Below are 49,392 nucleotides of genomic sequence, written 5' to 3' on the forward strand. Positions count from 1 at the left end.
CACTTGGGGCACCAAACGCAGCTGGGGCGGGTACCGTATTCATGAAGGCACGGATATTTTTGCACCACATGGACTGCCTGTGCGCAGCACCTGTTACGGTGTTGTGGAAATCAAAGGCTGGAATCCGTTTGGCGGCTGGCGTATCGGCATTCGTGATTTGAACAATCATTACCACTATTACGCTCATTTATCGGGCTTCGATAAAAACGCCCATATCGGCGAAGTGGTTACCCCTGGTCAGATTTTGGGCTGGGTAGGCAGCTCAGGGTATGGAAAACCGGGTACGCAGGGCAAGTTCCCCCCTCATTTGCATTATGGCATCTATCGGGACAGCGGGTTACACGAATGGTCATTCGATCCCTATCCGCATCTGAGGCACTGGGAGCAGGAAGAACGTAAACAGAAGAATGCCAAAAGCAAATGAGCTACAATAAATGTGGATAAATGATGAAACTGCATATTTCACAATAAATGATGTTTAATGCAAAGCGGGACCTCCATTAAGAGGCCCCGTTTTTTTATTCAATATTTGCCTTTGATTCATTAGTGGTTCACATCCAAGTCAAGCTGCAAACCCTCATTTGGATCTGACAAATCCGGCTCAACCTCCAATCCATTTCCGTTCAGACCGTTTGCTGGAGCCTGCTGTTGATTGGGAGAGGTTGAATTAGGCGTCCCTCCATGACCACTGGACACACCCGTCTGACCCGATGGCAGTGCTATAGCGGGTGCATTGCTTCCGTTGCTGCCCACCGGCTTGCCCTGATTATCGTAGTAGTACATTGGCACATCGCCTACTACCAGCAGGTAGGATATCGGAATTTCCGTATCAACAGTCTCGGGTTCCATGTCAAAGGGCACCACCACCGCTACTTCGGCAATGATGTGAATGTACACTTCCACCAGAATCATGTTAATTCCCGCATTCTGCTGACGTGTGTTCAGATCCACCTTGACGGCTCCCTGAGGCTCAATACGAACCGGTATACTTGGACCAAAGGAGGCCAGTACCGGACTGCCCAACGCCTGCCCCAGCGGTATTTTTTCTTTTAACATATGCACGTTCTGCAAAGTGGACTGCACAATGTTCATCGTACTCGCGGTGATCCGCATATGCTCATCGTAATTCAGCATGAATCCGGACACTTTCCCAGCCGTATCGGTTTTCCAGTCAATCAGCCCTTCGGTGGATTTGCCTTCGGAAACCTGCGCTGTAATGGCCTTGTTGATCGCTTCCGTTGCAATTTGCTTTACTCTGATTTTTGCCAGATGCATGATGGGCGGTTTCATTTTCTTATCGACATAGGCAAAACCCTGCATCAAACAGAATGCTGTTACCAATACAATAATCAACCACATTTTGCGCCTGCCACTTGGCGGCTTGCGGCGTCTTCGGCTTCGCCATCGTCTTCTCATCATCGGGCGTCCCTCCCCTGCGGGATGAGCTATAGGCTATATATTATCCTTATGCACTGTTGTCCCGAAAAAGAAGGACAGCACCTGCTCGTACGCGGATATCATCATGCACAACCAAAAAAGCCTTCCGCCAGCAGATTTGGTCTGCAAAACGGAAGGCTTTTTTATGGAATATGGCTCTGAGAATTCAGGCCACTGTCCTCATTTTATTATTTCGGAACGGATTCCCAATCTTTGAGGAAGCGCTCAATGCCGCTGTCTGTCAGTGGGTGTTTCCACAATGTTGGCAGAAGCGAGCCCGGAATAGTGGCGATATGCGCACCGGAAAGTGCTGCATCCTCCACATGTTTGATATTACGAATGCTTGCTGCAATAATTTCGGAAGGCAGATCGTACGTATCCAGAATGAGACGCAGATCTCGAATTAGCTTCATGCCATCCACCGCAATATCATCCAGACGGCCAACAAATGGACTGATGTACGTTGCACCAGCTTTCGCCGCCATCAGACCCTGTGCTGCAGAGAAGATCAGCGTTACATTCGTTTTAATTCCTTTTTGAGTCAGTTCATGACAAGCATAGAGTCCATCTTCGGTCATCGGTAGTTTAATCACTACATTCGGCGCCCACTCTGCAATTTCATAAGCTTCCTTCAACATATCCTCGGCTTTAAGTCCAATCACTTCAGCACTGACCGGGCCTTTCACAACGCCACAGATCTCCTGAATCACTTCTTTAAATACGCGACCTTCTTTGGCAATCAAAGACGGGTTGGTTGTGACTCCATCTACCAGACCAAGACGTTCGATCCGTTTGATTTCTTCAACATTACCTGTATCCAAGAAAAATTTCATGATATGTTCCCTCCACTTGATGAATTTTGTAAACAGCTATACTTATCATTACCCGATTATCCGTATATGTTAACAGTTATATATGAATTAATTTTTTTCTACAGCGTGGCCGCCGAATTCATTACGCAATGCTGCGACAACTTTACCTGTGAATGTGTCTGTTTCCAGGGAGCGATAACGCATCAACAGGGACAAGGCGATAACTGGCGTAGCAGTTTGCAGGTCAAATGCTGTTTCAACTGTCCAACGTCCTTCACCGGAAGAATGCATAACCCCTTTGATTTCATCCAGGTTCGCATCTTTGGAGAATGCACGTTCTGTCAATTCCATCAACCAAGAACGGATAACGGAACCGTTGTTCCATACACGGGCCACTTGTTCGAAGTCGAAATCAAAGCCGCTTTTCTCCAATACGTCGAAACCTTCACCAATGGAAGCCATCATACCGTACTCGATACCGTTGTGAACCATTTTCAGGAAGTGACCGCTACCTGCTTTACCAGCATACAGGTAACCATTTTCAACGGAAGTATCCTTGAACGCAGGCTCAACGACTGCCCAAGCTTCAGGATCGCCACCGATCATGTAACATGCGCCATTACGTGCGCCTTCCATACCACCGGATGTACCAGCATCCATGTAATGAATGCCTTTAGGTTTCATTTCTTCGTAACGACGGATGGACTCTTTGTAGTGTGAGTTACCCGCTTCAATGATGATGTCGCCTTTTGACAACAGTGGGCTTACTTCAGCCAGTACAGCGTCAACCACGTTGTGGGGAACCATGATCCACAATACGCGTGGAGATTCAAGGGAAGCCACCATTTCTGCATAGGAAGATACACCTGTTGCACCGTATTCTTTCATTTCATTTACAGCTTCAGCATTAAGGTCAAAAGCAACCACTTCATGTTTGTGGTCAATCAGGTTTCTGCCCAAGTTCAATCCCATTTTACCTAATCCAATAAGTCCAAGTTTCATTGCTAAGTTCCTCCTGTTATGAACATTTCTAATTTTATCTGGCCAATTCCAAAATAAGTGCTTAACCATGTGGCGCAGCAGCCGTTCCGGTTACGAATCGTTCTTTCGATTGCTGTTGTCTCCATATTTTTTTGATTAATAATGTTAATTGTTAAAATATAGAGACAAAGGCGAACGCTTCGCTTCTTCAGAATCGATTTCGTCTCCTTCACTCCTCGCGCGTAATTGTTATGAACTGATTTAGATTGAGCCAACTAATCTATATCAAAAATTTTCGCGGCCTTCCGGGTATTACCGGAAGGACTTATGCAAAATTGGAACGGTGTAATTTATTAAAATTTGCATATTATCGAGCAGAACGGATTGTACCGTTCTTTTCTCTTATGCTCACTATTTCGTTTCACTTACCACCAACGGTAGCCGTTCTCTGCGATCAGACGATCTGCGGATTCAGGTCCTTGCGAACCTGCGCTGTACGTATCCAGTGGCACACTGCCTTCCTGGAATGCTTCCAGGATCGGTTGTACCCACTGCCAAGCCAGTTCAACTTCATTCCAGTGAGCGAAGAATGTAGAATCGCCACGCATCGCGTCAAAGATCAGGTTTTCGTAAGCTTCCGGAATGTTGCGCTCACCTGAGTTGAAGTTCATATGCATTGGTTCCACTTCGCCTTGGTTGAGTGGGTTTTTCGCATTCAATTGAAGCGAGATGCTTTCCTTCGGACCAATTTCAATCGTCAGCAGGTTAGGCTCTGTTGTATTTTCGGATTCATGACCTGTTTTGAGCGGAGCCTTGAATTCAACAACAATTCTGGTCGATTTTTCAGCCAGGCGTTTGCCTGTACGAATGTAAATTGGAACCTCGCTCCAGAATGGATCATCGATCCACAGTCTCGCAGCAACATAAGTCTCATTCTGAGAACCAGCTGGAATACCAGGCTCGTCCAAATATCCCACAACAGGAGTACCTTGCAGTTCGCCTGCTCCGTATTGGGCACGAACGACTTCGGAAGCGATATTCTCTTTCGTCAATGGACGAAGAGCTTCAGCAATTTTCTGCTTTTTGAATTGAATTTCTTCAGGTGTGCAGCGTTTTGGCAAATGCAAACCAATCATCATCAGCAATTGAAGCATATGGTTTTGGAACATGTCACGAAGGGCACCGCTTTGGTCATAATACGCGGCACGTTCTTCCACACCAACCGTTTCACTCGCCGTAATCTGTACATTGGCAATGTAACGGTTGGACCACAAAGCCTGAATGACCGGATTTGCGTAGGTAAGAGTTTCAATATTTTGTACCATCGGTTTACCAAGGAAATGGTCAATACGGTAAATTTCTTCTTCTGCAAAAGTATTGCTGAGTTTCTCATTCAGTTCACGCGCAGATTGCAGATCGTGTCCGAATGGTTTTTCGATGATGAGTTTCTTCCAGCCTTTGGTGTTACCCAAGCCGCTTTCTTGAATGTTCAGTGCAATGGGCTCAAAGAATTCCGGTGCTACCGACATGTAGAACATGCGATTTTCGGGAATATTCAGCTCTTGCTCACGCTTCTGAACCAGTTCCAGCAATTTGGTGTAATCTTCAAGCTTCGTATTATTTAAAGAACAATAACGGAAAGCTCCAATGAAATCGCGAACCTGAGCTTCTTCTTCCGGTGTTTGACGGGAGAAGGTATGCAGTGACTTTTCAACATTCGCTTGGAAGTCAGCATCCGACAATTCGCGCCGTCCAAGACCGATAACGGAGAAGGATTTTGGCATTTTTGAATCAATGTACAAATTATATAGTGCAGGATAAATCTTGCGTTTGGCTAAATCGCCTGTTGCCCCGAAGAGGACAAATGTCATTGCGTCCATTGGAGTGCCTCCTGTGATCTGTGCAGTATAGTATATGATGATGCAAAATGTTCAAATCCAAGCATGACAAAAGACGGAATTAGTGGGGGAGTTCCCCGCCTTACCTCCGCTTGTGTATCCGACCTGAATTAAACATGGAACATTCCTTCTCTCCACAACCTTAATCAAGGTTATAAATTGTAACCAATTGAATTGACGTTACCCATATTACACCTGTCGTCACAATTCGTCAACAATCGTGTCCAACCTGTGAACACCAGTGTTTATAGGGTTTTTATTTAATGTTAACGCTTTATGTGGTAACATTAAGAACAATTGGTATGTGACATTTTACACATAGGGCTTGTGGACACTCAGGTTACAATAAGTATACTAATGCTATAATAAGCATAACTAAACCAAAGGAGCACTTATTATGAGCGATGATGAGAATGCCAAGCAAATATGCGAAAAGGTGGAACAGTCTTATCAGATCATTGGCCGGAAATGGGTAGCCCTCATTATTCATACATTAATGGAAGAACCCAAACGATTCAGTGAAATTCACGCTTATATCCCGGACCTGAGCAAACGGGTACTTAATGAACGAATGAAAGAACTCGAGGAAGAGGGACTTGTCGTGCGTCATGTGGTTACGGAACGTCCTGTTCGGACAGAATATATGTTGTCCCGCAAAGGTACGGAGCTGGGGCGCGCATTAAGCGCCGTGGAACGGTGGGCCGATAAGTGGCTGTAGCACTACTGACGCTACTTTTAATAACATCAGCAGTTAACCTTATGTGATTTAATGTCTGCTGCTGCGTTCCAAATGCTGCCGATACTGTAGCGGAGTGGTTCCCGCCGATTTGCGAAATAATTGAATGTAATAAGATCCATTCGGGAATCCCGCCCGCCTGCCAACCTCTTCAACGGACAGAGTTGTCGTTTCCAGCAGAAAATAAACTCGCTTGAGCCTTTGGGCTGTGACGTAGTCCGTTATACTGCTTCCTGTTTCCTGCTGAAAGATACGGGAAGCATAAGACTTGGATAAGTGGATATCGTCTGCCAGATGATCCAGTCGGATTTCATCTATATAGTGCTCTTCAATCCAATGCATCATCTTCTCCCCATGCCTTAATTGACGTGATTCGTCTAAGTGTGGTTGACTCGCCTGTTCCCCATCATTTTGTTGATCCATAACATTTAATAGTTGTAGCAAAAACAGCACGGATTCCTCCCATTCTCCCCCAACCCGACTACGTGACTGGTGATAACTTCTGTATACCCAATCCAGCTGATTCATATATGAACTCAAATTAAAAACCTGCTGTGGATTTCTTCCTTTCCACAACCTCGAAAAAAAAAAGCAAGGCGATGCGTGAACGCTTCCAAATATCGGTCCATTGCAATAAGCTCTACATAGAAAATTTTCCTTTCATACGTGGTATCTGGATGAACCTCGGCATAGACATGATGCAGTTGATATGGCTGAAAAAAGAAGAGTATACCTTTAGGAATAGGATAGGTATGATTATTCAAAACCACAATGCCTTGCCCTTCTTGTCCTTCATGGACAAAGAGGATTTCCCCGCATTGATGCCAATGATAATATCCTTTGAAGTCGTTTATTGCCTGAGATGAAAAAAACATTGGGGATAAATGTCCTCATTTTACAGGCGATGATGGCAAGTATGATAACATCAATACCGATTGGTGGGTTTCAGGTTTCTGGCCGGGTATGCTGTGGATTATGTAAGATATGACAGGAGAGGAAAGCTATCGGGAGGCGGCAGGTAAATTCATTCGTGCGTGGAATGAAGACAAATATGGCTGGGTCATCAATGATTGCATGCTGAATATCTCTCTATTGTTCTGGGCTTCAGAAGTGACGGGAGACCCTCGATACAAACATATTGCCAGTGAGTAGGATTCCAATCAAATGAGGCCAGATCTCACAATATCTGTGGATCTGGCCTCATTTGATGTTATACAACTAAGACTCCAACTTGCCCCCCAGGGTAATACTCAAATCCTCGAAGTTCTCCACCACCGTCTTTTTTTCATAAAAGTGCACCGCATGTTGCATCATCCCTTCCCTTGTATAAAAAGCATCCTCCACCTTCAAAGGGAAAGTCACCTTCTCTCCAGTACTGGACGATTTATATATCCCTATGATCAACTCCAGCGTATTTCGACCACTTTGTCCATCCACCAAAAGGGGTGATCCAGTCACAATCGCGTCTAGCACATTCTCCACTTGCCCGGCATGTCCTGCATGAATAACATCCGGTAATTCGTCAGCGAGTTTCTGAATTTGTTGTTCCAGTTCTGTATTCGATTCCGGAAATCCGTTACTCCGAGCCGTTGAAGCAATGACCTTCCAAGGTGCAGATACCCTTGCTTCTTTGCCCTGAAAAATCAACTGCTGTTCCTCTCCGTGGTGTACCACGGAGCTGGTAATCATACCAAGTGCTCCTTCTTGGAAACGAAGCATCGCTATGGAAATATCCTCTACTTCAGCATTATCATGCGCCGTATTTGCCATCATGGCCTGCAATTCCACAGGCGGACCCATCATCCAGAGCATGGCATCGATATGATGCACGGCATGGTTAAGCGTGCAGCCACCGCCTTCCTTTTCCCATGTACCACGCCACCACAGATCATAATAACTATGGCCTCGCCACCAGAACGAATCGACCTGCACGTGGACAATGGGACCCATAAGTTTGCTATCCAGTACATCTTTGAGTTTCATCATTGGAGTCGTAAAACGATTCTGCGCCACAACCGACAGCAACTTACCACTCTCTTGTGCCGCTTCCAGCATCATATCCGCCTCTTGTAAAGAAGAGGCCATCGGTTTTTCGACCAGCACATGCGTACCAGCATGGAGAAAATCACATGTGATCGGTGCATGGGTATAAGGAGGGGTACAGACCGAAACCAAATCAATGTTTTGATCCAGTAATTCATGGTAATCGGTAACAGCTTGTGCTCCCTCCAAACCATAATCGTTAATTCGCTTCTGTGCTTTTTCCGCGTACATATCCACTACAGCTACGATCTGGCATCGTTCAGGAAATGCCAAATACGCTGTAATATGCGCTGTACTGATTGCGCCTGCTCCAATAATGGCCACTTTCAACATCGATGCATACCTCCCTTTTCCCTTCACAATACACAATAATAAAGCGCTTTTATGCGTTCATCTTGTGATAAAATAAAACTATATTGCGCTCTTGAAGAGGAGGCATTCCTAATGCCCATCATCACCGAAGATCAATTTAATTTGGCATACCGTCGTACCTCCACAACTGCATTTCGAGAGGTTTTTCACGCTCATTCACAGATAGAAATCACGTATATTCATGATGGACATGGACAGTTGATAACAGAGGGACAGGCATTCCCTCTTGAACCAGGTACACTGATGATTTTCCGTCCATTTCAACTGCATCGGATTCAGATTCAAGTCACGAAAGAGCATCCCTTTATTCGCAGCGTACTGATGTATGAGCCGCACCTGCTGAACCCACACTCTCGGCAATTTGCCGTTTCAAATCGTTTCATATTAGACCTTCTGGGGCAAGCATCTCCACTTCAACCGATCCGTCTTGCCGCTGCGTCCCCGCTAGTTCACATGATTGAGCAATTTGCCAGCATTCTGCCTTCGCTACTTCCACATGAAGCGGAAGAGGATATACGACTTTTTTTACTTGGACTTCTCGCACAGCTTCGCTACCTTTGGAAAGATAGGCAGTATCCCAGCTCTAATACGCTCCCAAAAGATCCTCCCGTTCTGCATCCTCATGCCGAAGCTGTCATGCAGTGGATTGAAGAGCACTTCAATGAAGCTTTTCGTCTGGAGGATATCGCAGACACACTGCATCTCTCGCCTTATCATCTGTCCCATATATTTAAAAAAGCTACCGGGACCACCATCGTTGCTTACGCTCAGGCCACCCGTATTCGGCATGCTTGCGTGTTGCTCACAAGTACCACACATACTGTTCCGGAAATAGGCCACCGTGTAGGTATGTCCAGCCCATCTTACTTTTGCAAAGTTTTCCGCAATGCAACAGGCACCACGCCGCATCAGTATCGACTTAATGTGCAGAGCAGATAAGAAGATATCCTACAAAACGAAAGGAGCAAAAGGAATGGCTTCCTTTGCTCCTCCGCTTCCTTAACATTGTTAAGTTACTCGCCCGGCTTGCGTACATCCAGTCCCAACTTCTCCAAGAAGGGATAAATCTGCTCGCGTACCTGCTCCAGTTCTTCCTTCTGCTCCGCAGACAACCGCTCTTCATGAATGCTCCCATCCCGATCCATCACTATGGCTTCATATTGCTTCATATGTTTATACAACAGCTTGAACTCGGTAAACTGCTCCTTGGAAAACTTCGTCTCTGCCATTGCTAACTGTTCCTCCCAAAATTGCTCTTGGGCCAAAGGTTCTTTTGAAGAGTCTACACTTGCTGCTTCCAGCTTTGTGAAAAATGGTTCCAGTTCTGCAGTAAGACGTTTAAACTCCATCTGTTCTGTGACACTCCATTGCTCGGGGTGCAGCTCTCCTTGTTGATCCGCATACTTCAAAGACATTTGCCCCATTTGCTTCATCAGACCCATAAATTGATTGAATTCCTCTGCGCTTAAATGTGCCTTGGCTGTCTGCAGCTTCGCTTCCAGTCTCATATAATCCTCTGATGTTCCACCCACCGCTGATATATTCTGCTGTGAACCATACATTCCGTCAACAAGAAAGGTATACCCAGCGTAAGCTCCCGTGGGAATGATGAGTACAGCAGCCAGCAGCATAGTAACTAGCCATTTTTTCCGATGGTTTTTGTGACGTGATTCACTTCGAATTGCATTCATGACTTTATGTTTTGTTCTCTCAGGAATGTTCCAATCTTTCGTGTCTTCCTGGAAGGATGCTCGCAACTGTTCATCTAGATTCATGCAGTTCCTCCACCTTTCCCCGAATACCCGGATTTAACTTCTGTTTCTGCCTCAGCTTGGTTAATGCCGCATGAATACGCGATTTCACCGTTCCCAGTGGAATTCCCAATATGCATGAAATCTCCTCTTGTGTGTACTCGTTCAAATAGTGAAGAGTGATGGCCTGCTGCAGCTTGTATGGCAATCGGTGCACCTGTTCGAGCAGAGGACGATTTGCCAGTTTGTTGATTAAATCACCGGAAAAATCATACTCCAGCCCCGTATCAGACTTCTCCATCCGCTTGTTAAAACGAAACTGCATCAATCGTCTACGCCGGTAACTTCGGACCTGACGCATCGCCACACCCATTAACCAAGGACGAAAGGCTCTTTCCGAATCATATCGCTCTAAGGACTTGTATGCCTGAATATAGATTTCCTGTACCAAGTCTTCAGCTTCAGAAGGGTCACGAATCAGAAAACGAACAGTTCGATACACATCCATCACCGTCAGCTCATATAACTCGCCATAAGCTTCATAGTCCCCAGCCCGGGTTAATTCCACAAGTTCTATGTACTTTTCTGTCTCACTCATCATCCATCTCCTTCCTCTTCTCACTATATATTGGCATACCCGCTCCATATCGTTCGATTTATTTATTTCAACTTTCCATGACCAAGCAAAAAAAGCCTATTCCTCACTCATCGTTCGAGTTGGAATAAGCCTATATTTCTCACTTCATATTTCTTTCAAAATGTTTTACACCTCTTCTGGAAGAACCGGCTTATTTTACGAGTCTTTTTAGTCGGTGAATGAAATTGGTAATTTGAATTATCCAATAATTTTCAAACCTGCAATTATATCATTGTTTACGGAGAAGTGAAAACCAAAAGGGAATGGTCCTCCCTCAAAATCCCCCGTTACAAGAGTACTTACAAGGTAATTATCACCAGTACCAGTAACCTCTTTAATCTCAAGAGTAACATTCATGCCGATATAATAGGTATCTGCCCACTCTTTAATTTCTTTTAGGCCGGAAAATTCACGGCCATGATCACTAACAACACTAGAATCATTGAAAACGGACAACAGGATTTCCGTATTGTGATCATTTGTAGCTCCAATAAATTTTTGAATCGGGTTTGCTAATGATGTTAACATACATATCTCTCCTATCATTTAACCTCATTCCATGCATTGAACTTCTGCTGCAACGAAACCAGAAACGCCAGTTAAATCTTCCAAGTATTCCACCTGAGCTAACCCCATTTTCTCTTTTACCTCCGTACTTTAAGGAAGGATAGAGTTTAGTCATAAAAACTACGTCTTCGTAAAGTTAAACTGTAGGGACAGTTCCTCCATCGATTACATATTCGGCACCGGTAATCGATGCAGCACGATCAGAAGCAAGGAACGCAACAAGCTCACCAACTTCTTCTGGATATCCAGGACGTCCAATTGGAATACCTCCCAGGGCATCCATAACCGACTGGAGCGCACTTTCAAAGCTTCCTGTCACCTGAGCAATATTCTCCATCATAGCGTCAGCAGCTGTCGTTTGGATAAACCCTGGGGATACACGGTTAACCCGGATACCTTTTGGAGAAAATTCTTTAGAAAGGCTCTTACTATAGTTACTCAAAGCCGCTTTTGCTGCAGCATAAGGGATCGTTGACTCAATCAAAGGTAAAACTCTTTGGATTGACGAAATATGGATAATGACTCCCTTTCCTTGTTCAAGCATCAATGGAATCAATCCACGATCCAATCGAACGGCCGCCAGAAGGTTCCAGTTCAAAGATTCAATCCAATTTTCGTCACTTGCTGCAAGAAAACCACCAGGAGGTGTGTTATTTCCTCCAACATTGTTGACCACAATATCAATGCTACCGAAGCGATCTTTAACAGCCTGAACGACTTTCTCGACGCCTTCTTTGGTAGTTAAATCTGCTTGTACAAACAAATTTGGATCGGCCAGATCCGTTGGAATCGAGCGCGCAGTCGTTAAAACTGTCGCTCCAGCTGCGGCAAATCTTTTGGCGATCGCTTCGCCCATCCCTTTAGTTCCGCCTGTCACCAGTATTTTTTTTCCTTCATATTCCGTCAATGGGCTTGCATAAGTAATTGCCATTATTTATCCTCCTAAAATGCATATAATTTTTATAAATCATCTAATACTTACTTTTTGTAGAATTCTTAATGATTAATTGCCACTAGATATTCCCTCAATAATGATTCCTCTGTATGTCCCGCCTTTAAGTCGATGTTTTACGGCATCTTGGTAAGCTGGACTATAATACCATGCCTTGGCTTCTTCAAAGCTTGGAAATTCCAGCAGAGCTGCACCTTCAACCTGCGGTCCTTCAATGACTTCATGGGTGTCATACATGGCGAGCGGTTTAACTGGATGACCAGCAAGTCCTGCGGGAGCTTTGGAAGAATAAACTTTTAATTCCTCAGGTTCATTAGTCTGCTCGCGAATAAAAATAACGTATGCTGACATTAATACAACTCCTTTCTGATTTTGTCCTCCATAGCATTACTACGGTTCATTACAGGGCACCCTGAGAAGGCAGCCGCTTTCTTACATTTAGCTAAGCGTTCTTTAAGCACAATCTTATTTTAAGCTTGATTAAGATGTGCGTCTAATTTATAGTTTTCATAAAATCAATTACTAATATTAATGTAAAGAAGGTGCTTGTATGGAGCTTACGCAATTAGAATATTTTCTAACCGTAGCAAGACTTCAACATATGACTATGGCTTCTAAAGCATTAAATCTTACTCAACCAGCTTTAAGTCACGCTATATCTAAACTCGAAAATGAACTCGGTGTCCCGCTTTTTGAACGTAATGGCCGGAATGTTCAGTTAAATCGGTACGGGCATATGTTTAGCAAGTGGGTTGAAGAAGCATTAAAAAACATTCAAAATGGCATTCAGGAAATTGACGAATGGTCTAATCCCGAAACCGGCGTTGTTCACGTATCTTATCTTAATATTTTGGGAGTAGACCTGGTTCCTTCCATTATTAGAGACTATCAAGCACACCATCCTAAGGTTCGGTTTGATTTGTATCAGGGTAACCACGGAGATATCAATGAATACTTGGATAAAGGCACATCTGATATGCTAATTACTTCTAAAGAATCAACATTGGATAACCATGAGTGGATTGCCATTCGTAAATTACCTTTGTTTATCGTGGTTCCAGCTAAACATCACTTGGCTAATCGATCGAGTCTAAGCTTATTTGAATTATCTGGAGAACCCTTCGTAGGGTTGAAAAAAAATTGTGGATTAAAGGCCACTATAACCACACGGTTCAAAGATACCAATTTCGAACTCGCTTCCACCTATGACGCCGAGGATTTGATAACAGTCGCGGGTTTTATTAAAGCCGGTCTTGGAGTATCTGTACTCCCTCAAACATTGGGACTTATGTTAGACGGCTTAGTATGGATTCCCATTGAGGAAAACGGATGGGAATGGGAAGTAGTATTAAAATGGAGAAAAGATCGTTACTTGTCTCCCGCTGCCAAAAGGTTAATTGACTTTATCTCTAATCCAAATATGGTTTTCCCATTAAATGAGTCACCTCAAATCACAAGTAAATGAAACAACAGAAAAGCGACCCTTAAGGCGTCGCTTTTCTGTTGTTTCATTTTGTCGTAGCACTACCAGTTATTATTACTTTCAGTTATTATTACTTTCAGTTATCATTACTTTTTGTATACATACTCGCATTCACCTTGTTGCTTGTACATGTCCCAATACACTTCAGCCATTTTTTTCGTATCAAAATATGTCCCTTGTTGAACAACCCCTGTATGGACATGTGAGTTATATCATCAATTGAGACTAAAATAGCCCAGTTTAGCCGTTTATTATATCATTAATTTAAAATTCCTATAACATGAATTCAGATAAACGAGAAAATTTTATAATATAAAATGGGATAATTCCCCTTCCTTCTCCTTGCAGTTATTTAAGTTGATCACTCAATAAAGATCAGTTATTAAGTTACTCTCTTCCATGAATTCATTTTTATGCTTATTGTAACGACGTAAAATACTTTCTTTAAAATTACTCTTATGAGCCTACGCCCCTAAAAAAGAACATCTCGTACACTAATTGTACTGAGATGTTCTTAGAACGCATTTTATCATTAGACGGACTCGGACTCTTGAATCTTTACTTTCCCCGCAGCTCTATAATATTCTTGACCATCAACAGATTCCGTTTTATAGTCATTAATCCAACCTCTTCGAATAAATAGTTCAAGAAGTTGTTTGTTGTTTGCACTTTTCTCAAACCTAGGTCGCTTTCTGTCAAACAAATCATAAAATTCTTTCAAACCTAATTCAAGCAAACACTCCTTAACTTGATCCAAAGACAAGAAATCAAATTGATCCAAGAATAAATTAAACTTAAGCGAATATTCAACATCTCCAGTCCCAATTAGCTTTAACAATAGTTGAAATGGTACTGAGTATCGATTTCCAATAATTTGAGATATATGTCTAGAAACAACTTTAGCAATATTATTTGATAATAGATGACTATATTGATGGTAACCTTGAACTATTTTAGCAAGATCATTGATCTCAAAATTATTCAATAAAATATAGGAAATTAACTTTTCCGAATATTCTTTTTTGTCTAACACAGAGATTGGTACTTCATATCCTTCCAACAAGGATAGTTTATGCTCATCTGTTATGGATTCGCTCTCTAACAAATTTAATAGATAATCATTGGAAAGAAGATTTTTTTGCAACATCTCTTTTAAATATATGTCTATATTTCTTGTAATAAAATCGACAATATGATCCGGGTAATTTTCCTCTATAAATGTTAAATTTGCTTCGCTCATGTAAATTACATTGTTCCGTATAAGAATTTCAATTTTATGATGTGAAATATCTGTATGACTAAACTTTTTATAATGCATGTTGAAACCTTTAATCAACATCTCATACTTATCGTCCTGTATTGAAGTGCACACCACAATTTCTTTAAAAATATTTCCCTGGCCATCTCCCATATAATCTTTAAACATGTCTTCATTAAATATCAAAGTCTTATCATTTTCGTTGATGAATTTTATCAAGGTATCATCCAAACCTATAGTACTTAAATAAGCTAATATGTTAACCTCTGTATAGCTAATCTTCCCTTCATGGACAAGGTGTCTACTAATCGTCTCATTAGTTATTTTTGACAGATCAGTAACTAAAGTTCTCAAACTTTCTATATATTTCTCCTTATACTGGGGGAATAAATCCCGATTATTGAGGAGCTCGACAACAACATTCTCTTCGTCTTCTATTTTTCCATGGCTAAACTTTAGATAAGTCCTCACGTACAAGTTCATCCTACTCAAGATATATTTAACTACTGGCTCTTCCTTACGTGTATTTAATAAAGAAAAATTCTTATGCACAAAGTCTTCAGAGTACTCTAACTCGTATATCTGCTCCAAAATAAGCGAAAGCATAGGGAAATTTATATCATAATATGATCCCATGTATATATGATTGAATAATTCTTTATCAATATTCTGCAAATTTATAAGCTTGAATCTTATATTTAATAATTCGCATGCATCAATTAACTTATCAACATTCGGATTAATGATATTTAAAAAATCTTCTTGGCTTGAAACATAGTTAGTAATACATTCATTAATATTCTGACTAAGCAAGTCTTCCTTTGAGGAGTAATAAAAACTATTCAATAAGTAGAAATGTTTAGTATGATCAGTAAATTCAATATTTTTGAGCAAGCCTTCTGCAAACTCTATCCAAGAATTATTCACTTTAGAAACAAGCAAACTTACGTTAGTATTTATACTCGAATCATGTTCACAATAACCAATAATAAAATCGTATCTGCTCCCTCTTTCAACGTGCTTTAATAAGATTGGTAGTCTGTAATCATTATTCTCCAGCATAAAGGTTAACAAGTTATAATTCAGTATTTCTTCATTCTTCAGCTCTGCATCTCTAATCCTAGACAAAACAAGAGCAGCGTTGTGTATGGGATATGAAAACTCTTTACCATTAAGATCTGTTACACTTCTTAAAAAGATTTTATCACCGCGAGTAAGACTGTTTTCCCTAAAATAAGTCATGTAATCTTGATAAGACTCATCAATGTATCTATTTCTTATTAGATACTTTATAAGATCGAAATACGGACTTGATTTTATGTCTTCAAATTTATTCTCAATACCTACGCCATTTATATAAGTTATATTGAAAATATGACTCATATTTTCTTTTGAGATTAATTGATATAACCTCAAGCTTTCAACCTCAAGTAACTGTTGTTTTAAATCTTTGATTTTTTGTTGTAAATCACTTCTGTCACTGGCCCTTTTTAACTCTAAAAGTTCTTTACGTTCTTTAAAATGTTCATTGTTTAAAACCTTCTGATACTCATCTTCAAAATTAAAACTCTGCCAACGATTATAATTAGCATTAAAAAAAGAAATTTGTTCAATATTTTCTTTGAGAGCTTTTATAAACTGGCCTTTGTTTTCGAATTGATTGACCGTTTTATCATTAACTTTTAACATATAATTAGGGAGAAAATATATGGATTCCAATTCATCAATATTCTCAATATGTTCGTTATCTGATGCTTCTAAAAGAAGGGTAAGCTCATTTATTCTTTGTTCAAGCTCTATTCTTTTTTCGTTTATTAAAGTACTCTTCTTTTGCATGATACTATAGACAAAGCCTTTATTAAGTTGCAGTTCACTGAAATCATAAGGGAATAAATTTTTATACGTAATTATAGCTAACAAGCGATTTGGGTCCAATTCTGTAGATTGTATTCTCCCATGATAAATCAAGTATTCATTATATAAATTCTTTAGAAGACGAAGGTCATCAATATAGAGGGAGATGCTTTTCAAGAAAAAATCATCAAAATGACTCAAAATCCCTCCTTCATTGAAATACTCTACAAGTTTATCATACGAGTTTGACCCGTCCACGATAGGAACTATGGGAATAATAAAATCAAAGAATTTAGTTCGATCTTTTGAATTAAATGTGTCGTCTTTGATTAAATATAAGAATATTATTTTAATAGAAGATTTACGATTAATTAAAACATTTACCTCACGAAGCTTGGCAAATATTAAATTCGTATCAAACCTGTCAATATCCTCGAATATAATTACATCAGCATTAGCATTTTCGAAGAGGTAAAGTACTTCATTGAGATATTTATCAAAATAGGATTCATTCGTATTCTCAAATATTTCTATTTCTTGTCCTTGAACCTTTAGTTTCCTAAAAAAAATCTTATTAACACTGATCATTTGGATCACTTTAAAAACTACATATGTACAACCAATGGTCAAAATAAAGCCCGCAGTAACTAGAGAGGTATCCAAAGTGGTACTACCTAAAAACTTCTTTATCCATAAATCTGGAGAATTTGATACAAATAAGCGCCAAGAATTAAATTTCCATACATAGCAAGCCAACAACACTGTAACAACAATAAAAAAAAGATGTATTATTATGCTTACCAAAGAAACATTTTTTTTTACTTTAAAATGGGTCTGTGGTATATTTTCAGGTTTTATCTGGTGAATCAATTGATTAAGAATTTTGCCTTCTATAGTAGCCTCCTTTGTCTTTTCACTATGATCTTCTGTTAAGGAACTCGACTCAAGATTAGAAAAATTAGCGAGAGAAATATTTAGAAATTTTTTATCCTTTTTTTTCTCCTTATATGTTTCAATTATGCTACTCTTACCCGCACTGTAAGCCCCTGTAATTGCTATATTATGTATGTCATCTTGAGATATTGCGAAGTCTAAAGCTTCTTCATATATTTTTATATCTGCGTTTTTCTTAGGAGTTAATTTTTGAAATTCATATCTAATCATACTCATCCACCCATTTTTTAAATTGAAATAATAGAGTTCAAACTTTCTTTATAAAGTCTCTCCTTAATTTTACTTATATAATTGAAAATGTACACTGATATATAGAATAGCTTTTTGATTGGGATAGTGACTACTATTCCAAATAATCAGTCACCAATATTAGATTGTTTAATAGACATACTCAACCGCATTTTCTAAATATTATTCAGCGCATGCTACAGGTACTTTTTTACCATACCGTATGTCAAATAATTCTTTAATAACCGTAGGATGATAACGATGCAATAGATACTGGTCTTAGTTTCTCATAACTTCCAATACAGGATATCAGATATAGTCTGTCCTCGCGTTAAAGCAGTGTGAATTTATTCAATAATAAACTATCAGTGTTGGTTTCTCCTTGAACTATTTCTACCTTTCAAAGTTTTCGTGTACAATAATACGCAATCGCTCTTCTAATGCGCTCTCTGTTCATTAAAAAGACACTAGTTTAATGTATCAAATTTGCCTATATTATTGCTTGGAATACGGAGCTTCCATATACAAAACTGACAGATGAAGTTAAATTTCAAATTCAGATAGCGAAGATTATGAAGAATAATAAGGCAAACTGGAATGGGAAAAAGCATTAATCCGATGTGGTATCAAAATTGGAAATAAATAAAGCCATAAAAAATCACAAGTAGAGGTGAAAATGAATAAGATCAATACCAATCCAATCTTCTTAGCAAATAAGGATTCGAGAGCGAATTTTGTAGCCTCTAAGCGCTCCCCAAGCCTCTGAATTGTGAGTGATTCTTGTATAGCCATAACAGATTCCTTCTTTCAGAAATACTGTTTAACAATAAAAGACACCACTAAACCCAGGTATCCCTGTGTCTTAGTGGTGCTTCCTCTTGTTATCTATATAATATTTTCCTATAGTATTAAGTTGAGTGTGAGTTGCCAACTTGGCATTCCTCACATATTACAACTTCCATTTAAAATATCACTCATATGGATCTTTTAAACCTTCGAATAATGAATCTATATCACTATCTTCATTTCTGTTTCCAAAATATTCCCAATCATTATATTCATCATAATCAGGTTCCGGCTCATGTAACAATACGGAGAGTTCATGTCTCTTATTCTCAATCTCAACCACCAGATCTTCAGCTGTTTCAATCTCTAGTAAGTTGTTAATTTCTTCGAACACACTCAAATAATCTTCTAATTCGACATAACTTGATGCCTCATCAAGATAATCATAAATCTCATTTTTATGAAATTCTTTAAAAAGACCTTTTAATTCAATAATCTCTGACTCATCAAATTCAAGGGGATATCCACTAAGGAAATCAGTAACAATATTAAAAGTGTAAATATTGTCTAAATTGTTCCACAGAACCATTTTAAACATTTTTATCCATCCGCGTTGTCCTTTGATACTTTGATAATTATATTTATCGATTTTTGCTAAGAAGATTAAAAAGTTCTTACTATCCTGCTTTGTAACTTTTACAGCATTATATAAAACCTCTTCTAAGTGATTTATTATTGGAATTATAGTTCTTGATGGAATGATTGTTGATAAATCCAACACATAAAAGAATCTATCAAACAGCGAGATAGAATCCTCACCGCTATTATCAATTTCATCCCATGGATTTGGAGCAGGTTTTATCTTTAAATCAGGGGAAGTAAAGCATCTTCTTATGCTCTCCGTGTACGATTGAAAACTATCACGAACAAATCTTTTATTAACATCTTTCTTATTTAAAAAGTTCCATAGTTGAATGATTTGGTCAAAGAAAACCGGCGACTGACATAAATAAGAAAATTCTATCATGTGTGATGTCATATAATTCTCCACAAAATCTTTTATGGATGGGTTGTTATACCTTATAACATGATCACTTTCATAATCCGAAAAACTTATATTAATAAAATTACCTTCGAGTTCCTTAAGCGCCTTGTTAAAGTCTTTAGAGTTGGAATGCTCTTCTTTAACTTTTTCAAACGAGTCCAAAGCCTTCTTTAAATTACTTAATAAAATATCAGCAGGCAAAGAAGCCATTACAAGTAACAAGTTTCTAGAACAATTAGATATTTGGTTATTAAAGGGATGCTCCCAAATTCGCAATGGATTATTTAAATTTGAGAGAAGATTTTCAACATAGTTATCTGGTTCATCATTATAATAAACGGTCATCTGTTCGATAATTCGAGGGCTATAATTAGTATGATTTATAATTCTTAAATAATTCTTATTCTTTAAGAGTTGTTGTATGACCTCTCTGGGCATTTCTGAGAAAAAGAAGTGATTAAAAAGAATCCTTGCTTTGTCCATTTTGGTATAATCATCTAAATCTATTACACACTTTTGAAAATCAAAATTTGAAGTTTCTAATTTCTCATAAATTAATTTGGCCTGATTCAGAATGTATTCCCTTGTAGTCAGGACAAATTTAGTATTTTTTGATTTTTTAGTCAATGATATGAATTGTAAGATATCTGAATCTTCTTGTTGATTTAATTTAATTTCAAGACTAGTCTGACCGAGAAAATCATCATAATAAAACATCTGTTTCTTTTCCTGATGATATAGTTTGAATGCTTCATTTATATTTGTAATTTTGTAAATTTCATAATCGTTCGCCATATAATCTAGGATTAATATATCTGCAAGTGTTGTTTTTCCAATACCCGGAGCTCCTGCGATTATGCAATAATTCATTTCTGTTAAGATATCTTTTGCTAGGTGAAAACTTTGATTTTGCACATAAAGGCTTATTTTCTTTTTAATATTATCCACAGCATTCTCAGACTTATTCATAACATCATTGTGAATTATTTTGTCAAGAATATTCTGGCTAGATAACCATAACTTAAAGTGTTTCCTCTCTATTTCTGGATATTTAGAAAGTAAGTTATTCAAATTTTCAGCTGAAAAAATATCTTCTGTACACTTAATAAATGGCTCAAAAATTTGTTTTATTTCTTCTTTGTTTTTTTGTGTTAATCCCTGAGATGTGACCACAATATACCGTGAGGGCTTTAGTACTAGAACCTTTTTAGCTTCTTTCTTTAATTCTGTTATAAGATTCGAATATGTTGATTTTAGATAATGCTTACATTGGACTATAAGTGATTTGTCTTTTGATGTACTACTTTTTAGATCTATACCTCCGTCCCTTCCACTTTTGAAATTATCCAAATAAATGTCTAAATGCTTTTGCAATAAGTCACGTGTCAATAGTTCAAAATCGTCGCTTGAAAGTGTGTCAAAACTATATTTCACTAAGCACCACGTTCTCCTTTAATTTAAGATGTGCTCTCTCCGTTATTGTAATGCTAGTCGAAATTTGTGTTTTAAGTTTAGGGACGAGACTTAAACGGGTTACCCCAACTAAGCTGGAGCGCCCTAACCTGCTTTGTCAGTTTATTGCGACTTTTATTTCAGCTTATCCTCAAGCTAATCAATTTAACATTCTTTCAGCTAATTTATTCAGTTCAGGAAAAGCAAGTTTTTCTATAATTCTTGCTGCCTTCACTCGACCATTAAAAGACGCTCGTTGTTTTGTACTCAATTCTCTCCCCTTCTGTAACACCAATTCAGAGTCTCTCTTGATTTTCATCTGTAATGTATTGGGGATCAGAAGTTCATGATTTTTTGATATTGTTGTGCCAGTAACAGGTTTAGCTTTATTCCGTGAATAATAATTCGTTTTAGAGTAACTTGGTTTATGATCATATTTCCTTAAGAGAATATCTATCTCTTTTCTTAACACATTCACTTCAAAAGGTGTGTCACTTGAAAAGGTCATATCATCTACATATAGAGAAAAAACACAACTATGTTTATTAGTAGCAATAGATTCAATTTCATGGAACATGCGATGGTAAGCATAATATGCAATGAGTTGGCTTGCGGGACTACCAGTGGGGATACTATTTTGAAAAGTAAGGATATCAGTGACTACTTTTGCTGTATCTTTAGACATTAACATCTCTTCAGTGAAGAAGCGAAAAACATACTCTCGCTTAGTATTTTTATAGAAGCTTTTTATATCCATACACAATGCATAATTACAATTCTGATGCATTTTCCCATTATCTATGTAACTTTTCCCACGTTCTCCAGATATAAGCCAATCTGGACGCTCTATTCTAAGCAACAGATTGTGGATTCGCTTCTGTAAGTCCTTAAGTTTTTTGTTAGGAGCTGTTATATCACGATCTTTTTTACCCTCAGTTCGGAGCGAGAATGATTTGTAATGTACAAGCTCATTAATCTCTCTGAGTGTTTCATAATCAACTTTTAAAAAATACGCGAGTTGTTTCTTACTCTTTAATTTATAGAATACACATTGATTTAGCTTATACCTTTGTACTATTCTCGCCATTGGACTTCACCTCATCCTTGGACATGACATCAATGAGCTTAACCATCATCCTCTTAATAAATTCTTGAGGTTTATTAGTTTTTAAGGCATCGTCATGATCCTCAGATAATAGAATCAAGGTAGATACCTTCATATCAAAAATTTTGGCGTACTTTTCAAGTATATCCAAAGATGGTTTCTTTTTATTATTCTCAATTTCGGATAAATAACTTGGAGAAATATCGAGTTTCACACTCATATCTTTTGCTTTATACCCATAGATACTCCGCGTTTTTTTTAAGATATCTCCAATCATTTTCATGCCACCTTTCATATTAAAAAATAAAATTAGGTGAGTTTCCCATTCGCGCTCATTACTTTCGCAGATCTCGGAGAACATCTACTAGCTTCGCAACTACCAGTGCTAATTCTAGAAATTTAAAAGTCCATTTGAAAACATTTATTCCAATAATGACAAAAAAACTCCTTTTAACTCTAGACCGATGTCGTTTTTTCCGTGATCTCCTTGAACGTTTTCCGATTGAGAGATTCTTCTTGGACAGTGATTTATTCTGCATATGCAGCTCCTTCCGGAACTAAGGAGTTTAGTTATCTTAGTTCCCTCCCGAGAAGAAGTTGGTGCCAGAAGAACGCCCACCTAATTCCTTTCGCACCGCGTGCATCTCCTGGCGCGCGGTGTAATGAGTTTGGCGCATCAAGATGCTCAGCCGTGCGGCCAAGCCTACATGCATGCCCTCATAGGGTAGAATATGATAGAGTCATATTCCTCGAGTGAATAACGAATAGCACTCCAATGTATGGGAGTTGACCTGTGTTTGATAGATAAGTCTACTAACACTTTCACTGCACCCATAGTCTACCATTAGTATGTTTATCCTGTAAAGGATAATCTTCGTAAATAGCGAATTTTATTTACGATAGAGATAGTATCTTCTACAGCTGAGGATCAAAAGTAAAAAAAGAATCTTCTCAACCAAAGCACAAGGTTCAACAGGCGTTGCACAAATATAATAGAAACATAGACTGAACAGAATGAAAAACTTGAAAGAGTCCTACACTAAGTTTTGTCTTGAGCTTTTATAATGTCGGGATATACTTCTCGACCTTCCTTGTGGTCTTGCGTTTATATTTTAGAAATGGCATTCCTTGCTTCTTCCAAAGAAACGAGGGGAAATAAGGGTCACATCTATATGAAGAGAGGAAAGGTGGTTTGTGAAAAATTGTCGGATGAATTTATTTTTTATTATCGCCTAAATAGAGCAGTGATTTCAGAGAAAAGTCGAAGTTTTTCAAGAGCAGTTTTTTTTCTGAGAGGATTCTATTTCTAAAATGATTTGATACATTCTTCTTTAATTATCAAATATATAGAAAAAAGCCAGCATTTAAGCGCTCGCTTTTCATTAAAATTCGTTTATTTAACTTTGAGGAATGATGGCATACCGTAGTTTGCCTTCCGTTCGTAAACAACGGTTACTTCGCGATCAGGACCACCATCTGCCGAAGGAGCCATGATTCTCACTTTCGAGAGGTCACCAACTTGCTTTTGTTTAATAAACTCTTTATTGGTTTTACTCATTTTAATTCCCCTCAAAAGAATAATTTAATATGGTAAGCAGTTCTTGAATTTCTTCATGAAAAGTAGAAAACCCTTAAATCGAAACTTCTTCCTGACCTCGGGTATGAAGAATGATAACAATTTACCCAAAGGATAACACAATACATTTTCATGTGCAAATGCAGCTCTACTCTAGTCGAAAAACTTGAGTGCGTATTGTCATCGCCCACTTCAGCCGAACGTTTCTTGGAATAACTACACATTAAAACCACAAAAGTTTTATTGGAGAGAATGTGTTTTACACTATACACCACTTCATGCTCTTCACGTTTTTCATATAGCCCTGAATCCTTTTCTTCAATTTATTCAGGTGCAAAATGAGATCCTCGAACTACTTCCACCATAATGGCCGTACTGAAAAAACCTTGAGGCTTTAAGTTCTTCAGCCAAATTAAAGGCTGAGTTGCGTAATGTAAGCTTTGCCTATGCCCTAAGCAGCGAAGTCTCCTGAAGAACACAGTGCCAACCCAACGCCTGTGAAGTGAATTGTTTCTGCTTTTTGTTTGATTTAATCCGATATAACTTGTAATGCAGGATGCAAGGCATCTGCTGCGTCCACCTGAAAATAGACAAAAGGATTTCTGCGGTAAAAGAAGGTTGGTTCAGAAGGATTAATCGATGAAATCGCTTTTCAACTTCAAATGGTATGGAAAAATGGTAAATAATAGGGAAGGTTCTCAGTCGGATATCTATAATCAAATCTTGACTGCACAAACAAGAATCATGAGGAATAAGCTCAGTATAACGTTACCATAAAAGCACAATTAGAAGAACAAGAACAGACTGAGACAACAAGTTTTACATATGAAAAAGTAATCAGTTTACACAAAATAAAAAGCCCATTCTCAAAGTTATGAGACTGGGGCTTTCACTGTAATAGCTTGCCTAAAAAAATCTCTCCTGCACAATTATGTGCGCCATTCTACTTTCAATTCCTCTCAAGACTCTTGTCTGATAAAATATTGATTTATAATTGTACTAAAGAACTAGGACTCCATGTTATCTATGTAGCCACCAATACGCTTCAACTACTTGAGTCTAACTAGAGTTCTTGTCATGTAAGCGATATAAAATATTTTCTAATGTTTCTGTTAAACCACTACGTTTGGGAGCGTGGTTATCAACAATTTGGCGTTGTATGAAACTATACATTTTATTCAATATAGAAAAAATCCCAACAATGAAAAGAGAAACAATAAGGATAACAAGAAATATAAGAATATTTAGCGTAACTTTTGGATAACTCATATTTAAAATATAATAGGGTGAATTCCCTTCTAAATTAAAATAAGTATATATTTGAAAACATAATTGAGTTAAGTTAGGGATAGATATAGCAAGTATGATACTCGGTGCTATTAAAGGCGGTATTTTCCCACGTTCATTATCTTTTTGAAAATCTAAAATCAACCTCTCTATCTTCCATTTCTGATACATATCATGTTCCAATAAATATTCCGTAACCCTAGTAATCCGTATATCAGTGAGGTGTTCACTCCAGGTTTGTGGACTTGAATTAATCGAATTATGCTTCTTAAGTACTTTCATTGCTTTTATATCGAACACTCTATTCATTTTTAAAAATACAATAAAACTCATGGTTGTCAGGAGCCACATCAACATACTCGAAATAAAATCAGTTAGAAACGAACCTACAGCAACTACGCAGACCAATGTTACATTAAAAAACAACATTATCAAAAACAACCTACGAAACCATTGCATATGCCTAAATATAAGCGCATGTGTCGATGCATTTTCTTTGTAATACTCAAACAGTTTTTGTCTCATTTCGATTCCCTCTTAAACGAAATTCTTTTTTCTGTAAAAAAACTAACGACACAAAAAAGCTACTAATACCTTGCAGTCTTTTGTGTCGCGTATGGTAGTACGTAGCTCCATTAACTACCGGTCTGCGATTGGAGTCGTTTAATATTATCCAAGGATAAGAAATTTTCAAGATTAACGTTTGCATCTTTTGCAAATTCAAGAATATTAGTGATAAGCTTACTTCTTTCTTCCTTCCTTGACCAAAGAAGAGTACGTTTCTTTCTTTGAATCTGTACAATTTCTTGAAGGACATTTTCAATGTCATAACTATATTGGTATTCGTACTTCAACTTTTTGTCAGAAAAATACTCCGTATCATAAAAAAACACACTACACTCTATAAGGCCAAATCTTTTTGATATCCGTACTTCGGAGTATCCTTCCTCATAAATATTTGAAGCTAATTCGATTGGTGTAATTCCTGAATTCAAATCTAAGACAATTAATTCCTCTACCATTTTGTTTAACTCATTAAGATATTCCATTCAAAATCCTCTCCACTTCTGCTCTCAACTCATCCTCCAAGTAAGTCTGAGCATTGATTAAATCTTCAATTTCCATTATATCTCTTCCTGCAAAACGTTTTTTTATCTTAGTATTCATAAAAATAACGAGCACACCATCATTTTTAGTATTAGGTTTCACATAACTTGGTAGAAATTTGCCCATTTTCCCAAAGAGTTGATTGTCCTTCGCCTCAATTCCACTCTTCTCAAGAGCCACAATCGCAGTTAGCTGAACCTTTTCAGTAAGGAGTTTTCGAATCATTTTCCGACGTTCCAGAGGCCTTTTCTCATTATACAGATGGCTGAACTCATCTGTTTTCGCCCTCATATTTTTTCGTGTTAGATTTGCTAAAGTTTCTTCAATAATTTCATCATCAAGTCCTATTTCTTGCAACTGTTTTCGTTTAGTTTCTTTTTCTTCATCAATTGAATTTTTTGCTTTTTCAAACTCTACTTGAAAATTGATTATTTGACTAAATGAATCAATCGCTGCAGAAGTATTTCCACCTAACCTTACTTCACCATAAATCGTTTCCCGATGATCAAAATCATAGTCAGTAGGTTCAATTTCTCTAACCTTTCTGTACTTTCCTATATCCTCAAGTTCTTGCTTAAAATAACTCCACAATTCCTCTAAACCTAATTCTTCATGATATATTACTAGAGCATTATTGTCGATTTCATATTTTGTAATTTCCTCATCTGGAATAGCTCGTAAGACACGACCAATCACTTGTGCGAATCTGTTCAGACTCTTGTACGGCCTGAACAAAGCTGCGACAGTTAAATATTTATGATCATATCCTTCACCCATCATATCTACGTTTACAACTACATCAACTTTATGCTGCTCAATCTCTTTAAACTTGCGATCTTGTTCCTCAGGAGTCTGTTTACTATGAATAAGAACGGCCTTTAGGCCCTCATCTCTATATAGCGCCTCTACTTGTTGAGCGTGTTTGATACTACACGCGGATGCCATAATTTTGTGAGGCACCTGAGGAGAAAGCCCTTTTAGAATATTTAGTTCTTCTATACTTCTTCTAATAATCTCTAAAGAACATGAATCAGACATAGCAACTGATTTTTGAACCCACGCGCTATCCCTAAGTTGCTTGGCTTCATCTAAAGATAGAATGGTTCCATCTGCTAGATAAAAATTAATTTCCTCAGATTGAACTGTTTTGTTACGTAACCATTTTACATAACGTTTTTCCATAACCTCTGACAATTTCGTTTCATGTATTCTTTTCCCCGGAACAATTACACCATCACCTCGATAAGGCGTACCTGTTACATGCAAAACTTTAGCTTCTGGAAAATATTCAATTGCTCTTGTCCAAGATTCTGCAGCTGCATGGTGCGCCTCATCAACTATAATCATATCAAAATGATTAGGAGCAACACGGCTCAGTAGACCATTAGTCGAGCTAATTCTCTGAACGTTAGTATATATAATGTCTGCACTGTTAAGTTCACTATCTAATACATCATTTTCAAAAGAGATAAGCGTGGGGTTATCTTCAATATTGAATAATACATTAGAGTTGATCCAAAAATTTTCATCTAACGTTTCAATAGTCTTGGCTATGCTTTTCTTCGTAACGTGTCCAGGCGTTATTATTAGTACTCTCCCCTTACAAATTCCGAATGGTGCAATAGCAATTAGACCACTTTTTCCTGTGCCTGTGGGGAGCACAACTAAAGCTTCTTCATTGGCACCATTACTAAAATGAGCCTGGATTTTCAAGTAGGCCTCGAGCTGTGGCTGTCTAAGACTACCGTTACCTTCTATGAAGTATGGAGTATCCATAAAATACATTTTCTAATCACATCCTTTTTCATGTTATAGTCCATATTCTGTATGTAAAACTAAACTTCTACGATATTCCAATTCTATCTTAATAGTCCAAAAGGCTCAATAGAAGCTTCAATAATTTTAAAAACGTAGATTAAAGTTGACTTGTTTAACATTTATGATCTTTAAGTTATCTTTTCCCGTTAGCCTAACGAAAACAGTGCCACTGTCTTAAGCTGGATTTTTTTGTACAGTTCAGCTAAATTCTCATATAGTTTAACTCGCGATTTGAGAGCTTCTTGAGAACTCGAAATGACAAGTTGTAAATTGTTAGCAAGCAAATCTAATTGTTGCTTCAATTCGTTTTATGCAACGATAAATAATTCTAGACCATTTATTTAAGTTCATTAGATAACTGGACAATATCAAAGGCTTTTACGTCTTTAGGTCCCGCAGGGTTACACATAAATTCAACTTCTCTTTAGCGGCAAAATGAGTACTGTATGAGCTTGAGCCTAACATCAAGATACAACTCTTCCTGCCAAAAACACATTTGCAAATGAAACAAGCAGCCGATCATGATCAGCTGCTTTCTTTAAACTCAGTACATATCGTTTCTCGTAACTTAATTAATAGGATTGGTCAACATGCTTAGATTATTTAAACATGATCTAGCACTATCGTGGAAAAGGACTTTGTAAATTGTTGTCGAATTGATGTAATTTGGAACCTAAATATAAAACTAAGGAGGTAAAGGGTATGAGTGAATCGTTAGGAATAATTGAAAAATACGACCGAGAAATTAATGATATCGGCTATAAACTGAAAAACCTTGAGAACGGTCGTTATTATGAAAATTCTGGTGCTCAAATGGACGGATACCTTGCAACAAACATTCAACAACTTAGAAAAATGATTGCAGAACTGATTTCTAAGATTGACAATCAAAGTCCTTCAAGGACGGAGGAATTATTAGAAGCCTTAGGTAAAATAGATAGACCTTAAACTGAGATGGGAGCAGTTAACCTCATTTTTAGTTCAAAAATGAGAATCATCTTTCAGATATCTGCCTCAGCTTTTACAACCCATAATTATCCAAGGTGTCAGGACGATATAGTCCAAAGCTGTTCTTCTCTTCTTTGAGTTTATTTCTACCTTTCACCACTGTATAGCAGCATTTAGCGTGGTATGGTAAAGTAGAGGCGTTCACGTTCAGGTATACCAAAGTTATGACCTGAGATACTAGAATGCTTTCAAACAATTCTAATAAAAGACCTTCTAAAAGAAGGTCTTTTATTGAGAAAATGATATAAGCAACCTTTAATAAAAATTAACTCATTCTATTCTCTCTTCTTAAAGAATTAGGAAGCATCAAATCGATTTCCTTTTCAGAAAATGTCTGTTCTTTTTCTGTTTTCAATGATTTCTGCGCTTGTTTATAACTCTTAGCATCTGTTTTTGTTGACTGAGCATATATTTCTGCAGTTCTATTCTGAAGATCATCTCTTAGCTTTCTTAATTCTTGGGCTTCTAGCAATTCAAAATCTAAGTACAGAAATATATTCCTCTCGTATCTTTCAAAGGGCATCAGCAGCCTTTTGATGAGATTGTGCCGTTTCAACGAGGTCAAAATTTCGTTTCTTTCGATTTATAATTCAAACTGAAATATTCTGAACATAAAAAGGGCAGCAGCTTATATTTTGTCAGCTGCCTTCCTGAATGTATTGAACTAATGTTCCCCTTAGCTTAACGGTTAAAACCCTTGTCTTAGTATATTTTCTTTAATAATTCCTTTTGCATGGGTTTAATATTGATGATACTGCTAATGCTTTTTGCCTTTATTTCGGCATCCTCAAACCTACTTTCCCACCCTAGCTCTAACAATAACCCGGCTGCAACGGTTCTCGTTCTACATTTGCCTCCTCCACAGTGAAAGGCAACTTACTTAGCGGCGTTATACGTTCAAACAACCTCATCAATTACTTTTTTGAAAAGCTCGGCTTCATGTTCTTTCGTATCGTCATCAAGCGGAACCTTTACCTACTTCACATAATCTACTGGATACGACCAACTCTGTTGCTTCTTCCCGAAGATCCACCACAACCTTTAATTCCACAACTCTGAGTAATCATTAAGCAGTGTCCTTCCGTCTAATTTTAGATAGAATTTATGGTGAACTTTGGATTTCGATCTTTCACTCTGGTTATTATAAACAAATCGATTTCAGATCTCATGCTGTCACTTTAGTTTTAAATTTAAAATACCTTCTAACTCTTCTTTATCCTTCTTATTTAACTTTCTAAGATCTGCTATAAATCTTGATTCGAAATCATCCAGCTGGACACTAAAAATTTGTTTACTTTTATTTGAATCATTCTCAAACATAAACCACTCCAAATCAATATTAAATTTCTTTCTTAATGCGATTACAGTATCCACTGACGGTTTGTATTTATCTTTTTCTAGCTCACTTAATGCTCCTTGTGAAACACCGATCATCTGTGAGAATTCAGTTTGATTGAGTTTGTTCAATTTCCTAATATATTTTAACTTTTCTCCTATAGTCGTCATTTGTTCCACCTTCTATCCCAAAAAGTAATAAAACAAAAAAAACAGCCCTAAGAGATGAATATTAGGACTGTTCAAGTTAGCAAAAGATTATTAAGTTTGACCCGAGGTTGTTTATCTCACATCATCGTATAATAAATGCCTAATCCATTTTTAACGCAAAATCAAGACAAATTAAATCAGTAGATGTTAGACCTACGATGCATTATTGTATATAAATACCGCCATTACTGGCTTTACGACATTTTCCCAGTCTCATTTTGATGTTATAAGCTGTCTCAATCGATAATATAACTAGTCTCAATTGATGATATAAACCACAGGACAGGAATTATTTAATGTTTAAACCATCCGCTGCCTCATCGCCTCGAACAACAAAATCGTGGCCGCCATCGCGGCATTAAGCGACTCAGCCTTTCCCTGCATCGGAATCGTAATCGCATCATCCACCAGCCGTGCTGTGGAGTCCGATATGCCCTTGCCCTCATTACCGATCACTAGCCACACTGATTGTGTAAAGTCATAACTGTAGCACGAATACTCTGCCTGCAAAGACGTACTAACCAACTTTACACCCGCAGCCTTTGCTTCAGGCAGCAACGATTCCAACGGACCTTCTACGATTGGTAAATGGAACAATGACCCCATCGTCGAACGAATCGTTTTCGGATTATAGACATCGGCACAACCCGCACCGAGCACTACACCTGCCGCTCCTGCTGCATCCGCACTGCGAATGATCGTCCCTACATTACCGGGGTCCTGAACATTGTCCAATACCACGACCAGCCCCTTGGAGGAAGACAACAAGTTTTGCAGCGGCTCACGACCTTTATGTACAACGGCAAAAACAGGTTGGGGTGTCATCGTATCCGTACACTTGGCAATAACCGCAGGAGATACACTGACCCATTCCACACGCTGAAGTGGAGCCTCCAGTCCAGCCAGTTCCTTGGGTACACCCTGCGCCCCATCGTAAACGACACATTCCAGATCTGCCCCGGCACGCAGCGCTTCCTGTACGAGATGAATGCCTTCAATAATATATTTATGTTGACGGGTACGATGCTTTTTCTCCAGCAGCTGTGCCCATTCCTTCACACGTGTATTTTGCGGTGATACAATATCCATCTTTCCATCCTTCCCGTCTGCGGGATTTTTTATCAACAGTACATGACGAATTAAAATTTTCCGCCCAAAGAATGCTCCATCATCCCATCAAGTTACTTATCACTTTGGATATGCCAGCTCCATTTTCGTCAAATGGTCCTTATGACCAACGATAATCAGTACATCCCCATCCTCGATCCGATCCTCGGCATACGGAGAGATATTCATCGAATTCCCACTGCGAATCGCCATTACGTTACATCCAAAACGTGCACGAATATTGAGCTCCAGCAGATTTTTACCAATCATTTGCTCGGACGCTCTCATCTCCAGAATGCTGTAATCCTCAGATAACTCAATGTAATCAAGAATATTGGGAGATGTCAGATGATGGGCTACACGCAGTCCCATATCCCGCTCAGGGTAAATGACCTTGTCCGCACCAATCTTCTGCAATACTTTACCATGAAGCTCATTTTGTGCTTTTACGATCAGAACAGGCACACCCATATCCTTCAGAATAAGGGTCGTAAGAATACTCGACTGAATATCTTCACCGATCGCCACAACGACGACATCAAAATTCCGTATGCCCAGCGCTCGCAGCGCTTCTTCATCCGTTGAATCTGCCGATACGGCATGTGTCACCACATTGGACATTTCCTGTGTCCGCTGCTCGTCCGCATCAATTGCCAGTACGTCGAATCCCATACCGCTCAGCGCATTGGCTACACTTGAACCAAACCGTCCCATGCCAATTACGGCATATTGTTTCTTTGCCATTAGGGTCTAACCTCCCGCTGCACTTCAGCATTACGCATCTATTGTTAGTCTCTTTTCAATTAAGGGGGTGAATATTCACTTAAATATCCTTCGTAGTATACCACAAAGCCCAATAAACTTGAATGCGCTCACGCTTCCTAGGGAACAGTATTAGAGCAGCCGAATATACGAGGAGGGACTTGCGATGCCAATTACATTAAGCCTGCGTGAAGCGATTGTTCATAAGGTTCATGACAAAAGTGATGATCAGCTCAGGGAGATGATCGAAGGTTCTGTAGATGGACCGGAAGCAGCATTACCCGGACTTGGTGCCATTTTCGAAATGATCTGGAAGAACACAGAACCTGCGAAGCAGGAAGAATTAATCCAAATCGCGCAGGAGCATCTGCACACCATTCCCGTTCAACCCATCAGTTAATTGAAGCCTTGGAGGGAAAGGTACCATCATCACGTTGTTCTGTCTGCAAAAGAAAGCTTTTGTCTCATTGGTCTGGATCATACCCTGCTCCAAGAGCAAGGTAGTTAATCCCCTTAGGCTAATTAGGCTCCCCTAACCCAAACAAGGTACAGCCACTGAGCAAAACTCAGGAAGCTGTACCTTGTTTGTATATGTCTGATGCTCCTAAGAAAATCAGTCGCCGCTGGAAAAAGATGTTCAATTAAAAAATTTAGCGATTTTATCAAACAATGCCGTTATTTCTTCATCTCCTGCAGTGGTGGCGTCCGTATTTCCCCATACGTTCTTAAGTGCAGAAATCAGATCATTTTCTTCATCCTCACCCGAAGATGCTGATCCTGATCCGACGCTGGAAATAAGATTTTGCAACTCACGCAGCAAAGACTTCTGTTCATCCACAGTAAGCTCATTGTTCAATGTGCTATCTTGATTTTCCTCGTTAGCAGTGTCTTGAATATTCCATGCAAATGGCGGCATAATCCCACCCATAGCTTGCATCATTGGAGGTGTTCCATTGCGATCCGAACGCAACGAATCATTTGCGGGTGGAGGTTCAGGACGTTGACTTTGGAGCATTTCAGCTACCTGATCAAATAGATCGGATATATCCTCTTCCGTTGCTGCTGAGAGATCCTGACTGGATAACAAGTCAGATATTGAAACCAACGGGTTCACCGTGCTGCCAGCAATGTCATCTGTTGCTGCTGAAGCGCCCGATGAAGTCAGGTAACTTTGCAGATCAGATAACAGTGATTTCTGTTGATCCGTAGTCAGTATAAACGCGTCCTCGCTTCGATTGTACGTTCTGCTGTAGTTTTCTGTTGGGAGTGGGGCCTGTACTCCTCCGGCATATTCTGCAAATTCTTTACTTAATTCAAGTGAATCAGCGGCCTTTCTTTGTGCAGTGTCGTAGTCCAGGCACGTGAAACCTGAAAAATACATAGAGCTAAAATTGAACGACAAAAATGACCTAACCCCCTCTAATCAGGAATTTAGGTCATTTTCTTCTGCTGTCTTTAGTATTGTAGGAAAAATCGGCTTATGGAGCTGTCTCCAGGAATTTCGCTGTCGGATTTTTGTCCATTGCGGTTCTCATCGCGTATTCATTTTCGAACAGTACAACATAGTTCCCCTTTTTATCTTTCACAAGAGCGGAGTTGATCCGGAATTTACTTGGGTCCAGATTCTCGTCCACGATCCAGCGAGCGAATTGATAAGGCATGCGCTGTAACTGCACGTCTACCCCGTATTCGCCTTTCATCCGGTATTCAAATACCTCGAATTGCAGCTGACCGACTACGCCGAGCAATGTCTCGTCGAAGCTCACCGTATTGAACACCTGAATCGTACCTTCTTCGGTCAACTGGTCAATCCCTTTTTGGTATTGCTTATGCTTCAATGCATTTTTAACGGTAACTTTGGCAAAAATCTCAGGTGAGAACGTAGGCAATTCGTCGAAAATAACCTCGCTGCCTTGGCTCAATGAATCGCCTATCCGGAAAATACCCGGATCGAATAGACCAATAATATCCCCTGCGTAAGCCTCTTCTACAATATCCCGGTCCTGCGCCAAGAATTGCTGTGGCTGAGACAGCTTGATCTCTTTGCCCACACGATTATGCTTCACGCTCATACCGCGTTGGAACTTACCGGATACGATCCGCAGGAATGCGATACGATCCCGGTGTGCCGGGTTCATGTTTGCCTGGATTTTGAAGACGTAACCACTGAATTTCTCATTCGTCGGCTCAATCTCACCCGCTGTGCTGCGACGTGGTTCCGGCTTCGGTGCGAGTTGCAGGAAGTTCTCTAGGAACGTCTGCACGCCGAAGTTATTGATCGCACTACCGAAGAATACAGGTGTCAGTTCACCGCGCTGTACCTTCTCCATGTCGAACTGGTCTCCTGCAACATCCAGAAGCTCCAGGTCCTGACACAGTTGATCATGCAGATAATCTCCTGCCATCTCACGAATGATCGGATCTTCGTAACCTTCTACCTTTTGAACTTTAATCGTCGAGTGATCGTCCCCTTGGAACAACTCCACCTGACTTTTCATCCGGTCATACACACCACATAGCTCACGACCTGTACCAATCGGCCAGTTCATCGGTACGGAGCGAATCCCCAGTACGTTTTCGAGTTCTTCCATCAGATCAAATGGACTTTGTCCTTCACGGTCCAGCTTGTTGATGAATGTAAAGATCGGAATACCGCGCTTCGCACAAACCTGGAACAATTTGATCGTTTGCGCCTCGACGCCTTTTGCCACGTCAATCAACATGACCGCACTATCGGCAGCCGTCAGTGTACGATACGTATCTTCACTAAAGTCTTGGTGACCCGGTGTATCCAAGATATTGATGCGATGACCCAGGTAATCAAACTGCATAACGGAAGATGTTACCGAGATCCCCCGCTGTTTCTCAATTTCCATCCAGTCACTTGTTGCATGTTTGCTTGCTTTCCGAGCTTTTACTGTACCGGCAAGGCGAATCGCGCCCCCGAACAGCAACAGTTTCTCGGTCAATGTCGTTTTACCCGCATCCGGGTGAGAGATAATGGCAAACGTCCGGCGTTTGTCCACTTCCTGTTGAAGAAGGTTATCTGCAGCTTTGCTCATAGATTCTATCCCTTTCGTCCGTTCATTCACGTTAATCCGGCGAGGCCGGTCTGCCATTCAATCTTTATGCAATCCGGCTATGCCGGTTGATTGTACATTTCGCATTTCGCTCACTAGGCATTTAGCATCCTATGTTAATTTTACACATTTACAACGGAGTTCATCCTCCCTAAGCATTGTGCTTTCATTCATGCCGTAGACCTGAATTATAATCCAACTTTCCTATTGTACCATAATCTTTACCGAAAATAACCGATTACGTACAGCAGATTCTTCTCTTTTCCGATTGCAAAAAAAGAGCACCCTTCCGCCATCATTATGGCATCCAGGTACTCATTATTCATTTCGCTTCTCACTCTTAGAAAATTAATGCGTCCAGCGCGTATTGTCCTCCACCTGTCAAAGCCAGTGCTACACCAATTACCAGAATTGCGAGGTTATATTCAAATCCGTTCTGTGTGGACCAGTATCCATTCGCACCATGAACCTTCACAATGGCAATGACCATAGTCAGAGCAATCAGAATGCCGCCTACCGGTGTAAGCAGACCCAGAGCCAACAGCAATCCACCGCCGAATTCAGCCAAACCTGCCAGCAGTGCTACCAATGCGCCGGGCTTCATCCCCATCGATTCAAACCATCCACCTGTTCCCTTGATGCCGTATCCCCCGAACCATCCAAACAGTTTCTGAGCCCCGTGCGCCATGAACGACAATCCAATCACCAAACGAATCAACAACAATCCTACATCCAACATTTTCTTTTCCTCCATTCAATATATACAAAATAGTATTCTTAGATTAAAGATATTATGCTAAATTTTTTTCTTCATGATGTAGTTCGTAACCCCTGCACCTGGTTCACACTTTATCTCATGAATGATGTACTTAGCCGATGGATTCATCGGGTTTCGTATGTCTTTGCGTAATTTCTTTATCTCTTTGTTGAGTATAAGTTATATACTTACTTTTTGTCAACAACTTAATTTTAATTATTTTATCCTTTTTACACTCTCATTTCTCCGTCACAAAAAAAGCCTGGAAAGTTCGCTTATCCGCGTCCTTCCCAAGCCTTAACTCAGCATTTAATTGTTCACTTGCCAGACGACGCTGTCCTCGTCCTGACCGTTCACCGGCCACCAGTGGAACCCGTCCTGCTCGAGCAGTTTTCCAGTCGCTTCTGGCCCCCACGTACCTGCTGGATACGTGTGCAGCTCTCCGTGGTTCTCTGCCCAAGCCGCCGCGATCCGGTCAACGAAGGACCATGCTGTAGCAACTTCATCCCAACGGGTAAAATAAGTGGAGTCTCCTTCTGCTGCATCATGCAGTAGACGTTCATACGCCTCCGGCGAGTTGATTCCAATCATGCAGCTCTGACAGAAGTCCATTGCAAGCGGCTGAATCTCGGAATCCGAACCCGGCTTCTTGGCATTGATTTTAATATAAATGCCTTCCATCGGATTTACCCGAATCACGAGCAAATTCGGCTCCAGCTTGTACTTTTTGCCCAGATAGACGTTGCTCGGCATGGATTTGAATTCAACCACGATCTCCGTCGTTTTCACCGGCAGACGCTTGCCTGTCCGAATATAGAATGGCACACCGGCCCAGCGGAAATTATCCACAAATACACGTGCGGCAAAGTACGTTTCCGTATTGGATTCCGGATCAACCTTGTCCTCCTGACGATAACCGGGAAGCTGCTTTCCGCGATACTCCCCTTCGGTATACTGCCCGCGCACAACGTTAGTGCTTACTTCTTCATTTGAGGTGAACGCACGCAGAGAACGCAATACCTTAACCTTCTCATCACGGATATCTTCCGGGAACAGACGACTTGGCGGCTCCATAGCAATCATCGTCAGCATCTGCAGCATATGGTTCTGTCCCATATCGCGCAATGCACCCGAGTGATCGTAGTACCCACCGCGCTCTTCCACACCAACCGTCTCACCCAGGGTAATCTGAACATTGGCAATATGTTTATTGTTCCAAAGCGGCTCGAAAAAGGCATTTCCAAAGCGTATCACTTCGATATTCTGCACCATTTCCTTGCCCAGATAGTGGTCAATCCGATAAATCTCTTCCTCACGGAACACTTCACGGATCTGCTCATTCAGATGCTCTGCAGATTGCAGATCATATCCAAATGGTTTCTCAATCACAAGTCGATTCCATCCGTGGCTCTCCAGCATTCCGCCATCACGTAAACTATATGAGACGCTACCGAACAACTCAGGTGCCAGCGCCAGATAGAACAGGCGGTTACCCGGTGTATTAAACTTCGCTTCCAGACGCTCAGTCTGCTCACGCAATTCTTTGAACCCGTCCACGTTCTTGATATCTAGTGATTTATACTCAAAATGTTCGACAAAAGCATTCCATTCCTCAGGTTCCCCCGCTGGATAGCGACAGAACTCTTTAATGGATTCATAGATGTCTTCCCGGAATTCTTCTGGTGACCTCGGACGACGTGCTACGCCAATAACCGCAAAGTCTTCGGCTAACTTGCCTTCGCGGTAGAGACTGTAGATTGCCGGAAACAGCTTCCGGCGGGCCAAATCACCCGTTGCTCCAAAAATGAAAAATACTGCACCTGGTGTCTGCACTTCATCTTGCATTTGTTTTTCGACCATGGGCTCCTCTTTCTTTCCGGGAAGACATCTCCACACTCTCCCCGAGCTATGTAATGGTGTTATATACGCAACATACAACCGTCAATTACCAGCAAATTTCCTTCTTGATGTGATGCCATTTTAGCATAAAGCCCGCAGGCTTGCACTAATTTTCCCGAGAAATGTTGTCAATATTTTTCCACTATTCATGGAAAATTCAACTATAAAAATTCATGATCAAGCTTATAAATTCGCTTTAATATGGTATTAATATTCAATCGTGATTACCGGGAAACCTACTGTAACTCGATTAATTCCTTGCTCATCATCCTGGTGAACCGCAAGCTGCATGTTCAAGTGATGCGAACCACTCCTGATCGCTATGGGCAGATCGGATGCCTCATAAGATACGCTGGCAGTGCTGTTATCCGTATAACGTTCTAACGCTCGCATGTCCATACCTCCAGACAGCTGTTCCTCGATAAGCTGCACTTGACCGCTGGCGTCACTTACCGTTACCCCTGTGCCCTGTACAGCGAAATTCCATGCTGCCTTCATTCCTGAGTCTGTAAGCAACTGGGATACCTGTTCATGTAATGCTGTCAATAAACGCTGGTCTGTATATTCATTGCCTGATAACTGAACGATTGCGTAATATTCGTTTTCCCCTGTAACGACAACATTGACCAGAATGCCTGCCTGATGCGCATCAGCAACCCGCTCACTGCGATACACATCATGCCCTGTCTGAAGAACGCGTTCAGGCTGTTGCAAGCCCACCCGGTAAGCGAGCAGCTCCGCTTGCTCTTTTGCGTCTCCATGGCCTTCTCCTTGCCATTTAATGACTAGACGCTCCACATGATCAATGGCTGTATCTGCGGTCTTTATCAATTGCTCCAGCTTGTCTGCTTCGGATTCCGTCTTTTCAGCGTACACATGAGTCATACCTACAAGTATAATGATTGCCAATGCCAATATGCCTGCCGTCATCCATCGATTTAACATTCGACTCCTCCACTCTTTCTTGCATTCTATGAATCTATCAACAGCATGCCCCCATTCCTCATTTGCTAAACTTCTTTTTGACACACAAAAAAAGCCCCATCAACCCTCTTTCCTGGCTGATCGGACCTCTAATAACAAAGCATGGGTAGAACAACGCTTCCGCATGCGATTTCCCTCGGTTCACTTCGTTCCCTGAACTACTCTAATATCCAATGGAGCATGCTTAAAATGAGCACTTCACGTTCTACTCCGCAAGTCCATTCTTATATGCATAAATGGCTGCCTGTGTACGGTCATCCACGCCAAGTTTGGCAAGTATGTTCGTCACATGGAACTTGACCGTCTTGATTCCAATAATCAGATCATCTGCGATGTCCTGGTTTGACTTACCTTTGGCTACCAACCGGAGTACATCCATCTCCCGATCAGTCAATTCCTCATGAGCAGGTGTGGCTGCCTGTGGCTGTCGGAAACGATTCATCATTTTGGAAGCCACTTGTGACTCCAGAACCGACTGCCCCCGAGCTGCAGCACGGATCGCATCTGCTACCTCATTGGCTCTGGATGTTTTCAGCAGATAGCTGAACGCTCCTGCCTCAATGACCGGATACATTTTTTCATCATCCAAATAACTGGTCAGCACAATGACCTTGCATTCCGGATACATTTTGAGCAGCTGCCGGGTGGCTTCAATCCCGTCCATTCCTTCCATCACAAGATCCATCAGGACTACATCAGGTTTATACTCCTGTGCCAGTCGGATACCTTCCTCACCGCTGCCAGCTTCCCCCACCACTTCAATACCATCTTCGGTATCCAGTACCGCAGCGAGGCCAATGCGTACCATCTCATGATCATCCACGAGCAACACTTTGATCGACGTTTCCGCTTCCGTCTCTATTCCCATCTCCATTGACATGTTCTTCCTCGCTTTCATCGTTCATCAAAGGTATTGTAATCTCAATTCGTGTTCCTTTGCCCGGCGCCGTTACAAATTGAATGGCTCCGCCAATTTCAGTTACACGTTCACGCATATTGGTCAGACCATAGGAAGCCTGTTTCTGATCGTCGAGATCAAATCCCTGACCATCATCACGAATCAGTACCCGAATGGCATCCATCCGGCGCTGAATCCGAATTTCCATCTTTTCCGCCTTTGCATGACGTAATGTATTGGACATCGCTTCCTGAATAATACGGAACAGATGATTTTCAATGCCTTTGATCAAATGAATCTCTTCATCCATTTCGAGCACGATATCCATAGGTACTTTTGTTTTTAACTCCATCACCAGATCACGCAAACCTTGCTCGAGATGTTTACCCTCCAGATAGACAGGTCGCAAATGCAACAGCAACGCTCGCATCTCGGACTGGGCTACTGACGCCATCTCTTCAATCAGGGCCACCTGCCGCTGGGCACGTGCAAAATCCTTTTCCATTCTGCGTCCAACCGCTGTTGCGGTCATTGAAATTGCGAACAGCTGCTGCGATACCGCATCATGCAACTCCCGTGCCAGCCGCTGCCGTTCCTCCACAATGGCCGTTATTCTGGCCTGTTCAGCCAGCTGCGCATTATTGGTAGACAGCCTTTGCAGAGAAGAGACCTGATCTTCCCACTTTTTGCCGATTCGTCCAAGCTGTTCACTTAATCGGCCGACATCATCAATGCCGAGGTCCGGCACAGTACGTGAGAGTGATCCCTTTTCCCATTGCAGCAGCGTCTCTCGCAACAGTTCAAGCCTTCGTTTGACCCGATAACTCTGATAGAATCCGAAGGCCGCACCCATACCGATCAAGAGCAGCAGCAATGCCAGGCCCGATTGAATCAGATGCCTCCACCCTGCAAACGGGGCAAGATAACCATATGTATACAATACATACAAGATTACAACGAGCACAATGAAAACAAGGAGGATCCCTTCACCCATACTTCGGGTTACCATGTCGGTATGTCGTTTTGTCTTCATCCGGGTCTCCTCCTTCTTCACCTATTTAACTTATTACGGATTACTGATGTTTAGGTCGCCAACAATATAAGAAATGACAAATTTTGCTTTATGTTCACTGGACTCATATCCAGGAGTTCTCCATACCAATTTGTTCATCATGCCACTATCCTGTTCGCCATTCACACTTATCCGCCCAAAAAGTACCGTCGCCTCAATCTCAACACCATAATCTTCAGGAAGCGTCAGACGAACATTTCCCATAACACCTTGCAAAAGTACAATCGTTTGTTTTTCTTCCGGAATGGAGAGGGACAAATCGGCATTAACTTCACCCAAGGCATGCCATAGACTCATGCTTCGCAATGTCCAAGGTGTCTGATCCCAATAGTAACGAGCCATAAAATTTTGTTTGCGCATGACATTCCCATGCAGATGAATCTTTTTATTTTTGGAATAAAAATAGGCCAGTGAAGCGAGTACCATCAAAAATACAATCATTAGATTATCGAGCAGCAGCAGAGCGGCTCCAATACCCAGACATCGATAGCCTTTGTGTGTGTCACCCTTTCGAACTTGTACCATACCTATCGTTAACAGAATCAGTGCGGCGACGGTTAGCAGGTTAATATTTCGGTTCAGTAACATGAGCATGCCGATGACAATGATTACAACGGCAAGCCATTGACCCTTCTTATTCATCTCTGCCGCACCTCCTCTGTAAGTTAATCTTCCCAATTCGACGGAAAAGCCATATCAGGTATTGAACACCTGTATGGCTTAACCTTTGTTCTAGAAACCGTTCTTTATTCACGATTTATAGAATATCATATTGTCTGCTGAGCGAACAGTTATTCTTTTGAAGTACCGCCCGTTTCATTCTTGGCACCATTGCCGATTTTGTTTTTTAGAGCTTGCAGTTGTTGATCCACTTTGAATTGTTTTTCAGTATCAACAGGATTGGTGTACGTAGATTGTGTATTACGATAAGGTGCGCGGATCACATCAGCTTCTGCTTCCATTTGCATGATTTTCTCTTCCATGCGGTGGAATCCAAGGGATGCGCCACCACTCTCAATGGAGTGCAAGCTGTTGATTTGAGACATTTGTTTTTTGGCTTTCGCCATTTGTGCACGGGATACGAGTTCATTACGTTTGTTACGCATTTTATAGAACTCATCTTTCATGTCATGCAGCTGTTGCAGCAAATCTTTCGCTTGAGCTTCGGACTGTGCATGAAGTTCTCTGTACTCCGTGATTTTTTGATCGAAGTAGATTTTCTCTTCCAGCAATTTACGTGCCACTTCTTCCTGACCATTAGCCAGTGCAGCCTCTGCCTGAGACTCACGTTGTACCGATGTACGCTCTGCTTCGTCCAGACGTTGTTTCATGCGACGCTCGTTCGCCATTTGTTTGGCGACGGTTACCTCTGCCTCATGAATTTCAGCCTCCATATCACGCAAGTACTGGTTCAACATTACAATCGGGTCTTCCACTTTATCCAACATATCATTTACCGACGCTTTAGTCATATCCTTAATCCGTTTAAATACTCCCATTTTACTTTTCTCCCTTCTCGTAACGAGATAATTTTTGGCGAAGCTCTTCCACTTCTTTTTTCAATGCTTTTTTCTCAATATCTTTCATCATGGAATCAAGTTCACTCTCTTGCTGTGACCCTGCTCCGTAAGCGTTATTGTCGTAAGAACGTGGGCCAGACTGAGGTCTGCTGTTGTAGCCTGGGCCCTGACCGAAGTTTCCAGGACCTTGGTTACGGTTGTTTTGGAAAGGACCTCTTGGCGGCTCATGATCATAGTTGTTGTATCCTTTACCAGGACCGGGGCCCGGGCCGTATGGATCATAAGGTGGATACGGTTCTTTCGGTACCACCAGTGCCGCAATGAAGTAGATTAACAACGACGTGCCGCCAGTGACGAAGATACTGATGACGAAGATGATCCGTAGCAGCGTAGAATCCATGCCGATGGCTTCAGAGATTCCGCCAATCAAGCCGGTCATCATTCGGTCACGCGTTGAGCGGTATAATTTGCTCATGTGCTTACTCCTTTCGTTTACTTGTATCCTCTTACGTGATCAGCACCATAAGTGTATGGATCAGCGTGATGGGATTCTTTTGGCACTACCAATGCAGCGATGAAGTAGATCAGCAATGATGTACCCCCCGTAGCGAAAATACTGATGAAGAAAATGATACGCAGCAGCGTGGAACTAAATCCAAGGTTTTCAGAGATGCCGCCGATCAAACCTGTCAGCATCCGATTGCGCGATGAGCGGTAAAGTTTATTCATGTGTCTACTCCTTTCTGTCATTGTTTAGCTTTTGTTTCAGCCGCTCCAGTTCTTTATCCAGCGTAGAGGATGACATAGTGCCAGAAGTTCCTGCCCCATCCTGACTCATACGCCGTAAATCACGGAGACTTTGTGCCTCATATTCGAGATCAGAAACCTGGTCGTCCAGTCGGTTGAACATACGGGGTACATTCTGACCGTTGTAATGACCTCTCTGATTCATTCGTTGCTGCAATTGGATCGTCTGCATACGAGCGTAATAATATTGGCGCTTGCTGTATACATTCTGATACTCCACTTTCAGCTGGTCGATCTGTTCATCTAGCTCCTGTAAGGCCGCATTGCTTTGTGCATACAATTCATTGTATTGCTCCATTTTTTCCTCGTGGAGGATTTTCTCCTGCAAAGCCAGTTTAGCTAAATGCTCCTCGCCTGCTTTCAGAGCCATGGAAGCTTGTTCTTCCCGTTTGTGTACCATACCTGCTGCCTGATCCGCTTGTTGTTTCATTTGTCTGGTATGGGTTGCATATTGATGACGAAGCTTCTCGGCTTCACCGATGTCTTGGCGGGTCGAGACCAGAAACTGATCAATCAGTTTGACTGGATCCTGACTTTGCTCCAAATGTTCATTCAAATTAGCTACGGTAATATCCCGCATTCGACGAAATACACTCATTTTGTTCTGTCCTCCTTTTCATAATCGTGAAAGCTTAGTAACGGCCACGACGACTGCGATTATTACTCAACATGGAGAATCCGAAGATAATTAACCCAATCGCGATGATCGGTCCGATCAGCCAGGCCAGTTTACCCAGCAATGAGAGGATACCGATGAAGAGAACAATCCATCCAATCAGTACATTTCCTCGTTTAACTCCGTAATACCCAAGCGCAATCATCAGAATCGGAATGAGATAACCCATTAAATGTCCAAGTAGAGGAGTTAACTTTCCGAAAAGGAGGAGTGCACCCAGTGCGATCAGTACAATCGCCCAGCCATTTCCTTTATTCCATCTCATAATTATTGTTCACCACCCTTTCGGTTCATTAATTTTGATTTGTGTGTTTGTTAGTTCGTTTGTTTCTTGTTTAACCTTATGTCCTTATTCTAGGGTAAACTGCGGCTTTTCAAAACAGACCGTGGACGGTTTTTCATCCTAGACTCAGGTCGGGGACCAGGTTAGACCTTTGACTGTCCCTGGATCAGACCAACGACTACTGTACCGAATAAATGCCTTAGATATCTCTTATTAGCTTTCTTCGAACCCGTCTCACCCCGTATAAATATGACGTCTATACCTCTTATCTACGTTCTTCCTCGACTGACGTTTCCCATTACACCTTCCATAAAAATCAGACAAACCCGAAATACATTTTTGAACCTTATTCCTCATCTCAATTCCCCAAAGATTTTTATTACTTTTTTATCCAAATAAACAAAATTTAGATTATTATATATGTAAGCGTTTACTAAAATAGGAAGTGTTACTAATCCAAAAGTCAGGAGTGGACCTGTGCGATCATTCAGCTATCTACATAAAATGATAGTCTTCGGAATTCTGTTAAGTACGCTGCCCATTCTGTTGACTGGTGTCACCGCTTTTATGTATTCTTCGAAACAAACGGAGCTGCATCGTGCTCAAGCCAATAAACAACTGTTAATCCAAATGCAAACCAATGTGGAGCACAAACTTGCAACCATAAGCTATATGCTCGATCAGGCCGTTCGGTCACCGGACACGCTCCATTCTCTGTCCTCCTCTTCGTCGGTACAAGGCACCGGTCCTTTGTTTGCCGAGAAGTTACAGACTGAATTCAAGAATATGAGATCATGGGAGCCTCTAATGGATATTACACTCGTAAATCAGACACAGGATTGGCTTATCGATCATGCTGGCCTTTACCTTAATGCTGATTTTCCAATGGCTTTGCCTATGAAAGACTTGTTATCGAACACACTTACGTCCGGTTGGCAGCTTACACCTTCATCCGTGTTTAACAATAATGAACGCGCAGTGCATTCAGGCTGCATCTACCATATTGCACTTGCCAGATCGATACCCAATGTAAATGCTTCTGATGCTGCCCTGATTGCGGGAATTCCTGCATGTACACTGCAAAAACCACTGGAAGAGGATTCTCCAGACAACGCTGCCGCCGGACTCATCATTTTGAATCGTGAACAACGGATCATGGTCCATCCCGATCCCAAATATATAGGTCAGCCAGTGGCTGCAGCAGGAATAAAAGATAGCGAATCGGGAACCAATTTTAGTGAGCTGTTATCCATACGTGGATTTGCTGCCTCTTCAGGCCAACGGGAGGTACGTATTGCAGATACACATTACTCGCTGTTCTATACGCATTCTGCTCTAAAAGGGTGGACATATATTCTCATTTCGCCTACGAATATTCTAACTCACGAGTATGTTCGGATTGGGTTACACACCATATATATCAGTGTTGCCTTGTTAGTGCTTTCAGTGCTGCTCTCATGGATTGGTTCAAAACAAATGCATATTCCGATTCGCAAACTTCTTATACAACTCGGTGATAAACGCTCACCTAAAGATCGCCTTGAAATCAAGTCTGCACTTCATATGGATGAATTTGAGCAAATCAGAGCCGGCGTTTCCCAGCTATCCGTATCCCAATCCCAGCTTGAAAACAAATTGAATCAATATAAGCTGCAGATCCGCACTCATTTTCTAATTAACCTGGTTCTGGGCAAAATTGCACCGTCCACTCTTCATGACATGCTCATAGACAATGGCTATGATTCACAGCTTCAAGAGTGGCAACAAATAGCCGTCATTACAGTCCAGGCCGATCTCGTGAATCATACCAAATATCATGCCAAGGATCGTGATCTGTTGCTGTTTGCTGTTCAGAATATACTGGAGGAGAGTATTCATGCGGAACAACAGTTACTTCCAGTGGTATATGAGCAGGCTGTAGTTACAATCATCGGTACCGCTGAACAAGATCGTGTTCGTTTTTCACAGCATCTGTATACGATAACGGAACAACTCCAACATCAGATCAGTGAGAGCCTTAGTCTTCAGGTAAGCATTGGCTTTAGTCAGCCCCACACCTCCCTATTTCAAATACCGCAGGCTTATACGGAGGCCCTTGAAGCGCTCAAACATCGAATGAAGCTGGGGGCAGGCATCATCATTCAATTTGAGACGATCGATAATCATACTTCGCATTGGGCGCTACCTTATCCCGAATCACTGGAGTATACGCTGATTCAAAGTATCCAAAACGCCGATGAAGCCCTGGCCCTCTCTCATCTCCATCAGTTGCTTGAAGTGCTGTTTGGCTTGGAATGCACACCGGAAGAATATCAGGTAGCCCTTACCCGATTGTTAACACATATTTTACAGATGATGCAGGAATCCGGTATACGACTGGGGCAGATTTCCAAAGGCCATGGGTCTATTTTCAATGAACTTCATGGTCTTCAGTACGCAGCTGAGGTTGAGCAATGGTTTACAGAACATATCATCATACCGATCATTCTCATCTTGAAGGAAAGACAGTACGCCCAATATCAGCACATATCCGAGAAAATGATTGCCATGATTCAACAAGAATACGATAAAGATCTAACGTTGGAGGAATGTGCATCCAGACTTCACTACAATGCGAACTACCTAAGTAGTGTGTTCCGCAAGGAGACAGGCTGTGCATTCAGTGAGTATCTGACGAAGTACCGCTTCACTATGGCTAAAAAGTGGCTCGACGAAAGCGAGTTAACGGTCAAGGATATCGCCGCACGGCTTCGTTATAACAACCCGCAGAACTTTATCCGTTCTTTTCGAAAATGGGAAGGGATTACGCCCGGCCAATACCGGGAACGTAAGCAGAAGTCAAATGTATCCATGAAGCAGTAAGCAGCTCTTTTGAGGATGAAGTCCGACGGTTCTATCAATTTCCATCTATTAAAAGATGTAACTCTATTATTTAACCCTAGAAAGTTGTTCTATATATGATCATACAAAAGGGAGCCTGTATAACGGCTCCCTTGCAACTACTATTGAATGTAATAAATAAGAATTACATATACTGCTCAAATATTTTACTGGTCTTTGGTACGTACCACTTTCATATTCGGTTGCTCCAATTGAATCAGGATTTTACCGAACTTCCCTCCGCGTGAGAATGCAACCACTCCCTCTTTATACGTGTCTCTGATATATTGCTCAGCTAGGGCAAGTGAACCTTCATCCGTTGGCAATTCGTGTGTGCTTAGCCATTCCTGAAGCTTAACGACGACTTCTTCCACAGACATCTCAAAATAACTTGTTTCTTTAGTAATCAAGGTGGTGTAGGAATAGTCCTTCAGGTACAGCAGCTGTTGTATATAAACCATGTCCCCCTGACTGTAGGACGGATAGACACCCAGTACCTCTTTAAGCTCATCTACTAATGTGTCTTCTTTTGGCCCAGCCATTGTGCTGATATAAACATACTTTCGAGCAGTGCTGATTGCTTGTTCAATTGTTTCCCAATCTGACATGGCCGGGCACATGGAAGCAAATGCGAAGTCATATTTCTTTTCCCAGCCCTTATCGTGAATCGATATTTCCTCAAACCGTTCTGACACAATATCTATACTGGATTGCAAGGATGGAGGAATTGTTTCTTCCATTAATGAATTGAGCACTTCTGATGGCTCTACAGCTGTAACAGTCGCTCCTTTGATTGCAAAAGGGATTGTAAAGATGCCTGACGCTGCTCCAATGTCTAATATCGATAAACCGTTAAAATCCACTCCCTGATTTTCAATCCAGCCTATGATGCGGTCGGTTCGCTGCTTTCCCTTTTCAGTAAACGACTGTTGATGATATTCTCTGGCCCAATGTTCAAATGCTTCTGTCGCATAAAACGCTGCGTTTTTCATATTGTATTTTGAAGTTGTGGACTGATTTCTCCACGCCTCTTCCCATACAGAAAAATCAAATAAAATATCAGAATGCGTAGATACCTGTTTTTCTTCGGACATGTTACTTCACTCCATTTCTATTGTATAAAATATAAAATTCAAAAAGAATAATTTCTTTTTGGTTAAACATTTCTTTATGTGAATTTAAGGGAGCTTCAATATCCATGATTAAACGAAGACAATTAAAAGACTTTACATATCTACAATATACTTATTAGTGGTATGCGTCAATACATAAACAAAAATATTTCCTTCTCCTTCTACAAACTATAATCCAAATAATATCTGCAAATAAAAAAAGCTCATTAGATTTTGCATCTAATGAGCTTTACTTGCTTACTTGAATACCGGCGAGAGGACTCGAACCTCCACGGTTTCCCACTCGATTTTGAGTCGAGCGCGTCTGCCATTCCGCCACGCCGGCATATGAAGTTATAATGGCGCGCCCTGAGAGATTCGAACTCCCGGCCTTTTGATTCGTAGTCAAACGCTCTATCCAGCTGAGCTAAGGGCGCAAATATTGGAGCGGACGACGGGAATCGAACCCGCGACCCTCGCCTTGGCAAGGCGATGCTCTACCGCTGAGCCACGTCCGCATAATGGCTGGGGATATAGGATTTGAACCTATGCATGACGGAGTCAAAGTCCGTTGCCTTACCGCTTGGCTAATCCCCAAAAAACAAAAGGGCGATCGAGGGGAATTGAACCCCCGAATGCCGGATCCACAAACCGGTGCGTTAACCACTTCGCCACGATCGCCATAATACAAATTTGTTCTTAAAAGTTAATTGGCAGGGGCAGCAGGAATTGAACCCACACCAACGGTTTTGGAGACCGTTGTTCTACCTTTAAACTATGCCCCTAAAAACTGGTGGAGGATGATGGATTCGAACCACCGAACCCGTACGGGAGCAGATTTACAGTCTGATGCGTTTGGCCAC

The 49,392-nt window shown here is 40.8% G+C and carries 46 protein-coding genes and 6 tRNA genes (1 of these 52 only partly in view); 8 read left to right on the plus strand and 44 right to left on the minus strand.

The features are described 5' to 3' along the window. Nucleotides 1–424: the 3' portion of a M23 family metallopeptidase gene (locus tag QP794_RS19095; protein WP_483311929.1), read on the plus strand. It extends 596 nt beyond the left edge of the window; 424 of the gene's 1,020 nt are visible here — the last part of the coding sequence; the start codon falls outside the window, past its left edge; its stop codon occupies nt 422–424. 119 nt (nt 425–543) lie between these two features. Here QP794_RS19095 and yunB read toward each other — a convergent pair whose 3' ends face one another. The 4 genes from yunB to zwf (QP794_RS19115) form a co-directional block, all read right to left on the minus strand. Further along, nucleotides 544–1,419: a sporulation protein YunB gene (yunB, locus tag QP794_RS19100; protein ID WP_285078489.1), complete on the minus strand. Its 876-nt coding sequence runs from the start codon at nt 1,417–1,419 to the stop codon at nt 544–546. A gap of 206 nt (nt 1,420–1,625) precedes the next feature. Further along, the gene (fsa, locus tag QP794_RS19105; protein WP_024632668.1) at nt 1,626–2,270 is read right to left on the minus strand and encodes a fructose-6-phosphate aldolase; all 645 of its coding nucleotides are present in this window, start codon (nt 2,268–2,270) and stop codon (nt 1,626–1,628) included. 87 nt (nt 2,271–2,357) lie between these two features. Further along, a complete protein-coding gene (gnd, locus tag QP794_RS19110; protein WP_163761027.1) occupies nt 2,358–3,251 on the minus strand; it encodes a phosphogluconate dehydrogenase (NAD(+)-dependent, decarboxylating) in 894 nt (297 codons plus the stop codon). A 404-nt stretch (nt 3,252–3,655) separates the two neighbouring features. Next, on the minus strand, nt 3,656–5,110 hold the full coding sequence (gene zwf / locus QP794_RS19115) for a glucose-6-phosphate dehydrogenase (RefSeq protein WP_285078490.1): 1,455 nt from the start codon (nt 5,108–5,110) through the stop codon (nt 3,656–3,658). A gap of 415 nt (nt 5,111–5,525) precedes the next feature. On the opposite strand from zwf (QP794_RS19115), the gene QP794_RS19120 reads away from it, so the two are divergent. Further along, nucleotides 5,526–5,846, plus strand: a complete 321-nt coding sequence (locus QP794_RS19120; RefSeq protein ID WP_024632671.1) for a winged helix-turn-helix transcriptional regulator — start codon at nt 5,526–5,528, stop codon at nt 5,844–5,846. Nucleotides 5,847–5,894: 48 nt separating this feature from the next. On the opposite strand, the gene QP794_RS19125 is transcribed toward QP794_RS19120, so the two are convergent. Then, entirely contained in the window at nt 5,895–6,287 is a 393-nt protein-coding gene (locus QP794_RS19125; RefSeq protein ID WP_285078491.1) for a helix-turn-helix domain-containing protein, read from the minus strand. 113 nt (nt 6,288–6,400) lie between these two features. Next, nucleotides 6,401–6,739, minus strand: coding sequence for an AraC family ligand binding domain-containing protein (locus QP794_RS19130; protein ID WP_285078492.1), 339 nt, complete (start codon nt 6,737–6,739; stop codon nt 6,401–6,403). Between the two features lie 109 nt (nt 6,740–6,848). Between QP794_RS19130 and QP794_RS19135 the strand changes: the two genes are divergently transcribed. Next, nucleotides 6,849–7,016, plus strand: coding sequence for a hypothetical protein (locus tag QP794_RS19135; protein WP_350338881.1), 168 nt, complete (start codon nt 6,849–6,851; stop codon nt 7,014–7,016). A 66-nt stretch (nt 7,017–7,082) separates the two neighbouring features. Here the strand turns inward: QP794_RS19135 and QP794_RS19140 are convergent, their stop codons facing one another. Continuing rightward, nucleotides 7,083–8,240 (minus strand): Gfo/Idh/MocA family protein, encoded by a 1,158-nt coding sequence (locus tag QP794_RS19140; protein ID WP_285078493.1) that lies wholly within the window; start codon nt 8,238–8,240, stop codon nt 7,083–7,085. Between the two features lie 111 nt (nt 8,241–8,351). On the opposite strand from QP794_RS19140, the gene QP794_RS19145 reads away from it, so the two are divergent. Beyond that, nucleotides 8,352–9,218 (plus strand): AraC family transcriptional regulator, encoded by an 867-nt coding sequence (locus QP794_RS19145; protein ID WP_285078494.1) that lies wholly within the window; start codon nt 8,352–8,354, stop codon nt 9,216–9,218. 74 nt (nt 9,219–9,292) lie between these two features. Here the strand turns inward: QP794_RS19145 and QP794_RS19150 are convergent, their stop codons facing one another. The 5 genes from QP794_RS19150 to QP794_RS19170 all read right to left on the minus strand — a co-directional run bounded on the left by QP794_RS19150 (nt 9,293) and on the right by QP794_RS19170 (nt 12,537). Then, on the minus strand, nt 9,293–10,054 hold the full coding sequence (locus QP794_RS19150) for a DUF3600 domain-containing protein (protein WP_285078495.1): 762 nt from the start codon (nt 10,052–10,054) through the stop codon (nt 9,293–9,295). Beyond that, entirely contained in the window at nt 10,041–10,628 is a 588-nt protein-coding gene (locus tag QP794_RS19155; RefSeq protein WP_483311930.1) for a sigma-70 family RNA polymerase sigma factor, read from the minus strand. Before QP794_RS19155 ends, QP794_RS19150 begins: the two co-directional genes overlap by 14 nt. Nucleotides 10,629–10,865: 237 nt before the next feature. Next, nucleotides 10,866–11,195: a nuclear transport factor 2 family protein gene (locus QP794_RS19160; RefSeq protein WP_285078497.1), complete on the minus strand. Its 330-nt coding sequence runs from the start codon at nt 11,193–11,195 to the stop codon at nt 10,866–10,868. Between the two features lie 175 nt (nt 11,196–11,370). Next, a complete protein-coding gene (locus tag QP794_RS19165) occupies nt 11,371–12,165 on the minus strand; it encodes an SDR family oxidoreductase (RefSeq protein WP_285078498.1) in 795 nt (264 codons plus the stop codon). 72 nt (nt 12,166–12,237) lie between these two features. Continuing rightward, a complete protein-coding gene (locus tag QP794_RS19170) occupies nt 12,238–12,537 on the minus strand; it encodes a DUF1330 domain-containing protein (protein WP_285078499.1) in 300 nt (99 codons plus the stop codon). A 199-nt stretch (nt 12,538–12,736) separates the two neighbouring features. Here QP794_RS19170 and QP794_RS19175 point away from each other — a divergent pair, with 199 nt between their 5' ends. Further along, nucleotides 12,737–13,651 (plus strand): LysR family transcriptional regulator, encoded by a 915-nt coding sequence (locus QP794_RS19175; protein ID WP_285078500.1) that lies wholly within the window; start codon nt 12,737–12,739, stop codon nt 13,649–13,651. 550 nt (nt 13,652–14,201) lie between these two features. On the opposite strand, the gene QP794_RS19180 is transcribed toward QP794_RS19175, so the two are convergent. The 8 genes from QP794_RS19180 to QP794_RS19215 form a co-directional block, all read right to left on the minus strand. Continuing rightward, nucleotides 14,202–17,945, minus strand: a complete 3,744-nt coding sequence (locus QP794_RS19180; protein WP_285078501.1) for a YobI family P-loop NTPase — start codon at nt 17,943–17,945, stop codon at nt 14,202–14,204. 988 nt (nt 17,946–18,933) lie between these two features. Next, the gene (locus QP794_RS19185) at nt 18,934–21,228 is read right to left on the minus strand and encodes an nSTAND3 domain-containing NTPase (RefSeq protein ID WP_285078502.1); all 2,295 of its coding nucleotides are present in this window, start codon (nt 21,226–21,228) and stop codon (nt 18,934–18,936) included. 178 nt (nt 21,229–21,406) lie between these two features. Further along, a complete protein-coding gene (locus tag QP794_RS19190) occupies nt 21,407–22,333 on the minus strand; it encodes a reverse transcriptase family protein (protein WP_285078503.1) in 927 nt (308 codons plus the stop codon). Continuing rightward, nucleotides 22,308–22,628, minus strand: coding sequence for a helix-turn-helix domain-containing protein (locus QP794_RS19195; protein WP_110002396.1), 321 nt, complete (start codon nt 22,626–22,628; stop codon nt 22,308–22,310). The genes QP794_RS19190 and QP794_RS19195 overlap by 26 nt, the downstream gene beginning before the upstream one ends. A 1,116-nt stretch (nt 22,629–23,744) precedes the next feature. Beyond that, nucleotides 23,745–23,909: a hypothetical protein gene (locus QP794_RS19200; protein ID WP_285078504.1), complete on the minus strand. Its 165-nt coding sequence runs from the start codon at nt 23,907–23,909 to the stop codon at nt 23,745–23,747. A gap of 1,077 nt (nt 23,910–24,986) precedes the next feature. Further along, nucleotides 24,987–25,739: a hypothetical protein gene (locus QP794_RS19205; protein WP_285078505.1), complete on the minus strand. Its 753-nt coding sequence runs from the start codon at nt 25,737–25,739 to the stop codon at nt 24,987–24,989. A 110-nt stretch (nt 25,740–25,849) separates the two neighbouring features. After that, entirely contained in the window at nt 25,850–26,263 is a 414-nt protein-coding gene (locus QP794_RS19210; protein ID WP_285078506.1) for a hypothetical protein, read from the minus strand. Beyond that, nucleotides 26,250–28,106, minus strand: a complete 1,857-nt coding sequence (locus tag QP794_RS19215) for a DEAD/DEAH box helicase (protein WP_285078507.1) — start codon at nt 28,104–28,106, stop codon at nt 26,250–26,252. Before QP794_RS19215 ends, QP794_RS19210 begins: the two co-directional genes overlap by 14 nt. Before the next feature lie 735 nt (nt 28,107–28,841). Here QP794_RS19215 and QP794_RS19220 point away from each other — a divergent pair. Beyond that, nucleotides 28,842–29,087 carry a hypothetical protein gene (locus tag QP794_RS19220; protein ID WP_285078508.1) on the plus strand — a complete coding sequence of 82 codons (246 nt, stop codon included), beginning with the start codon at nt 28,842–28,844 and terminating at the stop codon, nt 29,085–29,087. A gap of 325 nt (nt 29,088–29,412) precedes the next feature. On the opposite strand, the gene QP794_RS19225 is transcribed toward QP794_RS19220, so the two are convergent. The 4 genes from QP794_RS19225 to QP794_RS19240 form a co-directional block, all read right to left on the minus strand. Next, nucleotides 29,413–29,619 (minus strand): hypothetical protein, encoded by a 207-nt coding sequence (locus QP794_RS19225; RefSeq protein WP_285078509.1) that lies wholly within the window; start codon nt 29,617–29,619, stop codon nt 29,413–29,415. Nucleotides 29,620–30,320: 701 nt separating this feature from the next. Further along, nucleotides 30,321–30,653, minus strand: a complete 333-nt coding sequence (locus QP794_RS19230; protein WP_285078510.1) for a helix-turn-helix domain-containing protein — start codon at nt 30,651–30,653, stop codon at nt 30,321–30,323. Nucleotides 30,654–30,992: 339 nt separating this feature from the next. Further along, nucleotides 30,993–31,781, minus strand: coding sequence for a TrmH family RNA methyltransferase (locus tag QP794_RS19235; protein ID WP_285078511.1), 789 nt, complete (start codon nt 31,779–31,781; stop codon nt 30,993–30,995). 99 nt (nt 31,782–31,880) lie between these two features. Next, a complete protein-coding gene (locus QP794_RS19240) occupies nt 31,881–32,543 on the minus strand; it encodes a potassium channel family protein (RefSeq protein ID WP_192270703.1) in 663 nt (220 codons plus the stop codon). Between the two features lie 184 nt (nt 32,544–32,727). Between QP794_RS19240 and sspI the strand changes: the two genes are divergently transcribed. Then, nucleotides 32,728–32,961 (plus strand): small acid-soluble spore protein SspI, encoded by a 234-nt coding sequence (gene sspI / locus QP794_RS19245; RefSeq protein WP_024634144.1) that lies wholly within the window; start codon nt 32,728–32,730, stop codon nt 32,959–32,961. A 237-nt stretch (nt 32,962–33,198) separates the two neighbouring features. Here the strand turns inward: sspI and QP794_RS19250 are convergent, their stop codons facing one another. The 13 genes from QP794_RS19250 to QP794_RS19310 form a co-directional block, all read right to left on the minus strand. Further along, nucleotides 33,199–33,942, minus strand: a complete 744-nt coding sequence (locus QP794_RS19250; protein ID WP_285078512.1) for a hypothetical protein — start codon at nt 33,940–33,942, stop codon at nt 33,199–33,201. A gap of 97 nt (nt 33,943–34,039) precedes the next feature. Further along, a complete protein-coding gene (locus tag QP794_RS19255) occupies nt 34,040–35,623 on the minus strand; it encodes a peptide chain release factor 3 (protein WP_079348967.1) in 1,584 nt (527 codons plus the stop codon). 358 nt (nt 35,624–35,981) lie between these two features. Continuing rightward, nucleotides 35,982–36,380 carry a DoxX family protein gene (locus QP794_RS19260; RefSeq protein WP_024634146.1) on the minus strand — a complete coding sequence of 133 codons (399 nt, stop codon included), beginning with the start codon at nt 36,378–36,380 and terminating at the stop codon, nt 35,982–35,984. A gap of 327 nt (nt 36,381–36,707) precedes the next feature. Further along, the gene (zwf, locus tag QP794_RS19265) at nt 36,708–38,258 is read right to left on the minus strand and encodes a glucose-6-phosphate dehydrogenase (RefSeq protein WP_285078513.1); all 1,551 of its coding nucleotides are present in this window, start codon (nt 38,256–38,258) and stop codon (nt 36,708–36,710) included. 246 nt (nt 38,259–38,504) lie between these two features. Further along, the gene (locus QP794_RS19270) at nt 38,505–39,242 is read right to left on the minus strand and encodes a YwmB family TATA-box binding protein (protein WP_285078514.1); all 738 of its coding nucleotides are present in this window, start codon (nt 39,240–39,242) and stop codon (nt 38,505–38,507) included. Between the two features lie 244 nt (nt 39,243–39,486). Further along, complete coding sequence (locus QP794_RS19275; RefSeq protein ID WP_173405263.1) at nt 39,487–40,155, minus strand: response regulator transcription factor; 669 nt, start codon at nt 40,153–40,155, stop codon at nt 39,487–39,489. Then, on the minus strand, nt 40,097–41,212 hold the full coding sequence (locus QP794_RS19280; protein WP_024634150.1) for a sensor histidine kinase: 1,116 nt from the start codon (nt 41,210–41,212) through the stop codon (nt 40,097–40,099). The genes QP794_RS19275 and QP794_RS19280 overlap by 59 nt, the downstream gene beginning before the upstream one ends. 33 nt (nt 41,213–41,245) lie before the next feature. Continuing rightward, nucleotides 41,246–41,893 carry a cell wall-active antibiotics response protein LiaF gene (gene liaF, locus QP794_RS19285; RefSeq protein WP_024634151.1) on the minus strand — a complete coding sequence of 216 codons (648 nt, stop codon included), beginning with the start codon at nt 41,891–41,893 and terminating at the stop codon, nt 41,246–41,248. 149 nt (nt 41,894–42,042) lie between these two features. Then, complete coding sequence (locus QP794_RS19290) at nt 42,043–42,750, minus strand: PspA/IM30 family protein (protein ID WP_024634152.1); 708 nt, start codon at nt 42,748–42,750, stop codon at nt 42,043–42,045. Between the two features lies 1 nt (nt 42,751). Next, complete coding sequence (locus QP794_RS19295) at nt 42,752–43,246, minus strand: PspC domain-containing protein (RefSeq protein ID WP_285078515.1); 495 nt, start codon at nt 43,244–43,246, stop codon at nt 42,752–42,754. Nucleotides 43,247–43,263: 17 nt separating this feature from the next. Continuing rightward, nucleotides 43,264–43,500: a PspC domain-containing protein gene (locus QP794_RS19300; protein WP_024634154.1), complete on the minus strand. Its 237-nt coding sequence runs from the start codon at nt 43,498–43,500 to the stop codon at nt 43,264–43,266. Nucleotides 43,501–43,504: 4 nt separating this feature from the next. Further along, nucleotides 43,505–44,176 carry a PspA/IM30 family protein gene (locus QP794_RS19305; protein ID WP_024634155.1) on the minus strand — a complete coding sequence of 224 codons (672 nt, stop codon included), beginning with the start codon at nt 44,174–44,176 and terminating at the stop codon, nt 43,505–43,507. Nucleotides 44,177–44,210: 34 nt separating this feature from the next. Continuing rightward, nucleotides 44,211–44,519: a LiaF transmembrane domain-containing protein gene (locus QP794_RS19310; protein ID WP_079348972.1), complete on the minus strand. Its 309-nt coding sequence runs from the start codon at nt 44,517–44,519 to the stop codon at nt 44,211–44,213. A gap of 522 nt (nt 44,520–45,041) precedes the next feature. Here QP794_RS19310 and QP794_RS19315 point away from each other — a divergent pair. Beyond that, complete coding sequence (locus QP794_RS19315; RefSeq protein ID WP_285078516.1) at nt 45,042–47,399, plus strand: helix-turn-helix domain-containing protein; 2,358 nt, start codon at nt 45,042–45,044, stop codon at nt 47,397–47,399. Between the two features lie 185 nt (nt 47,400–47,584). Here QP794_RS19315 and QP794_RS19320 read toward each other — a convergent pair whose 3' ends face one another. The 7 genes from QP794_RS19320 to QP794_RS19350 form a co-directional block, all read right to left on the minus strand. Continuing rightward, nucleotides 47,585–48,511 (minus strand): class I SAM-dependent methyltransferase, encoded by a 927-nt coding sequence (locus tag QP794_RS19320; RefSeq protein ID WP_285078517.1) that lies wholly within the window; start codon nt 48,509–48,511, stop codon nt 47,585–47,587. A gap of 285 nt (nt 48,512–48,796) precedes the next feature. Beyond that, nucleotides 48,797–48,875 (minus strand) — tRNA-Leu (locus QP794_RS19325). 14 nt (nt 48,876–48,889) lie between these two features. Further along, a tRNA-Arg gene (locus QP794_RS19330) sits at nt 48,890–48,966 on the minus strand. 6 nt (nt 48,967–48,972) lie between these two features. Further along, nucleotides 48,973–49,047, minus strand: a tRNA-Gly gene (locus tag QP794_RS19335). Between the two features lie 4 nt (nt 49,048–49,051). Further along, nucleotides 49,052–49,126, minus strand: a tRNA-Gln gene (locus QP794_RS19340). A gap of 11 nt (nt 49,127–49,137) precedes the next feature. Beyond that, a tRNA-His gene (locus tag QP794_RS19345) sits at nt 49,138–49,210 on the minus strand. A gap of 30 nt (nt 49,211–49,240) precedes the next feature. Beyond that, nucleotides 49,241–49,314, minus strand: a tRNA-Trp gene (locus tag QP794_RS19350). Nucleotides 49,315–49,392: the final 78 nt, after the last annotated feature.

Source organism: Paenibacillus sp. UMB7766-LJ446 (genome assembly GCF_030226665.1).
GTDB lineage: Bacteria > Bacillota > Bacilli > Paenibacillales > Paenibacillaceae > Paenibacillus > Paenibacillus vandeheii.

What these genes read in the sequence shown, in the direction of transcription:
- QP794_RS19270 (WP_285078514.1), bottom strand. Translation starts at nt 39,242, where the DNA reads ATGTTAAATCGATGGATGACGGCAGGCATATTGGCATTGGCAATCATT.
- QP794_RS19220 (WP_285078508.1), top strand. Translation starts at nt 28,842, where the DNA reads ATGAGTGAATCGTTAGGAATAATTGAAAAATACGACCGAGAAATTAAT.
- QP794_RS19210 (WP_285078506.1), bottom strand. Translation starts at nt 26,263, where the DNA reads ATGGAATATCTTAATGAGTTAAACAAAATGGTAGAGGAATTAATTGTC.
- QP794_RS19310 (WP_079348972.1), bottom strand. Translation starts at nt 44,519, where the DNA reads ATGAGATGGAATAAAGGAAATGGCTGGGCGATTGTACTGATCGCACTG.
- QP794_RS19295 (WP_285078515.1), bottom strand. Translation starts at nt 43,246, where the DNA reads ATGAGCAAATTATACCGCTCAACGCGTGACCGAATGATGACCGGCTTG.
- QP794_RS19180 (WP_285078501.1), bottom strand. Translation starts at nt 17,945, where the DNA reads ATGATTAGATATGAATTTCAAAAATTAACTCCTAAGAAAAACGCAGAT.
- QP794_RS19155 (WP_483311930.1), bottom strand. Translation starts at nt 10,628, where the DNA reads ATGAGTGAGACAGAAAAGTACATAGAACTTGTGGAATTAACCCGGGCT.
- QP794_RS19230 (WP_285078510.1), bottom strand. Translation starts at nt 30,653, where the DNA reads ATGACGACTATAGGAGAAAAGTTAAAATATATTAGGAAATTGAACAAA.
- QP794_RS19130 (WP_285078492.1), bottom strand. Translation starts at nt 6,739, where the DNA reads ATGTTTTTTTCATCTCAGGCAATAAACGACTTCAAAGGATATTATCAT.
- gnd (WP_163761027.1), bottom strand. Translation starts at nt 3,251, where the DNA reads ATGAAACTTGGACTTATTGGATTAGGTAAAATGGGATTGAACTTGGGC.
- QP794_RS19170 (WP_285078499.1), bottom strand. Translation starts at nt 12,537, where the DNA reads ATGTCAGCATACGTTATTTTTATTCGCGAGCAGACTAATGAACCTGAG.
- QP794_RS19195 (WP_110002396.1), bottom strand. Translation starts at nt 22,628, where the DNA reads ATGATTGGAGATATCTTAAAAAAAACGCGGAGTATCTATGGGTATAAA.
- QP794_RS19125 (WP_285078491.1), bottom strand. Translation starts at nt 6,287, where the DNA reads ATGGATCAACAAAATGATGGGGAACAGGCGAGTCAACCACACTTAGAC.
- yunB (WP_285078489.1), bottom strand. Translation starts at nt 1,419, where the DNA reads ATGATGAGAAGACGATGGCGAAGCCGAAGACGCCGCAAGCCGCCAAGT.
- QP794_RS19145 (WP_285078494.1), top strand. Translation starts at nt 8,352, where the DNA reads ATGCCCATCATCACCGAAGATCAATTTAATTTGGCATACCGTCGTACC.
- fsa (WP_024632668.1), bottom strand. Translation starts at nt 2,270, where the DNA reads ATGAAATTTTTCTTGGATACAGGTAATGTTGAAGAAATCAAACGGATC.
- QP794_RS19250 (WP_285078512.1), bottom strand. Translation starts at nt 33,942, where the DNA reads ATGTATTTTTCAGGTTTCACGTGCCTGGACTACGACACTGCACAAAGA.
- QP794_RS19175 (WP_285078500.1), top strand. Translation starts at nt 12,737, where the DNA reads ATGGAGCTTACGCAATTAGAATATTTTCTAACCGTAGCAAGACTTCAA.
- QP794_RS19215 (WP_285078507.1), bottom strand. Translation starts at nt 28,106, where the DNA reads ATGTATTTTATGGATACTCCATACTTCATAGAAGGTAACGGTAGTCTT.
- liaF (WP_024634151.1), bottom strand. Translation starts at nt 41,893, where the DNA reads ATGAATAAGAAGGGTCAATGGCTTGCCGTTGTAATCATTGTCATCGGC.
- sspI (WP_024634144.1), top strand. Translation starts at nt 32,728, where the DNA reads ATGCCAATTACATTAAGCCTGCGTGAAGCGATTGTTCATAAGGTTCAT.
- QP794_RS19260 (WP_024634146.1), bottom strand. Translation starts at nt 36,380, where the DNA reads ATGTTGGATGTAGGATTGTTGTTGATTCGTTTGGTGATTGGATTGTCG.
- QP794_RS19135 (WP_350338881.1), top strand. Translation starts at nt 6,849, where the DNA reads ATGACAGGAGAGGAAAGCTATCGGGAGGCGGCAGGTAAATTCATTCGT.
- QP794_RS19205 (WP_285078505.1), bottom strand. Translation starts at nt 25,739, where the DNA reads ATGAGACAAAAACTGTTTGAGTATTACAAAGAAAATGCATCGACACAT.
- QP794_RS19290 (WP_024634152.1), bottom strand. Translation starts at nt 42,750, where the DNA reads ATGGGAGTATTTAAACGGATTAAGGATATGACTAAAGCGTCGGTAAAT.
- QP794_RS19280 (WP_024634150.1), bottom strand. Translation starts at nt 41,212, where the DNA reads ATGAAGACAAAACGACATACCGACATGGTAACCCGAAGTATGGGTGAA.
- zwf (WP_285078490.1), bottom strand. Translation starts at nt 5,110, where the DNA reads ATGGACGCAATGACATTTGTCCTCTTCGGGGCAACAGGCGATTTAGCC.
- QP794_RS19255 (WP_079348967.1), bottom strand. Translation starts at nt 35,623, where the DNA reads ATGAGCAAAGCTGCAGATAACCTTCTTCAACAGGAAGTGGACAAACGC.
- QP794_RS19305 (WP_024634155.1), bottom strand. Translation starts at nt 44,176, where the DNA reads ATGAGTGTATTTCGTCGAATGCGGGATATTACCGTAGCTAATTTGAAT.
- QP794_RS19235 (WP_285078511.1), bottom strand. Translation starts at nt 31,781, where the DNA reads ATGGATATTGTATCACCGCAAAATACACGTGTGAAGGAATGGGCACAG.
- QP794_RS19165 (WP_285078498.1), bottom strand. Translation starts at nt 12,165, where the DNA reads ATGGCAATTACTTATGCAAGCCCATTGACGGAATATGAAGGAAAAAAA.
- QP794_RS19300 (WP_024634154.1), bottom strand. Translation starts at nt 43,500, where the DNA reads ATGAATAAACTTTACCGCTCATCGCGCAATCGGATGCTGACAGGTTTG.
- QP794_RS19240 (WP_192270703.1), bottom strand. Translation starts at nt 32,543, where the DNA reads ATGGCAAAGAAACAATATGCCGTAATTGGCATGGGACGGTTTGGTTCA.
- QP794_RS19275 (WP_173405263.1), bottom strand. Translation starts at nt 40,155, where the DNA reads ATGGAGATGGGAATAGAGACGGAAGCGGAAACGTCGATCAAAGTGTTG.
- QP794_RS19160 (WP_285078497.1), bottom strand. Translation starts at nt 11,195, where the DNA reads ATGTTAACATCATTAGCAAACCCGATTCAAAAATTTATTGGAGCTACA.
- QP794_RS19320 (WP_285078517.1), bottom strand. Translation starts at nt 48,511, where the DNA reads ATGTCCGAAGAAAAACAGGTATCTACGCATTCTGATATTTTATTTGAT.
- QP794_RS19190 (WP_285078503.1), bottom strand. Translation starts at nt 22,333, where the DNA reads ATGGCGAGAATAGTACAAAGGTATAAGCTAAATCAATGTGTATTCTAT.
- QP794_RS19200 (WP_285078504.1), bottom strand. Translation starts at nt 23,909, where the DNA reads ATGAGTAAAACCAATAAAGAGTTTATTAAACAAAAGCAAGTTGGTGAC.
- zwf (WP_285078513.1), bottom strand. Translation starts at nt 38,258, where the DNA reads ATGGTCGAAAAACAAATGCAAGATGAAGTGCAGACACCAGGTGCAGTA.
- QP794_RS19150 (WP_285078495.1), bottom strand. Translation starts at nt 10,054, where the DNA reads ATGAATCTAGATGAACAGTTGCGAGCATCCTTCCAGGAAGACACGAAA.
- QP794_RS19315 (WP_285078516.1), top strand. Translation starts at nt 45,042, where the DNA reads ATGATAGTCTTCGGAATTCTGTTAAGTACGCTGCCCATTCTGTTGACT.
- QP794_RS19120 (WP_024632671.1), top strand. Translation starts at nt 5,526, where the DNA reads ATGAGCGATGATGAGAATGCCAAGCAAATATGCGAAAAGGTGGAACAG.
- QP794_RS19140 (WP_285078493.1), bottom strand. Translation starts at nt 8,240, where the DNA reads ATGTTGAAAGTGGCCATTATTGGAGCAGGCGCAATCAGTACAGCGCAT.